This is a genomic window from Streptomyces sp. NPDC034086 (assembly GCF_055575515.1).
Genome location: NZ_JBVISM010000021.1, coordinates 1 through 57,671, shown reverse-complemented (window position 1 = coordinate 57,671; position 57,671 = coordinate 1). Strand labels below are relative to the sequence as shown.

Annotated in this window: 42 protein-coding genes, 1 pseudogene and 1 riboswitch (1 of these 44 running past the window's edge); of the genes and pseudogenes, 31 read left to right on the top strand and 12 right to left on the bottom strand. The window is 74.0% G+C overall.

All coding sequences use genetic code 11. The features are described from left to right. The 3 genes from ACZ514_RS30045 to ACZ514_RS30035 all read left to right on the top strand — a co-directional run. Positions 1-787 carry the 3' portion of an XdhC family protein gene (locus ACZ514_RS30045; protein WP_469126158.1) on the top strand. 365 nt of this gene lie to the left of the window's left edge, so the window shows 787 of its 1,152 coding nt (coding positions 366-1,152); its start codon lies beyond the left edge, outside the window; it ends in the stop codon at positions 785-787. A gap of 115 nt (positions 788-902) precedes the next feature. Beyond that, the gene (locus ACZ514_RS30040) at positions 903-2,171 is read left to right on the top strand and encodes a YncE family protein (protein ID WP_468697403.1); all 1,269 of its coding nucleotides are present in this window, start codon (positions 903-905) and stop codon (positions 2,169-2,171) included. A gap of 105 nt (positions 2,172-2,276) precedes the next feature. Continuing rightward, the gene (locus ACZ514_RS30035; RefSeq protein WP_469126157.1) at positions 2,277-3,512 is read left to right on the top strand and encodes a GNAT family N-acetyltransferase; all 1,236 of its coding nucleotides are present in this window, start codon (positions 2,277-2,279) and stop codon (positions 3,510-3,512) included. Positions 3,513-3,585: 73 nt separating this feature from the next. On the opposite strand, the gene ACZ514_RS30030 is transcribed toward ACZ514_RS30035, so the two are convergent. Then, positions 3,586-5,811: a terpene synthase family protein gene (locus ACZ514_RS30030; RefSeq protein WP_469126156.1), complete on the bottom strand. Its 2,226-nt coding sequence runs from the start codon at positions 5,809-5,811 to the stop codon at positions 3,586-3,588. A 234-nt stretch (positions 5,812-6,045) separates the two neighbouring features. Continuing rightward, entirely contained in the window at positions 6,046-9,666 is a 3,621-nt protein-coding gene (gene cobN, locus ACZ514_RS30025; RefSeq protein ID WP_469126155.1) for a cobaltochelatase subunit CobN, read from the bottom strand. 53 nt (positions 9,667-9,719) lie between these two features. Continuing rightward, positions 9,720-9,819: riboswitch (cobalamin riboswitch) on the bottom strand. Positions 9,820-10,030: 211 nt separating this feature from the next. Between cobN and ACZ514_RS30020 the strand changes: the two genes are divergently transcribed. Genes ACZ514_RS30020 through ACZ514_RS30010 form a run of 3 tightly spaced genes read left to right on the top strand, consistent with a single transcriptional unit; the run spans position 10,031 to position 13,579 of the window. After that, on the top strand, positions 10,031-11,404 hold the full coding sequence (locus ACZ514_RS30020; protein WP_469126154.1) for a cobalamin biosynthesis protein CobG: 1,374 nt from the start codon (positions 10,031-10,033) through the stop codon (positions 11,402-11,404). A gap of 4 nt (positions 11,405-11,408) precedes the next feature. Further along, positions 11,409-12,056, top strand: a complete 648-nt coding sequence (locus ACZ514_RS30015) for a precorrin-8X methylmutase (protein ID WP_468175616.1) — start codon at positions 11,409-11,411, stop codon at positions 12,054-12,056. Beyond that, positions 12,053-13,579 carry a precorrin-2 C(20)-methyltransferase gene (locus tag ACZ514_RS30010; protein WP_469126153.1) on the top strand — a complete coding sequence of 509 codons (1,527 nt, stop codon included), beginning with the start codon at positions 12,053-12,055 and terminating at the stop codon, positions 13,577-13,579. The genes ACZ514_RS30015 and ACZ514_RS30010 overlap by 4 nt, the downstream gene beginning before the upstream one ends. Positions 13,580-13,758: 179 nt before the next feature. Here ACZ514_RS30010 and ACZ514_RS30005 read toward each other — a convergent pair whose 3' ends face one another. The 4 genes from ACZ514_RS30005 to ACZ514_RS29990 are packed head-to-tail and all read right to left on the bottom strand — an operon-like array spanning position 13,759 to position 17,882. Then, positions 13,759-14,514: a cobalt-precorrin-6A reductase gene (locus ACZ514_RS30005; RefSeq protein ID WP_469126152.1), complete on the bottom strand. Its 756-nt coding sequence runs from the start codon at positions 14,512-14,514 to the stop codon at positions 13,759-13,761. Next, positions 14,504-15,253, bottom strand: coding sequence for a precorrin-4 C(11)-methyltransferase (gene cobM, locus ACZ514_RS30000; protein ID WP_468175603.1), 750 nt, complete (start codon positions 15,251-15,253; stop codon positions 14,504-14,506). The genes ACZ514_RS30005 and cobM overlap by 11 nt, the downstream gene beginning before the upstream one ends. Continuing rightward, positions 15,250-16,665, bottom strand: coding sequence for a precorrin-6y C5,15-methyltransferase (decarboxylating) subunit CbiE (gene cbiE / locus ACZ514_RS29995; protein WP_469126151.1), 1,416 nt, complete (start codon positions 16,663-16,665; stop codon positions 15,250-15,252). The genes cobM and cbiE overlap by 4 nt, the downstream gene beginning before the upstream one ends. After that, positions 16,662-17,882: an MFS transporter gene (locus tag ACZ514_RS29990; protein ID WP_469126150.1), complete on the bottom strand. Its 1,221-nt coding sequence runs from the start codon at positions 17,880-17,882 to the stop codon at positions 16,662-16,664. Before ACZ514_RS29990 ends, cbiE begins: the two co-directional genes overlap by 4 nt. Positions 17,883-18,059: 177 nt before the next feature. Here ACZ514_RS29990 and ACZ514_RS29985 point away from each other — a divergent pair, with 177 nt between their 5' ends. The 4 genes from ACZ514_RS29985 to ACZ514_RS29970 all read left to right on the top strand — a co-directional run bounded on the left by ACZ514_RS29985 (position 18,060) and on the right by ACZ514_RS29970 (position 22,698). Further along, a complete protein-coding gene (locus tag ACZ514_RS29985; RefSeq protein ID WP_469126149.1) occupies positions 18,060-18,881 on the top strand; it encodes an SMI1/KNR4 family protein in 822 nt (273 codons plus the stop codon). 96 nt (positions 18,882-18,977) lie between these two features. Further along, a complete protein-coding gene (locus ACZ514_RS29980; protein ID WP_469126162.1) occupies positions 18,978-20,027 on the top strand; it encodes an ArsR family transcriptional regulator in 1,050 nt (349 codons plus the stop codon). Positions 20,028-20,070: 43 nt separating this feature from the next. Continuing rightward, positions 20,071-21,015 carry an oxidoreductase gene (locus ACZ514_RS29975; RefSeq protein WP_469126148.1) on the top strand — a complete coding sequence of 315 codons (945 nt, stop codon included), beginning with the start codon at positions 20,071-20,073 and terminating at the stop codon, positions 21,013-21,015. 273 nt (positions 21,016-21,288) lie between these two features. Beyond that, positions 21,289-22,698 (top strand): NAD(P)/FAD-dependent oxidoreductase, encoded by a 1,410-nt coding sequence (locus ACZ514_RS29970; RefSeq protein ID WP_469126147.1) that lies wholly within the window; start codon positions 21,289-21,291, stop codon positions 22,696-22,698. A 160-nt stretch (positions 22,699-22,858) separates the two neighbouring features. On the opposite strand, the gene ACZ514_RS29965 is transcribed toward ACZ514_RS29970, so the two are convergent. The 3 genes from ACZ514_RS29965 to ACZ514_RS29955 all read right to left on the bottom strand — a co-directional run bounded on the left by ACZ514_RS29965 (position 22,859) and on the right by ACZ514_RS29955 (position 25,502). Next, positions 22,859-23,743, bottom strand: a complete 885-nt coding sequence (locus ACZ514_RS29965) for a trypsin-like serine peptidase (RefSeq protein WP_469126146.1) — start codon at positions 23,741-23,743, stop codon at positions 22,859-22,861. A gap of 619 nt (positions 23,744-24,362) precedes the next feature. After that, positions 24,363-24,554: a hypothetical protein gene (locus tag ACZ514_RS29960; RefSeq protein ID WP_469126145.1), complete on the bottom strand. Its 192-nt coding sequence runs from the start codon at positions 24,552-24,554 to the stop codon at positions 24,363-24,365. A gap of 414 nt (positions 24,555-24,968) precedes the next feature. After that, positions 24,969-25,502 (bottom strand): hypothetical protein, encoded by a 534-nt coding sequence (locus tag ACZ514_RS29955; protein WP_469126144.1) that lies wholly within the window; start codon positions 25,500-25,502, stop codon positions 24,969-24,971. A 341-nt stretch (positions 25,503-25,843) separates the two neighbouring features. Here ACZ514_RS29955 and ACZ514_RS29950 point away from each other — a divergent pair. Continuing rightward, positions 25,844-26,143 (top strand): annotated as a pseudogene (locus ACZ514_RS29950) (DUF6354 family protein). Positions 26,144-27,164: 1,021 nt separating this feature from the next. On the opposite strand, the gene ACZ514_RS29945 reads toward ACZ514_RS29950, so the two are convergent. Continuing rightward, positions 27,165-28,169: a hypothetical protein gene (locus ACZ514_RS29945; protein WP_469126143.1), complete on the bottom strand. Its 1,005-nt coding sequence runs from the start codon at positions 28,167-28,169 to the stop codon at positions 27,165-27,167. Positions 28,170-28,434: 265 nt separating this feature from the next. Here ACZ514_RS29945 and ACZ514_RS29940 point away from each other — a divergent pair, with 265 nt between their 5' ends. Then, a complete protein-coding gene (locus ACZ514_RS29940) occupies positions 28,435-29,691 on the top strand; it encodes a hypothetical protein (protein ID WP_469126142.1) in 1,257 nt (418 codons plus the stop codon). 98 nt (positions 29,692-29,789) lie between these two features. Here ACZ514_RS29940 and ACZ514_RS29935 read toward each other — a convergent pair whose 3' ends face one another. Beyond that, a complete protein-coding gene (locus ACZ514_RS29935) occupies positions 29,790-32,081 on the bottom strand; it encodes an immune inhibitor A domain-containing protein (RefSeq protein ID WP_469126141.1) in 2,292 nt (763 codons plus the stop codon). 288 nt (positions 32,082-32,369) lie between these two features. Here ACZ514_RS29935 and ACZ514_RS29930 point away from each other — a divergent pair, with 288 nt between their 5' ends. Continuing rightward, a complete protein-coding gene (locus ACZ514_RS29930) occupies positions 32,370-33,473 on the top strand; it encodes a class I adenylate-forming enzyme family protein (protein ID WP_469126140.1) in 1,104 nt (367 codons plus the stop codon). A 17-nt stretch (positions 33,474-33,490) separates the two neighbouring features. Next, positions 33,491-34,159 (top strand): O-methyltransferase, encoded by a 669-nt coding sequence (locus tag ACZ514_RS29925; RefSeq protein WP_468175581.1) that lies wholly within the window; start codon positions 33,491-33,493, stop codon positions 34,157-34,159. 31 nt (positions 34,160-34,190) lie between these two features. On the opposite strand, the gene ACZ514_RS29920 is transcribed toward ACZ514_RS29925, so the two are convergent. Then, positions 34,191-34,715 carry a hypothetical protein gene (locus tag ACZ514_RS29920; RefSeq protein ID WP_468175578.1) on the bottom strand — a complete coding sequence of 175 codons (525 nt, stop codon included), beginning with the start codon at positions 34,713-34,715 and terminating at the stop codon, positions 34,191-34,193. A gap of 153 nt (positions 34,716-34,868) precedes the next feature. On the opposite strand from ACZ514_RS29920, the gene ACZ514_RS29915 reads away from it, so the two are divergent. From ACZ514_RS29915 to ACZ514_RS29835, 17 genes are all read left to right on the top strand, one after another. Beyond that, positions 34,869-36,146, top strand: a complete 1,278-nt coding sequence (locus tag ACZ514_RS29915; protein ID WP_469126139.1) for a hypothetical protein — start codon at positions 34,869-34,871, stop codon at positions 36,144-36,146. After that, the gene (locus ACZ514_RS29910; protein WP_469126138.1) at positions 36,143-38,170 is read left to right on the top strand and encodes a VMAP-C domain-containing protein; all 2,028 of its coding nucleotides are present in this window, start codon (positions 36,143-36,145) and stop codon (positions 38,168-38,170) included. Before ACZ514_RS29915 ends, ACZ514_RS29910 begins: the two co-directional genes overlap by 4 nt. A 150-nt stretch (positions 38,171-38,320) precedes the next feature. Further along, on the top strand, positions 38,321-39,370 hold the full coding sequence (locus ACZ514_RS29905; protein ID WP_468175569.1) for an AAA family ATPase: 1,050 nt from the start codon (positions 38,321-38,323) through the stop codon (positions 39,368-39,370). After that, positions 39,367-43,314 (top strand): SAV_2336 N-terminal domain-related protein, encoded by a 3,948-nt coding sequence (locus ACZ514_RS29900; RefSeq protein ID WP_469126137.1) that lies wholly within the window; start codon positions 39,367-39,369, stop codon positions 43,312-43,314. Before ACZ514_RS29905 ends, ACZ514_RS29900 begins: the two co-directional genes overlap by 4 nt. 46 nt (positions 43,315-43,360) lie before the next feature. After that, the gene (locus ACZ514_RS29895) at positions 43,361-44,119 is read left to right on the top strand and encodes a tyrosine-protein phosphatase (protein ID WP_468175563.1); all 759 of its coding nucleotides are present in this window, start codon (positions 43,361-43,363) and stop codon (positions 44,117-44,119) included. A gap of 353 nt (positions 44,120-44,472) precedes the next feature. Beyond that, positions 44,473-46,530 (top strand): elongation factor G, encoded by a 2,058-nt coding sequence (gene fusA, locus ACZ514_RS29890; RefSeq protein WP_469126136.1) that lies wholly within the window; start codon positions 44,473-44,475, stop codon positions 46,528-46,530. A 163-nt stretch (positions 46,531-46,693) separates the two neighbouring features. Then, positions 46,694-48,142, top strand: a complete 1,449-nt coding sequence (locus ACZ514_RS29885; RefSeq protein WP_469126135.1) for an MFS transporter — start codon at positions 46,694-46,696, stop codon at positions 48,140-48,142. 114 nt (positions 48,143-48,256) lie between these two features. Then, positions 48,257-49,492, top strand: coding sequence for a trans-sulfuration enzyme family protein (locus ACZ514_RS29880; RefSeq protein WP_468175554.1), 1,236 nt, complete (start codon positions 48,257-48,259; stop codon positions 49,490-49,492). Between the two features lie 64 nt (positions 49,493-49,556). Beyond that, a complete protein-coding gene (locus ACZ514_RS29875) occupies positions 49,557-50,063 on the top strand; it encodes a MaoC/PaaZ C-terminal domain-containing protein (RefSeq protein ID WP_469126134.1) in 507 nt (168 codons plus the stop codon). A gap of 40 nt (positions 50,064-50,103) precedes the next feature. After that, positions 50,104-50,943: a class I SAM-dependent methyltransferase gene (locus ACZ514_RS29870; protein ID WP_468175548.1), complete on the top strand. Its 840-nt coding sequence runs from the start codon at positions 50,104-50,106 to the stop codon at positions 50,941-50,943. After that, positions 50,940-51,986 (top strand): methyltransferase domain-containing protein, encoded by a 1,047-nt coding sequence (locus ACZ514_RS29865; protein ID WP_468175545.1) that lies wholly within the window; start codon positions 50,940-50,942, stop codon positions 51,984-51,986. Before ACZ514_RS29870 ends, ACZ514_RS29865 begins: the two co-directional genes overlap by 4 nt. A 97-nt stretch (positions 51,987-52,083) precedes the next feature. Next, the gene (locus ACZ514_RS29860; RefSeq protein WP_468175541.1) at positions 52,084-52,977 is read left to right on the top strand and encodes a diiron oxygenase; all 894 of its coding nucleotides are present in this window, start codon (positions 52,084-52,086) and stop codon (positions 52,975-52,977) included. Between the two features lie 33 nt (positions 52,978-53,010). Then, positions 53,011-53,871: a class-II aminoacyl-tRNA synthetase family protein gene (locus tag ACZ514_RS29855; protein WP_468175538.1), complete on the top strand. Its 861-nt coding sequence runs from the start codon at positions 53,011-53,013 to the stop codon at positions 53,869-53,871. A 1-nt stretch (position 53,872) separates the two neighbouring features. After that, the gene (gene acpS, locus ACZ514_RS29850) at positions 53,873-54,643 is read left to right on the top strand and encodes a holo-ACP synthase (protein WP_468175535.1); all 771 of its coding nucleotides are present in this window, start codon (positions 53,873-53,875) and stop codon (positions 54,641-54,643) included. Further along, positions 54,640-55,854, top strand: coding sequence for a methionine adenosyltransferase (gene metK / locus ACZ514_RS29845; protein ID WP_468702066.1), 1,215 nt, complete (start codon positions 54,640-54,642; stop codon positions 55,852-55,854). Before acpS ends, metK begins: the two co-directional genes overlap by 4 nt. 1 nt (position 55,855) lies before the next feature. Next, positions 55,856-56,839, top strand: coding sequence for a carbohydrate kinase family protein (locus ACZ514_RS29840; RefSeq protein ID WP_469126133.1), 984 nt, complete (start codon positions 55,856-55,858; stop codon positions 56,837-56,839). Next, positions 56,836-57,671 (top strand): homocysteine S-methyltransferase family protein (locus ACZ514_RS29835; RefSeq protein WP_469126132.1); only part of this gene is annotated, 836 nt, incomplete at its 3' end. The genes ACZ514_RS29840 and ACZ514_RS29835, both read left to right, overlap by 4 nt.

Below are 57,671 nucleotides of genomic sequence, written 5' to 3'. Positions count from 1 at the left end.
CGAGACGTCCGCGCTGGCGCGGATCGCCGAAGGCCCGGCCGAGCTGATGGGCCGCGCCCTGGTGGTCGGCCCCGACGGCTCCTTCGAGGGCGGCTTCGGCGGCCACCCCGAGCTGGACCGCACCCTCGCCGAGGAGGCCCGCGCCATGCTGGACGCCGGGCGGACCGGGGTCCTGGAGGTCGGCGCCGACGGCCGGCTCTGCGGAGAGCCGCTCAAGGTCCTGGTCGAGTCCAGCGTCCCGCCCCCGCGGATGATCGTCTTCGGTGCCATCGACTTCGCCTCCGCCCTCGTGCGGATCGGCAAGTTCCTCGGCTACCACGTGACGCTGTGCGACGCCCGGCCCGTCTTCGCCACGAAGAAGCGTTTCCCCGAGGCCGACGAGATCGTCGTCGACTGGCCGCACCGCTACCTGGAGACGGCCCGGACGGACGGCCGGACCGTGCTCTGCGTCCTCACCCACGACGCCAAGTTCGACGTACCGCTCCTGGAACTCGCCCTCCGGCTCCCCGTCGCCTACGTCGGCGCCATGGGCTCCCGCCGTACCCACGAGGACCGCAACAAGCGGCTGCGCGAGGTCGGCGTGACCGAGCTCGAACTGGCCCGGCTGCGCTCCCCGATCGGCCTGGACCTGGGCGCCCGCACCCCGGAGGAGACCGCGCTGTCCATCGCCGCCGAGATCGTGGCGAACCGCCGCGGCGGCAGCGGCGCGGCCCTCGCCGGCGCGCACATCCCGATCCACCACGACAGCTCGGACGCGGTGGCCGGCAGGATCGGGTCCGTCGCCTGAAGGGGCGGCCCTCCCGAGTGAAAGAAGGCGCTGCCCCGCGGGGGTTGCGCCTTCCTGCCGTCCCGCCTATTTTTACCGGCCGGTAACAGCGCTTTCCCGTATCGGAGTTGAGCGGATGTCCCGGACCGGCCACACCCCTGCACGCACCCTGCGCCTGATCGGCGCCGCCCTGGCGATGGCGGGCCTCGCGGCCGTCCCCGCCCCCGCCTCCCAGGCCGCGGCGCCCCCGGCCGCGGGCCTGCGCGAGGTGCTCTTCGTCGGCAACAACTGGGAGGGCACCGCCGACGTCCTCGCCTCCACCGGCGACCTCGCCCGCGTGGGCCGGATCAACGTCGTCCCCGACAAGGAGGAACGGCTCCGCGAGATCTACCTCGACCCGGTCAGGCTCGGCTTCTTCCTCGGGATCCGCGCCACGGCCGGCGAGGGCCACGACCAGTTCGTGGACGACATGTACACCACGCCCGACGGCTCCGCCGTCGTGGTCTCCCGCCCCAGCTTCGCCGACGTCGTCTCCATCGACGTGCGCTCCGGACGGATCAACTGGCGCTTCCCCGTGGCCGGTCACCGCTCCGACCACATGGCCGTCTCGCCCGACGGCACCCGCGTCGCCGTCTCCGCCTCCACCGCGAACACCGTCCACGTCCTCGACATCGCCACCGGCCGGGAGGCCGGGTCCTTCACCACCGGCGACAAGCCCCACGAGAACGTCTTCACCCAGGGCGGCCGCTACCTCTGGAACAGCGCCATCGGCGACGTCACCTCCGCCCTCGACGCACCCTGGCTGGACTGGACCAAGGGCGACCGGAAGATCACCGTCGTCGACACCCAGACCTTCCGCACCGTCCGCGTCATCGACATGCGCGAACGCCTCGACGCCTTCGGCCGCAAGGACCTCTCCGACGCCGTACGGCCGGTCTCCCTCAGCCCCGACGAGTCGAGGCTCTACTTCCAGGTCTCCTTCTTCAACGGATTCCTCGAGTACGACGTGGCCTCCGACAGGATCACCCGCGTCAAGACCCTCCCGGAGAACCCCGCCACCACCACCGACCGCACCAAGTGGGTCAACGACTCCCGCCACCACGGCATGTCCATGAGCCCCGACGGCAGCAGGCTCTGCGTCGCGGGCACCATGGACGACTACGCCACCGTCGTCGACCGCGCCACCCTCGCCGAGGGACCGCTCGTCCCCGCCGCCAAGCCCTACTGGGCCACCGTCGACGGCGACGGCACCGCCTGCGTCATCTCCGAGAGCGGCGCCGACCAGGTCACCGCCATCGACTTCGCCACCGGGGCCAAGCGGGTCTCCGTCCCCGTCGGCGACCACCCCCAGCGCATCCGGATCGGCCACGTCCCCGCCGGCTGGACCGGCCCCGGGAGCCGCTGACGGCGCACCCCGCAACCGGCCGGACCCGGCCCAGGGACCGGCCGGACGGGCAGATCCGGCCATTATGGTGTGAGCGGTCCGCGATGACCGATTAGTCTCCCGATCATGGTGGACATCCGCGAGGTACCCGAGGCCGACATCGACCGCGCCCAGGAGCTCGCCTACCTGGTCTTCCACGACCGGCCGGAGCCGCAGGCGCGGGAGCGGCACCACTCCCTGCTCACCCGCTGCCGACGCCTCGGCGCCTACGACGGCGACGCCCTCGTCGGCTTCATGGCGGCCCACCGCTTCCGCCTCTCCGTCCCGGGCGGCACCGACCTCGCCTGCCCCGGCCTCACCTTCGTCTCCGTCGCCCCCACCCACCGCCGCCGGGGCGTCCTCACCGCGCTCATGGACGAACAGCTGCGCCGCACGGCCGCCGAGGGCAGCCCGCTCGTCGCCCTGTGGGCCTCCGAGGCCGCCATCTACGGCCGCTTCGGCTACGGCTCCGCCACCCAGGGCGTCACCATCGAGATCGACTCCACCCGGCCGCTGGCCCTGCGCATCGACCCCGACCCGCGCCCGCTGCGGCTGGTGGACCCGGACGAGGCCCTCACCGTCATCGCGCCCTTCCACGAGGCCGCCCGCCGGGCCCGGGCCGGACGGCCGACCCGGAGCGCGCGGCGCTGGGCCGAGGAGTGGCTCTGCGAACAGGACGAGGAGGACGAGGAGCTGAGCCCGCCCAGGATCATCGCCGTCGGGGAACCGGGGGAACCCGTCGCCGGCTACGTCCTCTACCGCACCAAGCACGAGGACGACGGCGCACCCGCCCGCGGCCCGGGCCTGGTCCGCGTCGACGAACTCGAGGCCGGCACCCCGGCGGTCGCCGCCGCGCTGTGGCAGTGCCTGGCCTCCCTCGACCTCACCGGCAGGGTGTCCGCGTGGGGCCGCCCCCTCGACGACCCGCTGCTGCACTTCGCCGCCGACCGGGACCAGGTCCGGGTCACCGCCCAGTACCCGGCGCTGTGGCTTCGGCTGGTCGACGTACGGGCGGCGCTGACCGGGCGGTCGTGGGCCGCGCCCGTGGAACTCGTACTGCAACTGTCCGACAGCCGGCTGCCCGTGAACGCCGGGCGGTTCCGGCTCAAGGCCGGGCCGGACGGGGCGGCGTACGAGACGGCCCGCGCGGCCCCCGACCTCACCCTGGACGTACGGGAGCTGGCCGCCTGCTACCTGGGCGGGACCCGCGTCGGCGAGCTGGTGGCGGCCGGGCTGGTGACCGAGCACACTCCCGGCGCGGCGGCGGCCCTGGACGCGGCCCTGTTCTCCGGGCGGCTGCCGCACACCTCCGACGAGTTCTGACGGCCGCCGCGGCAGGCCGGTGCGGGCGGCCCGGCGCGTGCGGGGGCGGGCGAGCGGACCGCCCCCGCGGCCTTCAGGACCGGGCGGCCGTGCCGATCCGCGCCGCCGACATGCCGAAGCCGCCGGAGAGGATGCCGGTGGACAGGGCGTCGCCCGGGCGGTGCAGGTTCTCCTCGCGGTACCGGCTCGTCATCCGGTGCCAGTGCAGGACCCCGGCGAGCCAGTCCTGGAGCTCGCCGACGTACGCGTCGAGCCCGGCGCGGGCGTCGGCGTCCAGCCGCCAGTCGTCGTAGAGCACGGGCAGCTGGTTCGCGACGATGTGCTGGAACTCCTCGATGCGCCGCGCCATCAGGGAGTGGCAGATGTGCAGGGCCTCGGGATACCCGATGCCGAAGAAGTTCCGGGTGACGAGGACGTGGTTGTGCACCTCGCCCTCGAACTCGACCTCCTTCTGGTAGGAGAAGACGTCGTTGACGAGGGCGCCGGCGTCGGCCGCCGCGTTCTCCAGCGACCGGATGGTCCCCGAACGGTAGATCTCGTCGGGGATGCCCCGGCCGTCCTGGCCGAGCCGGCACATGTACATCGTCATCTGGGCGCCGAAGGTGTGGCGGCGCATCTCGGCGTAGTCCACCGGGTCGGGGACGCGGTGGTGGAACTGGTTCTCCACCTCCCACACCCAGCTGTCCAGCATGTTCACCATGGTCGCCCGGAACTCGGCGCGGGCGGCCGGGGCCATGCCCCGGCAGGTGCGCTGCCACAGGTCGGCGAGTGAACGTTCCATCGCGATGACCGGCACCGGCGCCGTCTCGGCGGGGTCCAGCGGCATCATCGCGACCAGCCGCGCGGTGGCCGCCTTCGCGGCGGCGATGTTCCCGGTCTGCCCGAACACCAGCGGGTAGTAGTCGTCCGCGTACGTCCCCCAGGCCAGCCAGGACGCGTTCAGCAGCAGCGCCTCCCGGGTGGCGTCCGGGTCGATGCCGGCCGAGCAGAGGGCGAAGTCGAAGCCGCGCATCCGGCGTTCGTCCCAGATCGCCGAGCCGGGGTCCCCGGGCTGGGGGTCCAGCAGCCCCATCCCGCGGCACCATCGCACCAGCCCCTCGCGGGCGTGGTCCAGGTGCGGGCTGAGGGACAGCGCGTAGGGCATGTGGATGTCGGGGATGACGGACGGGCCGGTCTTCTCGAAGGGGACGTGGCTGAAGGACCGGCGGCGCAGCTCCATCGAGCGCCGGGTGAAGACCGAGCGCAGGTCGAAGGCGCTGGTGCCGAGTCCGGAGGGGAGGAAGGGCAGGGTCAGCGGGCCGGTGGTCCGGGCGCCTTCGTTCATGTAGCGGCTGGAGGCCATGTGCCATTCGTGGCCGCCGGACTGCCAGTCCTGGAGGCCCTTGGTGTAGGCCAGCACGGCCGCGGTCTCGGCCGGGGTCAGGGCGTGTTCGGCGAAGAGGCGGGGGAGTTCGGTGAGCGCGGTCTGCTCGAACTGCTGGAGTCGGGAGGTGATCAGGTCGTTGGAGAGGTCGGCGGCCTCCTGGGTGGTGCAGCCGAGGAAGGTCTCCAGCACCAGGACCGCGTTGGAGAGTTCGCCCTCGTCCTCGACCTCGCGCTGGTAGGAGAAGATGTCGTTCCTGATGTGCACGGCGTCGGAGAAGGCGTCGCGCAGGACGCCCAGGGGCCGTGAGTGCGCCACCCGCGCGGGGACTTCGGCCGACACGTACTCGACCAGCCCCGCCGACCAGGGCGCGCCTCCGACCTTGCGGCGCATCTCGATGTACTCGAGGGGGTTCGCGATCCTCCCGATGCCGATGTTCGCGAGCTCCCACATGGACTCGTCGAGGAGGTTCTTCGTGGAGAGGGAGAACCGTTCCCGCCAGTCGGCCGACATGGAGGGGACCGTACGCGCCCACAGGTCGGCGAGCCCCGCCTCGACGGGATTGGTGGCCTCGGGGAAACCTTCCGCCAGGTCCATCGGCATGAAGGCGGCCAGCCGGTCGAGGTAGGCCTTGGCGCCGGCCCGGTCCTGGGAACGCTTGAACGTCTCCAGGAAGTGGTCGTCGAAGAAGAACACCCACACGTACCAGTCGGTGACCAGGGACAGGGCGTCGCCGTCGCAGTCGGGGTGGGTGTACGAGCAGAGCAGCGCGTAGTCGTGCGAGTCCAGGTCCGACTCCTCCCAGACGCCGGAGCCCTCCAGCATTCCGAAGGCCCGTGCCCACCGTTTGCTGTGGGACCTCGCGCTCTCCAGGTGGGGGTTCAGGCGTGCCGGGTAGGGCACGTAGAACTCCGGCAGTTGAAACGGCTGCGTCACGGGCGGGCCGGCCTTTCCTCACGGGATGCGGGACCGGCGCTCCGGTCCCCCGCACGAGATCAGCACCGCCCCGCCCCCGGCGTCGCCCGGATGGGCCGGAGTTCACCGCTTCAGGTGACGGCGGAGCCGTTCCGCGGCGCGCGGGGCACCCGGGCCCGACGGCCGGCGGCCGGCGGACGCGCGACGGCCCGGCCTCCGCGGGGGAGGCCGGGCCGTCGCGCGTACGGGAGGCGGTCAGTCGGACCGGCCCTCGAGGTCGCCCTCGGTGTCCAGGTAGACCTGGCGCAGGGCTTCGAGGACCTGCGGGTCCGGCTTCTCCCACATGCCGCGGGACTCGGCCTCCAGGAGGCGTTCCGCGATGCCGTGGAGGGCCCAGGGGTTGGCCTCCTCCAGGAAGGCGCGGTTCTCCGGGTCCAGGACGTACGTCTCGGTGAGCTTGTCGTACATCCAGTCCGCCACCACGCCCGTCGTGGCGTCGTAGCCGAAGAGGTAGTCGACCGTCGCCGCCAGTTCGAAGGCGCCCTTGTAGCCGTGGCGGCGCATCGCCTCGATCCACTTGGGGTTCACGACGCGGGCCCGGAAGACGCGCGAGGTCTCCTCGACGAGCGTGCGGGTCTTGACCGTTTCCGGGCGGGTGGAGTCGCCGATGTACGCCTCGGGGGCCGTGCCGCGCAGGGCGCGGACGGTGGCCACCATGCCGCCGTGGTACTGGAAGTAGTCGTCGGAGTCCGCGATGTCGTGCTCGCGGGTGTCGGTGTTCTTGGCGGCCACCGTGATCCGCTTGTACGCCGTCTCCATCTCGGTGCGGGCCGGGCGGCCCTCGAGGCCGCGGCCGTACGCGTAGCCGCCCCAGACCGTGTAGACCTCCGCCAGGTCGGCGTCCGTACGCCAGTCACGGGAGTCGATCAGCTGGAGGATGCCGGCCCCGTACGTGCCCGGGCGCGAGCCGAAGATGCGGGTGGTGGCCCTGCGTTCGTCACCGTGGGCGGCGAGGTCGGCCTGGGCGTGGGCCCGGACGAAGTTGTCGCGGGCCGGCTCGTCCAGGGAGGCCGCCAGCCGCACCGCGTCGTCCAGGAGGCCGATGACGTGCGGGAACGCGTCGCGGAAGAAGCCCGAGATGCGCAGCGTCACGTCGATGCGGGGACGGCCCAGCTCCGCGAGGGGGATCGCCTCGACGCCGGTGACGCGGCGCGAGGCCTCGTCCCAGACGGGACGGACGCCGAGGAGGGCGAGGGCCTCGGCCACGTCGTCGCCCGCCGTGCGCATCGCGCTCGTGCCCCACAGCGACAGGCCGACCGAGGCGGGCCACTCCTCGTCGTGGTCGGTGCGGTAGCGGGTCAGGAGGGAGTCCGCGAGGGCCTGGCCCGTCTCCCACGCCAGGCGGGACGGGACGGCCTTGGGGTCGACCGAGTAGAAGTTGCGGCCGGTCGGGAGGACGTTGACCAGGCCGCGCAGCGGCGAACCCGACGGGCCCGCCGGGACGAAGCCGCCGTCCAGGGCCCGCACCACGTGGGCGATCTCGTCCGTGGTGCCGGCCAGGCGGGGGACCACCTCGTGCGCGGCGAAGGCGAGGATGTCCGCCACGGCCCGCGGGTGGCCCGCCGCGACGGTGGCGACCGCGTCGGGGGACCAGCCGGCGTCCTCCATGGCCTGGACCAGGGCGCGGGCGGTCTCCTCGACCTCGTCCGCCGCCGTGCGGGTGGCCGCCGACTCGTCGAGGCCGAGGGCCTCGCGCAGCCCCGGCAGGGCGCAGGCGCCGCCCCAGATCTGCCGGGCGCGGAGGATGGACAGCACCAGGTTGACGCGGGCCGGCCCCGTCGGGGCGCCGCCGAGGACGTGGAGGCCGTCGCGGATCTGGGCGTCCTTGACCTCGCACAGCCAGCCGTCGACGTGCAGCAGGAAGTCGTCGAAGCCGTCGTCGTCCGGACGCTCGTCGAGACCCAGGTCGTGGTCGAGCTTCGCCGCCTGGATCAGCGTCCAGATCTGGGCGCGGATCGCCGGCAGCTTGGACGGGTCCATGGAGCTGATCTGGGCGTACTCGTCCAGGTGCTGCTCGAGGCGCGCGATGTCGCCGTACGACTCCGCGCGGGCCATCGGCGGCACGAGGTGGTCGACCAGGGTGGCGTGCACGCGGCGCTTGGCCTGCGTGCCCTCGCCCGGGTCGTTGACCAGGAACGGGTAGACGAGCGGGAGGTCGCCGAGCGCCGCGTCCGGCGCGCACGACGCGGAGAGGCCGGCGTTCTTGCCCGGCAGCCACTCCAGGTTGCCGTGCTTGCCCAGGTGGATCATCGCGTCGGCGCCGAAGCCGCCGTCCTCGGCGGCCGCCTGGATCCAGCGGTACGCCGCCAGGTAGTGGTGCGAGGGCGGCAGGTCCGGGTCGTGGTAGATCGCGATCGGGTTCTCGCCGAAGCCGCGCGGCGGCTGGATGAGGATCAGCAGGTTCCCGCGGCGGAGCGCGGCGAGGACGATGTCGCCGTCCGGGTTCGAGGAGCGGTCCACGAACATGTTCCCGGGCGCCTCGCCCCAGTGCTCCTCGACGCTCTCCCGCAGCTCGGCCGGGAGTTCGGCGAACCAGCGCCGGTAGTCGGCCCCCGGGATGCGGACCGGGTTGCGGGCCAGCTGCTCCTCGGTCAGCCAGTCCTGGTCGTGGCCGCCGGCCTCGATCAGGGCCCGGATCAGCTCGTCGCCGTCGCCGGAGACCAGGCCGGGGATCTCGGCCTCGGGGCCGAAGTCGTAGCCGTGGGCGATGAGGGTGCGCAGGAGCGCGACGGCGCTGGCCGGGGTGTCCAGGCCGACCGCGTTGCCGATGCGGGAGTGCTTGGTGGGGTACGCGGACAGGACGAGCGCGATCCGCTTGTCGGCGGGCTCGATGTGGCGCAGCCGGGCGTGGCGCACGGCGATGCCGGCGACGCGGGCGGCCCGCTCGGGGTCGGCGACGTACGCGGGCAGGCCGTCCTCGTCGATCTCCTTGAAGGAGAACGGGACGGTGATCAGACGGCCGTCGAACTCGGGAACGGCGACCTGGGTGGCGGCGTCGAGCGGGGACAGGCCCTCGTCGTTCTCCTCCCAGTTGCCGCGCGAGCCGGTCAGGCACAGCGCCTGGAGGATCGGCACGCCGAGCCCGGCCAGCGCGCCCGCGTCCCAGGACTCGTCGTCCCCGCCGGCCGAGGCGGTGGCGGGCCGGGTGCCGCCGGCGGCGAGCACGGTGGTGATGACCGCGTCCACCGGCTCCAGCGTCCGCAGCAGCTCGGGCTCCGGGGAGCGCAGGGAGGAGACGTACAGGGGGACGGGCTGCCCGCCCTTGGCCTCGATGGCGTCGCAGAGGGCGTGTACGAAGGCGGTGTTGCCGCTCATCTGGTGGGCGCGGTAGTACAGCACCGCGACCCGGGGGCCGGTGGCCGTGCCGGCGGGCCGGTCCAGGGGCCCCCAGGTGGGGGAGGCGGCGGCGGGCTCGAAGCCGTGGCCGGTGAGCAGCACGGTGTCGGAGAGGAAGCGCGCCAGCTGGCCGAGGTTGGCCGGGCCGCCGTGCGCGAGGTAGCGGTGCGCCTCGGCGGCGATGCCGATCGGGACCGTGGAGGCCTCCATCAGCTGGGCGTCGGGGGCCTGTTCGCCGGTCAGCACGACCACCGGACGGGTCTGGCCGGGGGCGAGGAGCACGTCCAGGCCCTCCTGCCAGGCGCGCAGACCGCCCAGGAGGCGTACGACGACCAGCCCGACGCCGTCGAGCAGTCCGGGGAGGTCGTCGAGGGGAAGGCGGGAGGGGTTCGCGAACCGGTACGGCACGGGGCCGCCGGCGACGTTCGCGGCGCGGGCGCTGAGCAGATCGGTGTCGGACGTCGACAGCAGCAGGATCATGCGGCGGCAGGCCTTCCTCGGGGTTTCCGCGCCCCGGGCAGTGAGGACGGCGGGAGTTCCTGACTCACCCGGCCGATCGCTCCGCGGGGTTCACAGTGGCGGGACCGCGCCGGAATCGCACCGGGCTTCCTCCCATGTCGCCGTCCTCGGCGATGACGGGCCGAGCGGCCCGTCGGAAGGTCATCTTAGGCGGCCTTTCCCCTGGCCGGGAGTGGGGGTGGGATCGGGACCGCTCCGCTGCCGCGGCCACGTCCCCGGCGCCTCGTCCCGGACGCGGGCGGCGCCGCGTCCGGGCCGGGCGCGGCGGAACGCGGCCCGGGCCGGGGTGGCGACGGACACAGGCCGGGCCCGCGCAATCGTGGGTATGCTCGCGGCCATGCCCCAGCCCCCCTCCGCAGCGTCGCGGGACGAACCCGTCATACGCGACCGCGGCGACGCCTGCCCCGGCGCGCTGCGGCTGCACGCCGCTGACGACGGCCACCTGGCGCGCGTCCGGATCCCCGGGGGTCTGCTCACCGCCGCCCAGGCGTGCGTGCTCGGGGACGCCGCCGACCGGTTCGGCGACGGGCACCTGGAGCTCACCTCGCGCGGCAACGTCCAGCTGCGCGGCCTCATCGACGACTGCGGCGCCGGGCTCGCGCGGCTGCTGGACGGTGCCGGGCTGCTGCCCGCGCCGAGCCACGAGCGGGTGCGCAACATCGTGGCCTCCCCCCTGGGCGGTCCCCGCGTCGCGCACCGGGTCCGGGAACTGGACCGGCTGCTCTGCGCGAGCACCCGGGCGACGGCCCTGTCCGGGCGGTTCCTCTTCGCCGTGGACGACGGCCGCGGGGACGTCGCCGCCCTCGACCCCGACGTCACCGTGCTGGGCGGTGACGGCAGTGACGACGGCGGCGACGGCGACGACGGCGACGCCGGTGACGGCGGTAGCGGTGTCGATGGCGGCCGCCGTCCGGTGCTGGTGCGGCTCGGAGCCGCCGCCGACGCCGTCGCGGTCGCCCCGGCCGACGCGCCCCGCGCGGCGCTGCTGGCCGCCGAGTACTTCCTCGACGCCGCCGACGCCGCCGGCACCCGGGCCTGGCGGGTCGCCGAGCTGCCCGACGGACACGCCCTGGACGGCGGCGAGTTCGCCCTCCGGCTGGCCGCCGCCGGAATCGACGCGGACCGCGTCCCCGAGATGGCGTGGCCCTGCGCGGAACCGCCCCGGCCGCGGGGACCCGGGGGCGCGCTGTGCGTCCTGCCCCCGCTCGGCAGGCTGAGCTCCGGCCAATGGCGGGTCCTGGCCGAGGTCGCCGAAGCCGGCGGCGGAGAGCTGCGCGTCACCCCGTGGCGCAGCGTCGTCCTGCCCGGCGCGGGCACCCCCGTCCCCGCCGACGGCTACGCCCGGCTCGAGGCGGCCGGCCTGGTGGTCGGCCCCGACAGCCCCTGGCAGTCCGTCACCGCCTGTACCGGCAGGCCCGGTTGCGCCAAGTCCCTCGCGGACGTACGTGCCGACGCGCGTGCCGTCGTCAACGAAACGGGAACCGGAACGGGGACGGGAACGGGGACGGGAACGGCGCCCGCGCTGCCCGTGCACTGGTCCGGCTGCGCCCGCCGGTGCGGGCACCCCCGCGGCACCGCCTGGGTGGACCTGGTCGCCACCCCCGACGGCTACGCGCTCGACGGGCGGCCCACCCCGTACGCACACCTGGCGGCCGCCCTCACGGCCGCACGCACCACCACCACACCCGCATCGCAGTGAAGAAATGAGCGAGTACACCGTGTTTGAGTACGAGAAGGACGGCGCCGCGATCTACCGCCAGTCCTTTGCCACGATCCGCGCCGAGGCGGACCTCTCCGGGCTGCCCGCCTCGGTCGCCCAGGTCGCGGTGCGCATGATTCACGCCTGCGGCATGACCGACCTCCCCCAGGACCTCGGCTACACCGCCGACGTCGTCCTGCGCGCCCGCGCCGCGCTGCACGCCGGCGCTCCGGTCCTGTGCGACGTACAGATGGTCGCCAGCGGCGTCACCCGCAAGCGGCTGCCCGCCGGCAACGAGGTCATCTGCACCCTCTCCGACCCGGCCGTGCCCGCGCTCGCCGAGAAGATGGGCACCACGCGCAGCGCCGCCGCGCTCGAGGTCTGGCGCGACCGCGGCCTGCTGGAGAACTCCGTCATCGCCGTCGGCAACGCGCCGACCGCGCTCTTCCGGCTGCTGGAGATGATCGAGGAAGGCGCCCCCCGCCCGGCCGCCGTCATCGGCGTGCCGGTCGGCTTCATCGGCGCCGCCGAGTCCAAGGACGCCCTCGCCGCCCACCCCTCGGCCCTCGACCACCTCATCGTGCGCGGCCGGCGCGGCGGCAGCGCCATCGCGGCCGCCGCGGTCAACGCGATCGCGAGCGAGGAAGAATGAGCGGCCGTCAGAGCGCCGGGAAGGGTGGCGCGGACGTGACCAAGGGCAAGCTGTACGGTGTCGGCCTCGGCCCCGGCGACCCCTCCCTGATGACGCTGCGGGCCGTCGAGGTCATCGCGGAGGCGGACGTCGTCGCCTACCACAGCGCCCGCCACGGCCGTTCCATCGCCCGTTCCATCGCCGCGAAGCACCTGCGCTCCGACCACGTCGAGGAACCGCTGGTCTACCCGGTCACCACCGAGACCACCGACCACCCCGGCGGCTACCAGGGCGCGATGGAGGAGTTCTACGAGGCCTCCGCCGCCCGCCTCGCCGCGCACCTGGACGCGGGCCGCACCGTCGCCGTGCTCGCGGAGGGCGACCCCCTCTTCTACGGCTCGTACATGCACATGCACAAGCGCCTCGCGGACCGGTACGAGGCCGAGGTGATCCCGGGGGTCACCTCCGTCAGTGCCGCCGCCGCCCGCCTCGGCACCCCGCTCGTCGAGGGCGAGGAGGTGCTGACGATCCTGCCCGGCACCCTGCCCGAGGAGGAGCTCACCGCGCGCCTCGCCGCCACCGACTCGGCGGTCGTGATGAAGCTCGGCCGCACCTTCCCCGCCGTCCGGCGGGCGATGGAGACCGCCGGACGGCTCGCCGAGGCCCGCTACGTCGAGCGCGCCACGATGGAGGGCGAGCGGGTCGGGGTCCTGGCGGACACCGACCCGGACAGCGTCCCGTACTTCGCCGTCGCCGTCGTGCCCAGCCGGATCGGGAACCCGGGCAGTGTCCCCGAGGGCCCCGGCGAGGTCGCGGTCGTCGGCACCGGCCCCGCCGGGCCGCTGTGGCTGACCCCGCAGACCAGGCGGGCGCTGGCCGACGCGGAGGTGCTCGTCGGGTACACGACCTACCTGGACCGGGTGCCGGTCAGGCCGGGCCAGGTCCGGCACGGCTCCGACAACAAGGTGGAGTCCGAGCGGGCCGAGTTCGCCCTCGACCTCGCCCGGCGCGGCAAGCGCGTGGCCGTCGTCTCCGGCGGTGACCCCGGGGTCTTCGCCATGGCCACCGCCGTCCTGGAGGTGGCCGGGCAGCCCGCGTACGCGGACGTGCCCGTACGAGTGCTGCCGGGGGTGACCGCCGCGAACGCGGCCGCCGCGGCGGCCGGCGCCCCCCTCGGCCACGACTACGCCACCATCTCGCTCTCCGACCGGCTCAAGCCGTGGGAGGTCATCGCCGAGCGGCTGCGCGCGGCCGCCGCCGCCGACCTGGTCCTCGCCCTGTACAACCCGGGCTCGCGCAGCCGGACGTGGCAGGTGGCGCAGGCCCGTGAACTGCTGCTGGAACTGCGCTCGCCGCAGACCCCGGTGGTCGTCGCGCGGGACGTGGGCGGGCCGGAGCAGTCGGTGCGGGTGCTGACGCTGGCCGAACTGGAGCCGTCCGAGGTGGACATGCGCACGATCCTGCTCATCGGGTCCTCGCAGACGCAGGTCACGCAGCGGGCCGACGGCTCCCGGGTGACGTGGACGCCGCGCCGCTACCCGTGATCCGGTAGCCGGCGCGGGGCGGGCGGCCCGGGGAGCCCCGGGCCGCCCGCCGGTGCTCCGGTACGCGGCGCCGGGTCCGGCCTCCTGGTTGGGTCCGGCCCCGGCGGAACGGACGGCCCCGGCGGAACGGACGGCTCCGGCGGAACGGACGGCTCCGGCCCCGGCTGCCGGGTCCGGGCTCAGCCCTGGCGGAGCCAGTCCATGACGGCCTCCACCGAACCGGCCCGCTCCACCCGCTCCGGGACCGCGGGCCGGCGTACGACCAGCACCGGGATCCCCGCCTCGCGGGCGGCGGTGAGCTTGGGCGACGTCGCGTCGCCGCCGCTGTCCTTGGTGACCAGCACGTCGATCCGGTGCCGGGCCAGCAGCTCGCGCTCCTCGTCCAGCCCGAACGGGCCCCGCGCGAGCAGGACTTCCAGACGCGGCGGCACCGGGGCGGCCGGGGGATCCACCGAACGCACCAGGAACCAGGTGTCGGTGAGGTGGGCGAACGCGTGCAGCCCCATCCGGCCCGTGGTCAGGAACACCCGCTCACCGAGCGGGGGCAGCAGGGCCGCCGCGTCGGCGAGGGAGTCGGCGAACGTCCAGTCGTCCCCCGGCCCCGGCGTCCAGCCCGGACGGCGCAGCGCCAGCAGCGGGACACCCGTGAGCGCCTGCGCCCCGGCCGCGTGGAAGCTCATCCGCTCCGCGAACGGGTGCGTCGCGTCGACGACGTGCGTGACGCCGTGCCCGGCGATCCAGCCGGCCAGCCCCTCGACCCCGCCGAAGCCGCCGATCCGGGTCTCGCCCGGCGGCAGCACCGGCGAGGAGACCCGGCCCGCGAGCGAGGTCGTCACCCGGTACGAGGTCTCGCGCGCCAGCGCCTCCGCCAGCCGGCGGGCCTCCGTCGTACCGCCCAGGATCAGGACGTGCCGCGCCGCCGCCTCAGCAGACATGCCGGTCGCGCTCGGGCGAGTACAGGTGGCTGTCGCGGAACTGCTCGGCGCCCAGCGTCCGGCCCACCACGATCACGGCGGTGCGCACCAGCCCCGCCGCCTTCACCTGCGCCGCGATGTCGGACAGGGTGCCGCGCAGGATCAGCTCGTCGGGGCGGCTGGCCATCGCCACCACCGCCACCGGGCACTCGGCCCCGTAGTGCGGCAGCAGTTCGTCCACGACCCGGTCGACGTACCGGGTCGCCAGGTGCAGCACCAGCAGCGCACCGCTGCGGCCGAGCGTGGCCAGGTCCTCGCCGGGCGGCATCGGCGTGGCCTGCTGGGCGATCCGGGTCAGGATCACGGTCTGGCCGACGGTGGGGACGGTCAGCTCCCGCTTCAGGGCGGCCGCCGCCGCGGCGAAGGCCGGCACGCCCGGGACGACCTCGTACGGGATGCCGGCCGCGTCGAGGCGCCGCATCTGTTCGGCGACCGCGCTGAAGATGGACGGGTCGCCCGAGTGCAGGCGTGCCACGTCGAGGCCCGCCGCGTGGGCGCGTACGCACTCGGCGACGATCTCGTCCAGGTTCAGCTGCGAGGTGTCGACCAGCCGGGCGTCCGGCGGGCATTCGGCGAGCAGTTCGCGCGGCACCAGGCTGCCCGCGTAGAGGCAGACGGGCGCGGCGGCCAGGGTCCGGGCACCGCGCACCGTGATCAGGTCGGCGGCGCCGGGGCCCGCGCCGATGAAGTACACGGTCATTGCGGGTCTCCTTGTGTCTTCGCGGGGGAGGGGGCCGCCGTCGCGGGCGCGGTCCGGGGGGCGGGCGCGGTCCCGGCGCCGGGGCCGGTGGACGCGGTGTCGGCGGCGGTCTCGGCGGGTGCGGTCCCGGCGGTGGCGCCGGCGGGCGCGGTCCCGGCGGTGGCGCCGGCGGGTGCGGCCGGTTTGGTGACCGACCACTGGGTGACCGGCATCGCCTGCCGCCAGCCCGTGAAACCGCCGACCGGCACGGCGTGCGACACGGCCAGCTTCACCAGCTCGCCGCCGTGGCGCCGGTGGCGTTCGGCGAGGACCGCCTCCGACTCCAGGGTGACCGTGTTGACCACCAGCCGGCCGCCGGGCGCCAGCGCCGCCCAGGCCGCGTCCAGCAGGCCCGGAGCGGTCAGCCCGCCGCCGATGAACACCGCGTCGGGCTCCGGGAGTCCGTCCAGGGCCGCCGGGGCCGCGCCGACGACCACGCGCAGGGCGGGGACGCCGAGCGCGGCGGCGTTGCGGGCGATGCGCCCGGCCCGCTCCGGCACGCGCTCGACCGCCACCGCGCGGCAGGACGGGTGCGTACGCATCCACTCGATGCCGATCGACCCGGAGCCGCCGCCGATGTCCCACAGCAGCTCGCCGGGGGCGGGGGCCAGCGCGCACAGGGTCGCGGCGCGCACGTGGCGCTTGGTCAGCTGCCCGTCGTGCTCGTACGCGGCGTCCGGCAGTCCGGGGGTCGCGCCGAGCCGGGGCACCCGGCTGCCGGGGTCCCGGCGGCAGTCCACGGCGACCACGTTCAGGGGGTCGCCGGGCGCGTGGTCCCAGTCGTCCGCGGTGCCCTCGTACGCGTCCTCGCGCTCGGAGCCGAGCTGTTCGAGGACCCGCATCCGGCTCGGGCCGAAGCCCCGCTCCCGCAGCAGGGCGGCGATCTCGTCCGGGGTCGCCGCTCCGGCGCTGAGCACCAGTACCCGCCGGCCCTCGTGCAGCGCGGCCGCCAGCCGGGCCACCGGGCGGCCGACGACGGTCACCACCTCGGTGTCCTCCACCGGCCAGCCCAGGCGGGCACACGCGTACGACACGGACGAGGGGTGCGGGTGGACCCGCAGGGCGTCCGGGCCCAGCTCCTCGGACAGCGCGCGGCCGATCCCGTAGAACATCGGGTCCCCGCTGGCCAGTACGGCGATGCGGCGCCCCGCGTGCTCGGCCATCAGCTTCGGCACGGCCGGGCGCAGCGGGCTCGGCCAGGACACCCGCAGCCCGGCGCAGTCCGCCCGCGGCAGCAGGTCCAGCTGCCGCGGCCCGCCGATCAGCACCTCGGCCGAGGCCAGCGCGGACCGCGCGCCGGCGGTGAGCCCGGCCCAGCCGTCGGCGCCGACGCCGACGACCGTCACCGGTACGGGGGGTGCTGCGGAGCTCACTGCGCGGTACCTCGGGGAACGGGAGAAGGGGAATGCGGCGGACGGACCCGCAGCTTAGCGGGGCGCAGGCCCGGCTCCAGTGCCAGGGTGACCGCGACGGACGCGGCCGCCAGGACGGTGATGGCGACCGCCGGGGACGTGTACTGGGCGACCGCCCCGGCGAGCGCCGCGCAGACCCCCTGCATCGTGAGCATGCCCGCCGAGTGCAGCCCCAGGGCCTGCCCCTGGGTCCCCTCGGGCAGCAGCGGCACGAGGCGCTCCTGCATCAGCAGCCCGGCCGCGTAGCCGGTGGAGGCCAGGGCCACGGCGGCCGCCGCGACGAGGGGACCGGGCCCCAGGGCGAAGACCAGGTACGGGAGCGCGAGCAGCAGGCGCAGCGGCGCCGCCAGCCGTACCCGCAGCCGCTCCGGCAGCCACCGGCCGACGACGGTGTCGCCGAGGAGCATGCCGGCGGCGGCGCAGCCGAAGAGCAGTCCGGCGTGCCCGGGGTCGTACGGGACGAAGAGCGACTCGCAGCCCACGATGAGCCCGTTGGGCACCCAGAGGGCGAGGTACAGCGTCCGGCGGGCCGGATCGGACAGCAACAGCCCGTTCACGCGCCGGGTCTCGGCGGGGGACGGCCTGCCCCCGGCCCGGGGCGCGCGCCGGCGCAGCCCGAAGCGGACGGTGAGCGCGGCGGCCAGCCCGAGCGCCGCCGACACCAGCAGCACCCCGCGCGGGGACAGCGCGCCGAGCAGCACCCCGCCGGCGGCGAAGCCGGCGACCTGCGTGACACCGGCGGCGACGGCGAGGAGGGAGCGGCCGAGGAGGTAGTCACCGGGCAGCAGGATTTCGGTGAGCAGCCCGTAACGGACCCCGCCGGAGAGGGAATCCGCGAGCCCCTGCCCCAGCAGCACCGCGAACACCGCCCACAGCGGCAGGCCGGGGGCGGCGAGCAGCCCGGTCCCGGCGGCGGCGGAGGCGGCGAGCCCCGCGAGCGCGGCCCGCGGGGGCAGCCGGTCGGCGGCGGCCATGAGCAGCGTCGCGCCGAGCACCTGGGCGAGGGAGGGCCCGAACATGGCGAGGGCGGAGAGCAGCGGGCTGCGGGTGCGGCCGTAGACCAGCACCCCGAGGGCGAGCCCGCCGGTGGTGGAGGCCCCGACGCGCAGGGCGGCGGCGAGGAAGAAGGGGACGAACTCGGGCGTACGCACGACGAGGGAGCGGTAACTGCGTGGCATGCGGGGAGTCTGCGACCGGAACCCGGCATCACCCAGAGTTTCGCCCCGGCGCGAAAGCTCGCCGCGGCGGCCGCGGCCGCGGCTTCCGCTGCCTCTGATGTCCCCCGCCCGCCCGGATGACGTCAGATGCGTCTGCGTGCGGGTCGGATGTCCGAGCGGTGCGCTTCACTTTCCGCCATGGACCTCACGCAATCGACGCTCAGCGACCTGCTGGCCCGGCTCGCCGCCCCGGGCGGGTCTCTGCACCTGCCTCTGGACGTCGACCCGCACAGGCTGGTCGAGTTGATGGCCGATCGCCACGGGGCCCCGCGCACCCTTGTCCTGGACGGCTTCACGGACCCGACCGTGGACGAGTCCTGCGGTGCGGCTCTCCTCGCCCTGCTCGAAGGCCGGGCCGTGACGATACGCGCATGGGCGTACGGGGACCGGTGGATCGGCGCCGGGACCGCGCGGGACGCGGAAGGCGTCGTCCGGCCGGTGCTGGCGACCGCTCCGCGGCAGACGCAGACGCAGACGCAGGCGCCGCGGGCCAAGGCGCCTGTGGCGGCGCTCGACCAGGGCGAGGACTGGGTCGAGCGGCTCATCGGCATCACCGGCTGGACACTGCCGCCGCGACGGCCGGACATCGACTGGGCGCAGGCCGAGGCGCGCCTGGGCACGCGCCTTCCCGGGGACTACACACGCATGGTGGAGACGTTCGGGGAGGGCGCCTTCGACGCCTACCTGAACCTGAACCAGGAGCCGTGGTCCGACCTGAGGGAGGACGGCCTGCTCATCTGGGCGGGTACCGAGCACGAGGACCTGTACTGCTGGCGGACCGACGACGGCGACCCCGACCGCTGGCCCGTCGCGGTCCGGACATTCGACGGCCAGGTCGTCCCCTTCGACTGTTCGGCCGCGGAGTTCGTCTGTCGCATCCTCCTCGACCCGCACCACCCGTTCACGATGGCCCGCTACTTCGACACCCACTGGTTCATGAACTACCGGGAGAGCCAGTAGCCGAGGCCCCCCACCCCCGGCCAGGGGTGCGGCATGATCAGGTCAGTGCCGCCGGAGGGAGCCGCGGCCCGGCTGGGGCGGAAGGGGCGGGGCGGTATGGGGTGGTGGCGGATCGATGCCGACGCGCTCGCGCGGAGCCGGTTCCTGGTGTCCCCCCTCGCCGAGACCACCGCCGCCCTCATGGCCCTCGAGCGCCGCACCCCCGCCCACCCCGCCGAGCGGGCCTGGCTCGCGGACCGGCTGCCGCACTACCGGGCCCACCTGGCCGCCGAGCCCCTCACCGCCGCCCTGGTGCGCGCCGCCCTCGGCCGGCTGTGGATCGCCGGGTACCTCACCCCGCCGGCCCACCAGGACGGCCGTACCTTCGCCGAGGAGCTCGCTCCCGTCCGCGCCGCCCCGGACGCGGTCGTCCGTACCGACCTGCGCGCCGCCACCGGACGGCTCCCCGAGGGCCTCGACCGGGTGCGCGGCCTCGGCCCCAGGACGGCCGGACTGCTGGAGTGGGTCTGGGAGGAGGCCGTACGCCCGGACTGGGAGCGGCGCCGCCGGATCGCGGAGGCGGACGTCCTGGTGCGCACCGCGCAGCTCGGACAGGGCGGCTGGGCGGCCGCCCTGTCGGGGATGCGGCCCGGCATGGCGTGGCTGGGCGGGGGGCGGCTGCGCGTCAACCTCCAGCAGCGGCGGCCGCGCGAGCTGTCGGGGGCGGCCGGGCTGGTCTTCGTACCGGTGACCCATGCCCACGGCTGGGTCGCCTGGACCGGTGCGCACCGGCACGCGCTCGTGTACCCGTGCGCGGGCCAGCTCACCCAGCCGGGTCCCGGGCCCGCCGCGCCGCAGGCCCTCGTACGGCTGCTGGGCCCGGTACGGGCGCGGGTGCTGGTGCTGCTGGAGAGCCCGAAGTCCACGACGCAGCTGGTGGCGCTGACCGGGCTCAGCCTGGGCGCGGTGGCCGGGCAGCTGAAGGTGCTGCTGGCGGCGGGGCTGGTCCTGCGCCGGCGCACGGGCCGCACGGTGCTCTACAGCCGGGTCGCGGCCGGGGACGTACTCGTCTCGGCGGCGACGGCGACGTCCACGTCCACGGCCACGGCGACGGGCCGGGCGGACCCGGGCCGGGCGGACCCGGGCCCCGGCCGCGGGCCTGAGTAGGGTGGCCGGGAAGGGACGTGCGGGAACTGTCGAGGGAGTCGCCGTGACCGGCTGGGACGCTACGCGCATACCCGATCAGAGCGGCCGGAAGGCCGTCGTGACCGGGGCCAACAGCGGGATCGGGTACGTCACCGCCCGCGAACTCGCACGGCGCGGGGCGGCCGTGGTGCTGGCCTGCCGCAGTGCCGCGCGCGGGCGCGGAGCAGCGGCCCGGATCCGCGCGGAGGTCCCGGGAGCCGAGGTCGAGCCGGCGGACCTGGACCTCGCGGACCTGGGCTCGGTGAGGGAGTTCGCGCGGGAGTACGCCCGGCGCCACGGCACCCTCGACCTCCTGGTCAACAACGCCGGGGTGATGGCCCTGCCGTACGGGCGCACCGCCGACGGCTTCGAGACGCAGTTCGGCGTCAACCACCTCGGGCACTTCGCCCTGACCGGCCTGCTGCTGCCGAGGCTGCGGGCGGCCGCGCCCGGAGCCCGCGTCGTCAACGTCTCCAGCGGTTTCCACGCCCTGGCCGACATCGACCTCGACGACCTCGACCCCCTCCGGGAAGAGTCCTCGTACCGCCGCTGGACCGCCTACGGCCGCTCCAAGACCGCCAACCTGTTGTTCACCCACGAACTGGCCCGCCGCTTCACCGCCGCCGGCGCGACGGTCACCGCGGTCGCCGCGCACCCCGGATACGCCTCCACGAACCTCCACGCCGGAGCCTCCCGCCCGGGAGGCCGCCGCACCTTCGCCGCGAGCGTCATGGCCCTCGGCAACGCGGTCCTCGCGCAGCCCGCCTCCGCCGGCGCGCTGCCCACCCTCTACGCGGCCACCGCGCCCGGGGTGGAACAGGACGGGTTCTACGGGCCGAGGCTCGGCTGGCGCGGGGCGCCCGTACGCTCCTGGCGGGCCAAGTGGACCCTCGACGACGCCTCCGGCGCACGGCTGTGGGTGGTCTCCGAGAAGCTCACGGGGGTCTCGTACGCGTCCCTGCCGCGCTGACGGCACGCCGTGCGCGCGGTGCGCGCCGCGCTCCGGGCGTGCCCGGCGGCGCCCGCGCGGAGCCGTGAGCCGCGGCGTGCGCCCCTGCCCCGTGACCCCCGCCCCGCAGGCCAAGCCCGTCCCGCCGCGGCCGACGGGGTGACGTACCGGCCCGGGCGCGCTCCGGGCGCGCCCCCGGCCGCCCCGTCCGCGCCCCCGCCACGCCCCGGTACGCAACCGTCCGCCCCGGCCCGGGCCTGACCCCCGCCGCCCCGGCGGCCGGACACTCGTCCCATGGACGACACTCCGGACAACCACTCAGAATCCCCCGGGGACCACGCCGTGGTCCTCGGGGCCGGCCTGGCAGGGCTGCTGGCGGCACGGGTCCTGGCGGGGCGGTTCGCCCGCGTCACCGTCGTCGAGCGGGACGAACTGTCGCCGCACGGACCGGAGTTCCGCCCCGGCCTGCCGCAGTCCCGGCACGCGCACGTGCTGTGGGCGCGGGGCGTCGAGCTGATGGAGCAACTGCTGCCCGGCACCACCGCCGAGCTGATGGGGGCCGGCGCCGCCCTGCTGGAGTCGCCGCGCGACTTCCTGTGGCTGAGCCCCGCCGACTGGTTCCGGCCCGTGCCCGGGGCGGGCATGCTGATCGGCAGCCGCGAACTCCTCGACTGGACCCTGCGCCGCGCCGTGCTGCGCGACGGCCGGATCCGGATCCTGGGCGGCCGGCTCGCCACCGGACTGGTCGGCGGGGCGGACGGCCGCTCCGTGACCGGCGTGACCCTGCGCGACGGTGCCCGCCTCACCGCCGCGCTCGTGGTCGACGCCACCGGCCGCACCTCCAAGGCCCCCGCCTGGCTGGCCGCCCTCGGCTACCCCGCCCCGGCGGTCACCCGCTACGACTCCCACCTCGGCTACTCCAGCCGCCCGTACGCCATCCCCAAGGCCGCCCGGGACAGTACGGAACGCCGCTGGCACGGGATGTACGTACAGGGCCGCCCGGACAGCCCGCGCGGGGGAGTGCTGGTGCCGCTGGAAGGGGACCGCTGGCTGGTCACCCTGATCGGCAACGGCGAGCACGCCCCGCCCACGAAGGACCCCGAGTTCCTCGCCTTCGCCCGCAGCCTGCGCAGCCCCGCCCTCTACGACGCCATCCGCGACGCCGAGCCGCTGGGCCCGCCCGCCGGCTTCCGGGCCACCGCCAACGAATGGCGGCACTACGAACGCATGGACCGCTGGCCCGAGGGCCTCCTGGTCGTCGGCGACGCGGCCTGCCGCTTCAACCCGGTCTACGGGCACGGCATGACCGTCGCCGCCCTCACCGCCCAGGCCCTGGGCGACGCCGTCAAGGGCCTGACCACCGCCCAGATCCCGGCGCAGGCCCGGCGCGTCCAGCGGCACACCGTCACCGCCGCCAACGTCGCCTGGCAGATCGCCACCAGCGAGGACCTGCGCTACCCCGGCACCGAGGGCCCGCCGCCCGACCGGGCGACCCGCGTCCTCCAGGCGTACATGTCCCGCGTCATGGCGGGCGCGAACACCGACCCGGCGATCTCGGCGCCCTTCTTCGGCGTGCTCTCCCTCTCCGCCCCGCCGACCACCCTCCTCGCCCCGGGCACGGTGCTCCGCGTCCTGTCGAAGTGGCGCCTGCCCACCTCACCCCGCACCACGGCGGACTACCCGGCGCACCACGAGGAGGCTTAGGCCGTCTCTTTCGGATCTTGCCTGACCCGCGTCGCCCGGCACCGCACCTCGCCGCGTTGTCGAGGCACCCGAGGACGTCCGGTCATCGGGAGCCTCTCCGCCTTGCGGTGCACGGCACCGGACGACGCGGGCTTGACCGGCAAGATCCGGAAGAGACGGCCTAACCCCGCGCGGCCCGCTTGTACAGTTCCCGCACGCCGTCCCCGAAGTAACTGCTGTACGACGTCACCTCGTCCCCGCCTCCATCGCGGCCGCCGATCACCCCGATCAGGGTGTCCGCTCCGGTCAGGACGGGGCCGCCACTGGTGCCGTTGGGCACGTCCGCGCAGTCCAGCCGCAGCTGCGCGGACCCGGCGGCGACGGCCGTGTTGGCACACCCCAGCGGCTGCTCGGCGTCGTTGGGGTAGCCCACCAGCCGCGCGGGGGCGGGCAGCTGCTGCCCGAAGCGGATGGCGTGCGCCCCCGTGACGTCCTCCAGCCGCTGCCCGGGATGCCCGGGCCGGCGCACCCGGACGAACGCCACGTCGTAATCGGGGTCCGCGGACCGCACCCACCGCGGATCGACGTCGATCCGCGTCGGCACCCACACCCCGAACGGCGCCTTCCCCTCCGCGTACCCGGGCACGAAGGCCAGGTTGGTCCGGAACCCGCCGGCGTACACGCAGTGCGCGGCGGTGACGACGAGGTCCCCGCCGGGCGAGTGGACGACGCTCCCCGAACAGTGGTGCTCGTCGTCCCAGTCCAGGCCGGGGGAGAAGAGCGCCCCGATCGCCGGCTCCGGCTCGGCGGTCCGCGCCCGCAGCGGCTCGGACACCCGCCACACGGCCCCGGCCGGCGCCCGCCGCTCCCCGCCGCCCTCGACGAGCGTCTCCAGCACCTTCGCGGCCGCCTCGTCCGCCTGCCGCCGGTCCTGCGCGTAGCTCCCGCGGCCGGCGTCCCCGTCGGCGACGGTCCCGAACCGGCCGATCCCGAAGGCCACCCCGGCGGCGACCAGCGCACAGCCGACCCCGGCCAGCACGCACACCCGCACGACCCTGCCCGTCATACCCCGCTCCCACCCCTCGCCACCGCCACCCCACCCCCAACGCCGTTCCCCCGCCGCGCGTTCCCCGACACGACGTGTCCGCCCTCACAGAACCCCCGCCGGTGCCGGCCTTCACCAGGTGCCCCGTGCATCAAAACCGTGCCGCGCTGAAATGTGGCAAGACGGTCAAAGGGTAATAACGTGCCTCGGCGGGCCAGCGGCCGGCCGAGGGCGACATCGGCGAGCGCGACCCCAGGGTGCAGGCGCAGGTCGACGCGGAGGCTGTGTCGAAGATGGCGTCGGGGGTGGGGTAGGAGGTGAGGCCCGCGCCGGGCGAGCTCCGCCGCGACCCGCTCCAGGTCGGCGACGATGAAACTGTTGAGGAAATCCTGTTGGTCGGTCGTCGCCCGCGTGGTCCAACCGGACAGGGACGCTGCGGACGCGGACCCGGAGGGGGAGAGTGCGGCCAGAAACCAGTTCGGTGGTGAACTCCAGCAGGCGCTCGGCGCCGATCCGCCTGTCCCGATGGGGAAGTCCTCGTCATCGGCGTCGCCTTACGAGGGCTCGGGTCACCGCCGGAGTCGCTGAGCGCCCCGGCCAGCGCCACCCAGGCCTCCACCTCCTCGTCGAAACCGTCGGGTCAGCGGCGGCTGTTCGGGCCGGGGGCGAGGGTGCGCCCGGTGGCCCAGGCGGAGGAGGACAAGACGGGGGAGTCGAGCAGCAGTCGGCCCTCGTCGGTGACGGGCAACGCGAACAGCGCGGTCTTGCCACCAATGTGGCCGTCGTGGTCCTCGCCGCTCTCGCCGAAGACAGCGAGCAGGGTGTCGCGCACTGCGCTGAGCGCGAATGTGAGCCGTATACGACGTGCTGCCGTCCGTACCCGGGCTCCAGAGCTGCGGTCCGCAATGGATGCCCGGCCTTCCACGGCATCGGCGCGGCTTGGCGGCGTACACCCGCGCCCGCACGGACAGGAGGGGCACCTTCTGGACTGGACAGCCCGCCCGCCAGCACTCCATGATCCCGCTTCGGCGCTCCCGCTCGTCCCCCATGCGCGCCCGCCCCCGTCACCGGTGATCACTACGACGCACCTTACGAGGGGTCACGCGGACGGGACGGGCGGTCGCCGTGCGGGGATCGATTCCGCCGCCTCCGCGCGAGTCAGGGGAGGAACGCAGCCCGTCGGGAACGCGCTCGGGACAGGTGTGATCCTGCGGTGAAGCGACGGCCGATGTGACTCGAGGGAAAACTACCGCGCCGAGCCCGGGAGGGAGGGGGAGGGAGTGAAGCGAAGCTTCTGGAGGCCCTTGCCGTCGTCGACCCAGTCAAGGAAAAGGATCACGTCGGTGTGGAGGCGCTGACGGCTGGGCCAGCGTGAGGAGTAGGAGGCGGGAGTGATGGACCCGTCCTCTGCCTTGTTGAGTCGCCGGGCCAGATCGGTGCGCTTCGTCACCGCAAGGCTGCCGTTGGTGATCACCGCCGCCACTTCGACGTTCGTACCGCCGGCATGGAAGATGCGGCCCCGGCTGGTGGAGGCCCCAGGCAGGTCCCAGCTGATCGTCGCCCAGTGCCGGATCGTCCCCCCGGATTCGGTCACGCAGGCCTTGACGGTGAAGTCCCAATTATCTGGCCAAGGGCCGTGATAAGCAGGATCGTCGATGGTCTTGGACGACGCCTTGCAGCGCTCCGCCGCGTACGCGGGGCTGATCCCCGCGACAGCCACGGCGACGAAGACCGCCACCGGTACCGCCGACAACCGCCGGGCGGGAGAAGTCCTGAGCATGGGCGTACCTCCGTTGGTCCAGCTACCAGGTTGGCTGATGCCTGACAGCGGCCTGGGTGATCAACGCCGCGGCGCGGCTCGACCTCGGTGGTCGTGGAGTTGCGGCCGCCCCCGAGGCACAGGGTGCGGCGGCCTGGGTGCGGGTAAGACCGTGTAGCGACTGCCCGCATGCCTGTGTCACCTGGCGCCTGACATGCTCGGACTCCTGACGTCCCGTGCTGCCACGGCCGCTCGCAGGTCCGTACTGTACGGGTCTGCCCGAGTGGCCCCGTACCATCCGCTACCGGGACACCCGGAATCGCGTCCGCCAATCTCCGTCTCCAGAAAGGGACATCGTGCTCATGGCTCCTGTGGCTGGGGGCCAGTTGTCCCGAGACCTCGCTGTCGACATGAAGGACCGGGACCGGCGGCTGCGCGTCACCGCGGCCCGCGGCGGGTGAGCCGACCTGGCGGGCGACCACGAGCTCGGCGGCCCGGCTGGCCGTAAGACCCACGCGAGCACCGCGCGGCTTCGCTCAGCCGCCTTCGAGCTCGTCGAGGACCCCGCCGACGCCGACCCCCAGTACCTGGCCTTGCTGGCCCCGCTCACCGAAGCCCACCACCCTGGTACCAACTTGCCGACTACGCCCGCGCGGCCCTGAGGGCTCCGCCAGCTCGCCCTGGCAGGAGAGGTCCGACGATCCCGACCGATCCGGGCCAGGCCAAGAGCGGCGGGCACTGCGCGCCGACGCGATCCAGAGGACCCGTGCGGCCGCACGGACCGCACCTGGACCACCAAGCGGGTCGGCGGCTGCCCCGGCCGCCCGGAGCGGGCCGCGGTTTGCGTCAGCCGGTTGATGTCCGTGAACGCGTAGGAGTCACGGTGACGCCGAGGGCGTGGCGGCCGGAGTTGTGCCGAGCCGCATCCATGCTCGGGTGCACGGTGCTTCCCCCTGCTGCGGCTGCGACAGGGAGTTCCAGCGCGGCTTCTGCGGCTGTCAGGCTGGCGTCGGCAGAAACTAGCAGTTCAGGCCGTGCGGACTGCGGAGTCCCTCGTCAGGGCGGTGGTTTTGAGGCGTCGTTCAGTCGACGCATACCATCGTCACCGGCTTCGTCTGTCCGCGCCGTCCGAGTGCCGGGGGAAGCGGCTTTGCCTACACGGTGCTGTTCAGCAGAATTTCGGAGTCGGGTATCAGTTGTGCCAAGTGTGGAAGTGATGACGGCTCACCCCGACTGTAACGCCGAGGTGAGCCGAGGGGGCTGTCTACTTTAGGGCAATGAACTGGTGCTTCTCATAGCTCGTCTCACGCCAAAGCACCGGGTGGCCCTGCAACTCGCCGGTCCAGAGTGATCCAAAGCAATTTTCTTTAAATTTGAGCGAGACTCGTACGTTCCCCTGTCCGGTTTCGAGCGAACCCCAGGTGCCACTACCTGGGTTAGGTGCACCGTTGGGTTTACATTCAAGGGCTTCGAATTCGAGTCCCTCGGATTCAAACGTCCCGTCTTTGTTTAGGGTAATTCGGCTCTCGTCGGATGTCCATGAGCGCGCCAGCGCTGCTTGCTCGATTAGAATGTTCTTTGGATATCCAGCGCTCGGGTCCTCGAAAGTGGCGCACGCAACCACTCCGGGAGTAAATAGAGCGAGGTGCAGGAGAGTGATGCACAGCAACTTGCGAGATCTATTCACCCTACCCCCTTGTAGCTGTAGTTTCGAGGGATCACCGTTCTGAACACAATGGTCATGTCCTGGCCTCTCATCATTCCCATCACGCCAGATTTATCGATCCATCTCTGAATGAATTTGTCCGAGGGGGTTCCGTAGCCCGTGAAGGCGTGCGCAAACGAGGATAGCGTCATCGCATTCCTGATCGTAATCCTTGCCTGTACTCCATTCTGGCCGGCGCGAAGGATCTCGTAGCTGGCAGTATAGGACCCTAGGACCGCTGTGGAAACATTGGCGGGATCCTGTGTTGCCATAGCCGTGAGATCTTTCCGCAGCTGATCGGACTGTCCGGCGTTGTCTTTGCCTCCAATGGAATATGCCGTCAATGGCCCACTCATTTGACCGTGCTCGTAGTAGAGTGCTCCAATTTCGGCTCGATGCTTCGCGCTGAGATCGCTTTGCATCACCTCCCGAGCTACGAAACTGTCTTCTCCGTACGTCATAGAAGGCCCTAGTGTGCCAGCCAGCCAGCTGAACCCGATGAAGGTCAAGGGCCCCTCGTTTGCTCCTCCCAGGACTGCATCCTCAGGGTTGCAGCTCAGAAGTGGATCAATCTGGCATGCGTGTTCCTTGGAAGGGGGTGGAGTGGCCGCCATAGGGGTCAGGTAGGGAAGCGGCTTGATGACGTCCTGCCCGATGAACGGGGCACTCTTTTGGAGGGGTGTGGGACGCTGAGTTCCCTTATTTGCGACGCCCCATCGACTGCCGCTGCCGTTGTTGGTGCTGCCCCTTCCCGTTAGCCAGACTCGGCTTGAGTATGTCCTGTCCCCGCGGTTGTTGTTGACGTGTTGCGTTCTCGCGAGGTTGGCGCCGTCGTCGTTTCGGTACGTAATTTCCTGCGTATTGCTGAAAGTAATGGTTCCCTTGGAACCGCAGTTGTAGAGGGTTCCGCATTCTTCGCTGCGCAGACCGGTGGGGTCTGCGTTCATGAGGGGGTTGCCTGCGGAGTAGGTGTATCCGTTCATCTGGAGCGGGTCTGCGATGTCGATGACCGGGTCAACGGGATGAACCGGCCGGTGGTGGCCTCGTACTCGCGCGCGCCGATGTGGGTGAGGCCGGTGTTGGTGTCGTCGATGCCGGTCCCGAGGAAGCCGTGATTTCCGGGCCAGTTACCGGGCTGGGTACCCCGCGGGTTGCCGTACGGGTCGGACTTACGGCGGCTGATCGCCTGCGTAGTACTGGCTCGCCCAGGCCATCGACTGGGACGGGCAGTGGTCCGGCAGCGGCCCCATGGACTCCGGCGGTGGCGGCTGGTGCGCCTTCACCGTCGACCACACGCAGCCCACACCGCCCACCATCCGCTCCGAGGACTTCCCCGCTCCCGGCCCCGACGGCGCCGAGTGGAGCAAGAACACCCTCGGCCCCGGCAAGATCACCGTCATCGCGGGCGGAACCAGCCCCGGGGACATCACCGAGTTCCAGTGGTCCCTCAACCACCCGGTCTACGACAAGAAGGCCGTCCCCGCCGCCGGGTCGGACACGGTGACCGTCGACGTCAATCCGGACAACGCCGGACCCAACCTCTTCTACGTCCGCGTCGTCAACAAAGCCGGCAACCCCTCCAACCCCGTCACCTATACCTTCTACGTCCGCCCCCGCCCCGGCCTCGACGGTCTCGGCGACACCACCGGTGACGGCAAGGCCGACCTCCTGGCCATCGACGCGGCAGGCGACCTGCGCGTCTACCCCGCCGACCAGATCGGTGACCTCGACGCCTGGATGCCGGCAGCCACCGACAACGGCAAGCCCGTCCCGGCCGGCTACTGGAAGGACGCCGCCGGCAAGAGCGCACTGATCGCGCACTCCCACGACTGGTACCCCGGCGACGGCATCACCGACCTCATCGCCCGCATGCCCGACGGCAAGCTCTACGTCTACCAGGGCGACGGCAACGGCCGCTTCGACATCAGCCGCCGCACCGAAATCCTCCTCCCGCCCGGTGCACCCGACCCCGCCACGCTCTCCCAGATCGTCGTCGTCCCCGACATGAACGGCGACAAGATGGAGGACGTCTTCGCCACCGCCGGCGACGCCTTGTGGATCCTCACCGGCTACAGCGGCGCCACCGTCACCGAAACCCGCCAGCTGTCCGCCACCAGCTGGAGCAGGCGCGACATCATCGACATCCGCGACATCACCGGCGACAACGTCCCCGACCTCCTCTTCCGCGACGACACCACCCCCGACCGCGGCCTGGCCCTGCGCCGGGGCAAGCCCGGCACCGGCGGCGGCACCGACATCAACTCCCTCGCCCTCGCCGTCAACTCCGCCGACGGAAAGGACCTCACCTACGCCACCACCGGATGGGACAGCACCACCTGGCCCCTCCTGCGAGGCACCCCCGACGTCAACAACGACCAGATCCCCGACTTCTACGCCACCCGCAACGACGGCACCCTCCACCTCATCCACGGAGGCAGGGCCACCGCCACCACCAGCTGGCGCGTAGAAGAAGACGACTGGGCCACCGCCCGCGCTATCGGATAGCGAGTTCTACCGCAGACACAGCACGCCCGGTCGGCTTTCCGACCGGGCGTGCCGGGTGTTCGCGGCCCCGCCGCTTGTCGGGGCCGGGGAGGGCGGGGTCAGGGGGAGGAGGGGGTGAGCTGGAGGGTGGCGCGGGTGGGGGTTTCCTTGGTGATCTCGATGCGGGTGCCCGTGTCCGGGACCTTGACGCCGAGCTGGGGGAGGTCCGGGGTCCAGTAGGCGGTGTGGCGGTCGTCGAAGACGCGGACGCCCGGGCGGGAGGGGATGGTCAGGGGAGTGCCCGCCTTGTGGAGGGTGACGCGGTCGGTCGGGCGGGTCGAGAAGGGGGCGTCGAAGGTCTGGGCGCGGGCGTTGAGGAGGGCGCCGTCCTGGAAGCGCAGGGGGGCCGGGCGGGCGTCCACCGGAAGGAGGAGGCCGTTGCCCGGGTGGGCCTTGGTGGTGTTGTCGCTGTAGGCCGTGTCCCAGAGCCAGATCAGCACGCCCTGCTGGTACGGGTAGAACTCCACCTTGTCGCCGGTGAAGCCGAAGTTGTACGGCCCGGACTTCAGGAGGGAGCCGTAGCCCGTGTGCCGGCGGTTCTCCACGAGGTAGGCGCGGGGGTGGTCGGTGGTGCCGGTGCGGCCTTCCGTACGGGTCCACTTGACCGGGGTCCAGCCGTTGTCGCCCTGTTCCGCGCCGTCCCGCAGGAGGGCGTCCCCGCCGCCGGCCGGGGTGACGCGGATGTCGTCCAGGGTGACGCCGCGGCCGTGGGTGTTGCCGTCCGAGGTGGTGCGGAGGCGGAGGTGGACGTGGTGTCCGGCGAAGCGGTCCAGGGGGACCGAGAGTTCCGTCCAGCCGGCCGAGGTGCCCGAGACGCCCTTCGGCGGGACGGGGGTGCCGTTGACCGTGCCCGGCAGGGCGGTCCAGGTCCTGCCGCCGTCGGTGGAGGCCTCCGCCGTGAGGAAGTCGAAGTCCTGCTCCAGGTCGTACCAGAGGCGGGCCGTGAGGGCGGCCGGGCCCGAGGTGAGGTCCAGCGGGCGGGTCAGGGTGTTGTCCATGAAGTCGCCCGTGCCGCTCCACCACTGGCGGGTGCCCTCGTAGGGGTCGGTGAGTTCGGTGCGGGTGGTGGAGGGCGGCAGGTGCACCAGGAGGGCCTGCGGGTCCTCGGTCCGGTAGCCCGAGACGCCGAGCGTGGCGCGGGTCCTGCGGCCGGCGTCGGCCTCCGTGTAGTCGAGCCAGCCCAGCTGGAGCTTGCTCCACGGGTCCAGGTCGCCGGGGAACATGCCGGTGGTGTTGGGGCCCTTGCCCAGGTAGGAGGCCGAGGACATCAGCGACCAGAAGTTGACGCCGTTGTCGCCGTCCGAGCTGTAGAGGTCCGGCAGGCCGAGGTCGTGGCCGAACTCGTGGGAGAAGAGGCCGGCGCCGCTGTTCTCGCCGCCCGTGAGGTAGTCACCGGCCCAGATGCCGGTGTCCCCGACCGGTGTGCCCCCCGCCTTGTTGCCCTCCGGGCCCGCGCTGCCGGCCTGGTTCCAGTACGCGAACCAGCGGTGCGCCCAGATCGCGTCCTTGCCCTGGGCGCCGCCGCCCCAGGTCTGGTCCTTGCCGGCGTGGACGACGATCAGGTGGTCGAGGTAGCCGTCCGGTTCGTCGAAGTTCCCGTCGTGGTCGGCGTCGTAACGGTCCCACACGTCGTACGGGGCGAGCTCGGCCTTGATGTCGGCCGGTGTGCGCCCCTTCGCGCGCTCGGCGTCGTACCAGGCGGCCGTGGAGTCGCGCACCAGGTCCCAGTTGGTGCGGCACTGGCCCGGCTCGGTGCAGCTGTCCGTGCCGTAACGGGCTTCGTTGTAAGGGAGCTTGACCCAGTCCGTGACCGTGCCGTCGATGTCGTAGCGGCCGGAGGACTGGAGGTTGTAGTAGGCGCGCACCGACGCCGAGCCGGGCTGGTCCGAGAAGAACTGCCGCTGGTAGAAGGCCCGGTCGAAGTCCTTGCGCCAGAGGGTGTGGTTGTCGTCCGCGGCCGGCTCGCCGATGGTGTTGTGCAGGGGTCCGGGGGTGCCGCCGAAGCGGGGGTCGGTCCGGTCCCCGAACTCGGCCAGGATGACGAAGACCTTGTCCTGGCGCTGCCGGGCGAGTTCGACGTACTGGTTGCCTATCTTCACCGTACGGGGGAGGGGGCCGGCCGTCCGGGCGGCGGAGCCGCCGCCGGCCGCGACGGTCTCCAGAGCCTGCCGGCGCAGGGCCTGGCGCTGGAGTTCCAGCGGGGCGAGGGGCGGGGAGGCGGCCTGTTCCCCGCCGTGGACGGTCCGGGGCGGCGCGGGCGGGGGAGCGGTGGCCGCGAGGGCGGCGGGGACGGGCAGGAGGGCGAGGGCGGCGAGGGATATCGCCGCTCCCGCCGAGGCGAGTCTGCGCAACGGACGGGCCCTTTCGAGGGGTTGGGTGCGTGGAGTGCGGCTGTCGGGTGCCCCGGGGATCGAAGCGGGAGGTAATATTTCACATGTCACAGGTCATGGATAGAGGGCTCGAGCCGTGCGGGCTCCGGTGGTGCCGGCGCGGAAGGTGCCTCCCCGCCCGTGTCCCGCGCGGCGGCCCCGTCGTTGTGCCCCTGAGGGCTCCCCGTGTGCCGGCGGGCCCCCGGGCCGCGGCCGCTCCGCTCCGCCCGCACCGTTCCGGCACCCGAACGCACAGGGGGAGACGAGCGCATGGCCCTCGAACCGCCGTACCCCGCCCTGCCCCTCGACGCCCCCTGGGAGCGCCCCGGCATCGGCGCCGACGCCGCCGACGCGGTGCCCGGGCCGTGGCACCTGCCCTGGGACCGGCTGGCCCCCGGCGAAGCCGCCCGCGCCCGGGAGCGGCTCACCGGCCGGGACTACGCCTTCCTGGCGTCCGACGAAGCCACCGGCGACCCCGTGCGGCGGATCTTCTCCGGGGCCCGGCTGCGCGCCGACGCCGAGCAGACCGCCCGCCTGCTGGCCCCGTACGCGCCCGGGGCGATCGTCAGCTCCGCCCCGCCCCGGCACGCCTACGGGGCCTGCGCCACCGTGCTGCTGCCCGCCGTCACCGGACTGCCCGTGTGGTTCTGGCCCGCCGACTGCCCGCCGCCCGCCGTCACGGCCCGGCGGATCGCCGTCGTCGCCATCCCCGCCACCTTCCGGACCCTGGCCCGCTACCCCCGCTGGACCGCCTCCTTCGAGCAGCTCACCTTCCTGCACAGCTCCGCCGAACTCCCCCCGGAAGCCCACCGGTTCCGGGCCGACCCCCGCGCGGTCCTGATCGAGCTGCTCGGATCCACCGAGACCGGCTCCGTCGCCCACCGCACCGGCTGGGACCCGGCCGGCGCCTGGACCCTGCTCGACGACGTCGCCTTCGCCGCGCCCCGCACCGGCGAGGAGGGCCCGCTCACCGTGACCGGCCCGCGCCTGTCCGCCCTGCCCGACGGCAGCCGGCCCGGCCGGCACGAGATGGACGACCTCGTCCGCCGCCTCGGAGACCGGATGTTCCTGCGCCTCGGCCGCCGCGCCCAGCTCGTGCGGATCAACGGCATCCGGTACGACCTCGGCGCCGTCGCCGCCCGGCTGCGCGCGGCCCTCCCCGGGGCGGACGTGGCCTGCGTACGCGTCGCCGGACCGCCGCACGAGGAGGCGTACGACCTGCTCGTCGCCGGGGGCGGCCCCCTGACGGCCGAAGGCGTACGCGCCACCGCGCGCGGCCTCGGCGCCGAACCCCGCCTGGTGCGCCTCGTGGACCGCATCCCGCGCGGCCCGCTCGGCAAACCCCTCCCCGCCCAGATCGCCCCGCCCCCGTGACCGAGAGGACGTACGCCATGAACCGGCAGCCCGACGACGTGAAGACGGTCCCCCTCACCCCCGAGGTGTACGCCTACCTGCTCGCCCAGGCGGAGCCGCAGAGCGAGGTCCAGCGGCGGCTGGTCGAGCGCACGCGCGCCCTCGGCGACCGGGCCGTGATGCAGATCCCGCACGAGCAGGGCGTCCTGCTCACCCTCCTCGCCAAGCTCGTCGGTGCCCGCCGGATCGTCGAGGTCGGCACCTTCACCGGCTACTCCACCCTCGCGCTCGCCGCCGGCCTGGCCCCCGGCGGGAAGGTCCTCACCTGCGACGTCTCGCCGGAATGGACCGGGATCGCCCAGGAGGCCTGGAAGGAGGCCGGGCTCGCCGACCGGATCGAGCTGAGGCTCGCGCCCGCCCTGGACACCCTGCGCGCCCTGCCGGCCGAACCGGTCATCGACCTCGTCTTCCTGGACGCCGACAAGGGCGGCTACCGGGACTACTGGGAGGAACTGGTCCCCCGGGTACGGCCGGGCGGGCTGCTCCTCGCCGACAACGCGCTCTTCGGCGGTGACGCGGCGGACCCCGGGGCCCGGGGCAACGGCCTGGCCGTCCGCGAGTTCAACGCCCGCGTCCGCGCCGACGACCGGGTGGAGTCCGTCCTGCTCCCCGTCGCGGACGGGCTGCTCTTCGCACGCAAGCTCTGAGGCGAGCCGCTCCCCCGAGGGGCACGGCGGCTCAGCCGTCCTCCGACACGCCGAGGTCGCGGCGCATGGCGGTCCGCATCGTCCGCAGCAGGTCCCAGATCTCGTCCTGGGCGCGGGCCGCCGCCTCCAGCGTCTCGCCCGCTTCGGGGGCGCCGCGTTCGAGGCGCTTGACCTGGCCGTAGACCGTGGTCAGGGCCCGGTTGACGGCGGACGCCGTCGCGAGGACGTCATCGGGGGCGACCATCTGGGCCTCCGAGTAGCGGTCGCGGTGCGCGTCCTTCGCCTGGTCGAGCACCTCCCGGTCGGCGTCCTGCGCACCGCGTTCGCCCAGGACGTGCAGATGGCGGTTGAGCGCGGTGGTGAACTGCCGTGCGTCCCGGTTGAGTTCCGCGTAGCAGGTGCGCCGCAGCGAACGGCTGTCGCGGATCTCGTCCTGGGCGCGGACGAGTTCTATCTCCCGGCGCCTGGCCCGTTCGGAGCCCCGTTGGGTGAGCAGGGCGCCTCCCAGGGTTCCGGCGACGCCCGCCACCGCGATGACCACCGAGTTGAGATCCATCCACGCGCTCCGTGAAGTCCTTCGGCCCCGTGCCCGCCGCACACGGCCCAGACCTCCCAGTGTGCCGAACCGGCCGTTCCGCGGGCCGGCCCGGCCGCTCGGCGCTATCGTGCCCGGCGGGGGAGTGCGACGAGGGGCGGTGCGGTGCGGGGCATGCGGTTTCTGTTCGTTCACGGTACGGGGGTGCGGCGGGAGCGGCACGACGCGCTGTTCGGGCTGGTGCGGGAGCGGCTCGCGGAGCGGTTCCCCGGGGCCGAGGCCGAGTCCTGCTTCTGGGGCGAGCGGTTCGGCGCCGGGCCGCAAGCCGGGGGCCGGTCCCTGCCCGGGGCCGCCGTCGAGGCGGACGGGGGCGTGGAGACCGCCGAGTGGGGGCTGCTGCTGGCCGATCCGCTGTGCGAACTGCGGGTCCTGGCCGAGGCCGGCTGGGGCGGGGAGGAGGGGGCCGAGGAAGGGGGCGACCCCTTCGCGATGCCCGGCTTACGCCCCGCCGGGGAGCGGGTGCTGGAGCTGCTGCACCGGCTCACCGACGCCGCCCCCGGCCCGGACGCCGTCCCGGGCCCCGGCGCCGCCTCCGGCCCCGGGGCCCCCGACGAGCTGCGGTCCCTGCTCCACGGCACCGGCCTCGCCGCCGGGTTCCGTCCCGCGGTGGAGGCCACCGCCGGCTCCGCCGAAGCGGCCCGCGCCGCGGACCGCGCCACCACCGAACCGCGGGCCCGCGAGCTGGCCACCGCCCTCGCCCGGGCCGTCACCGCCACCGCCCTCGCCGCCGCCGGGGCCGACGCCGACTGCACCGCCGCCGAACGGGACCGGCTCGTCGAGCTCCTCACCACCCGCCTCGGCGGCGGTGCCCGCGTCCCCGGTGCCCGGGCCGCCGCCGTCCTCGGCCGGCTCGCGATGCGCGTCACCACCCAGCCGCTGCTCAACGCCTGGCGCGGCTCCCTCACCGCCGGCGCCGCCCCCGCGCTCGGCGACATCCTGCGCTACCAGGCCCGCGGCGCCGGGCTGCGCGCGTTCCTGCGCGAGCGGATCACCGCCCGGCCCGGCCCGGCCGTACTGATCGGACACAGCCTCGGCGGCATCGCCCTGGTGGACCTGCTCGCGCTGGCCGCCGCCGACGGCGTGCCCGTCCCCGGCGCCGAACTGCTGGTCACCGTCGGCTCGCAGGCCCCGTACCTCCACGAACTCGGCGCGCTCGCCTCCCTCGCCCCCGGGAGCGGGCTCCCGTACGGCTTCCCGCGCTGGCTCAACGTCTACGACCGCCAGGACGTGCTGTCCTACCTCGCCGGACCCGTGTTCCCCGGCGACCCCCGCGTCAGCGACCACGAGATCAGCAGCCGCCAGCCCTTCCCGGCCAGCCACAGCGCGTACTGGAAACAGGGGGCCCTCTACGAGCGCATCGAACGGGCGGTGGCCGAGGCGGGGATCGGGTGAGGGCGGCTCCCGGCCCGCTGCCCCCGGCCCTGGCACCCCGGCGCACGTTCGCGCTGGTCGCGGGGGTCGAGCGGTACGAGATCAGCCACCACTGGAACCTGCGCGGGCCCGCCCGCGACGCCCTGCGCTTCGCCCGGTGGCTGACCGGGCCCGGCGAGGTGCCCGCCGAAAACGTACGGCTGCTGCTGTCCCCGCTCGACGACCCCGACACCCTCGACTGGTCCGCGTCGGCGGGGCTGGCCGCGCTGAGGGACGCCTACCGGCCCGCCACCGAGGCCAACGCCCGGACGGTCCTGCTCGACGAACTCCCCGCCTGCGACGGCGACCTGCTGTGGATCTTCTGGGCCGGGCACGGCTACCTCGGGCGCGACCGGGAACTGATGCTGCCCTGCGCCGACGCCCGCCCCGGCCACATCCGCCACCTCAACCTCGACTCCGCGCTGCGCTGGTGGCGCACCGACCTGGTCACGCACCGCCGGTTCCCGCTCCAGGCCGCGCTGGTCGACGCCTGCCGGGTCGACGCGCCCCGCGACAGCCGCTGGAACTTCGGCAGGGCCGACTACGGCGGCGGCCGCACCGTCCCCGGACGGCGGCAGTTCCGGCTGTACGCCTCACGCGAGGGCGAGGCCGCGCAGAACGACGCCGAACGGGGCGCGGGCCGCTTCACCGAGGCCCTGCTCGGGGAGCTCGGGGACCGGTCCGTGCGGGAGGGCGCCGCCGCCCTGCCGGACGCCGCCCGGAGCATCCACCGCGCCTTCCGGGAACTGCGCGAACGCGGCGAGGGCTGGCAGCTGCCGCAGTTCCTCGTCGACCGGGACTGGGACGCCAACTCCTTCCTCGACGACGGCCCGTCCGGGCCGCCGCTGGCTGGCGCCCCCCGCCTCGACCAGACGGGATGGGACGGGCTCGGCGAGCTGTTCGAGGGCCGCGACCTGCCGCGCTGCGCGTACGAGGCCTACGCCTGGGCCTTCGCGGCGGCCGGCTGCACCACCCCCGTCGACGCCGGGCTGCCCGCCGACACCCTCCTCGACGTGGTGGCCGACCTCGACGAGCGGCAGGGCGGCCGGACCGGCATGCCGCTGGCGGTGCCCTTCGTGCACTTCCTCGCCGACCGGGCCGCCCGCCCCGGCGGCGGCCCCGGCGGCGGCCCGCCGGACCCCGCATGGGCGGCGGCCCTCGCGCGCTGGGTCCGCGCCACCCGGGAGCGGCTCGCCCTGCCCGCCCTGCGCCCGCCGCCGGCCCCCGCCCGCCGGACCACCCTGCACGTGCGCCTGGAGTCCCCGCCCGGCGGCGGGGACGGCCTGCTGGCCCGGATGTGGCTGCGCGGCGAACGCACCCGCCACGTCTGGGAGTCGGAGGGCAGCCCCGTCACCCTGGCCGCGGTCCGCGCCGCACTGGTACGCCGTCTCGCCGAGGGCGACGGCGGGCCCGGGCAGCCGTACGGGGGCATCGGGCGCGTCGAGTTCCACGTGCCGTACGAACTGCTGGAGACGGACTTCGACCAGTGGCCCGTCCCGCGCGGCCCGGGCGGCCGGACCCGCCCGCTCGGCATGGTCCACGAGGTGGTGGTGCGCTGCCCGCAGGAGCGCGAGGACACCCGTTCCGAATGGCGGGCCGCGTGGCGCTGGCTCCACGTCCACGACGGCCGCCACCCCGACTCCGTACGGCTGGTCGAGGACCCGGACGTCACCGACGCCCTCGGGCTGAGCCTGGGGGCGCGGCCGGCGCCCGCCTGCGTCCTCGGGCACGCCACGGGCAGCCGTACGGCGGCCCTGCTGGAGGCCCTGCTCGAAGGCGGGGTACCCGTCGCGGTGTGGCGGCGCGGCGGCGGGGCACCGGACGGCGGGCTGCCCGCGCTGCTGGCCCCGGAGGCGGGCCCCGGGGCGCCCGCGGTGTTCGGGCTGCCCGCCCGGGTGCGGGAGGTGCGCCGGGCGGCCGCCAGCCAGGACCCGGAAGGGGAAGACCAGTTGGTGTTGTTGTGGGACGATCCCGACGACACCGTCGACCTCCGCTCCCTGGCCTGACCCCGCCGCCCACGACCCCGCCCAAGGCCGGCCCGCGATCCGGCCCCGACCCAAGGCCGGCCCGCGATCCGGCCCCGACCCAAGGCCGGCCCGCGATCCGGCCCCGGCCCCGAACGCACGACCGGCGAAGAGACGAGGGAGGCACAGGCAGTGGCGAAGGACTGGTGGCTGTACCGGGGCGCGGGCTCCGGAGAGGAGCGCCGCGCCCGGCTGGAGGCGGGAACGCCGCCGCCCTGGCGGGACTTCACGGGCGTCCCCGACCGCTCCTACGGGCCGCCCGGCTGCTCCGGCGAGGCCTGGGAACGCACCCGGCGGCGCGGCGAGGGCTACGTCCCCGACGAACCGGAGAAGGACGTGGTCAACACCGCCCTGCACCTGCGCCGGCCCCTGCTGATCACCGGCAAGCCCGGTGTCGGCAAGTCCACCCTCGCCTACAGCATCGCCGCCGACCTGGCCCTGGGCCCCGTACTGCACTGGCCCATCACCAGCCGCACCGTGCTGCGCGACGGCCTCTACCTCTACGACGCCATCGGCCGGCTCCAGGAGGCCGGACTGGCACAGGTCCGCGTCCCCGGCGCCCGTGTCCCCGAGGCCCACGAGACCCCCTCCATCGCCCGCTACCTGCGCCTGGGCCCGCTCGGCACCGCCCTCCTGCCGCAGGGCCGCCCGCGCGTCCTGCTCATCGACGAGATCGACAAGAGCGACATCGACCTGCCCGGCGACCTCCTCACCGTCTTCGAGGACGGCGGCTTCGTCATCCCCGAACTGGCCCGGCTCGCCAAGGAGGAACCCACCGTCGCCATCGGCACGGACGACGACCCCGACGCCGGCGTGGCCGTCACCCAGGGCCGGGTGCAGTGCCGCTACTTCCCCGTCGTCATCCTCACCAGCAACGGCGAACGCGACTTCCCGCCCGCCTTCCTGCGCCGCTGCGTCCGCCTCCACCTGGAGGCACCCGGACCGGAGAAGCTCGCCCGCATCGTGCGCGGGCGGCTCGGCGTCGACATCACCGGTGCGGACGCGGCCGAGTACCAGGACCTCGTACGGAGCTTCCTCGAACGCGCCGAGGACGGCGACCTCGCCACCGACCAGCTCCTCAACGCCATCCAGCTGCGCCTGGCCGGGGCCTGGTCGGCGCCCGCCGACCGCGACCGCTTCCTCGACACCGTCATGCAGCACCTCACCGGGCCCACGGCGTGATCGAGAGGCTGCTCGCCGCCTTCGCCGACGGCGCCGAGGACGGCGCGGCGCCCCCCACCGGCCTGGGCCCCGAGGAGATCGCCGACATCCTCTGGCTGGCCGCCCGCGTCGACCCGGCCGCCGCCGCGTCCCGGGAGCCGGACGCGCGCCGGTCCGGCCCGCCGGAACCGGACTCGGCCCCGCGCACGCCCCGGCGTGCCGAGCCGGCGTCCGGCCCCGGCCGGTCCGGCCCGCCCGCCGCCGGTGTCCAGCTCTTCCCCGCCGCCCGCGTCCCGGCCGAGCCGCCCGCCCCGCCCGGCGTGCCCGGTGACGCCCCGCCGGGTGCGGGCGCCGGCGCGCGGCACGGCGTACCGCTGCGGCTGCCCCGTACCGCCTCCCTCGACGAGCCGCTCGCCCTGATGCGCGCGCTGCGCCCCGTCGGACGCCGCTCCATCGGCGGGCCGGGGGAGGAGCTCGACGAGCAGCTCACCGTGGAACGCAGCATCGAGGCGATGGTCCCCACCCCGGTGCTGCGCCCCGCCGAGAGCCGCTGGCTCGACCTGGCCCTCGTCGTCGACACCCACCCCTCGATGCTGCTCTGGGCCGACCTCGTGGCCGAACTGCGCGGGGTCCTCACCCGCAGCGGGGTCTTCCGCGACGTCCGCACCTGGCAGCTCAACGGCACCGGCCCCGGCGGCACCCCGACGCTCGCCCGGGGCCGCGGCGGCCCGCCCCGCAACCCGCTGGAACTGGCCGACCCCGCCGGCCGCCGGCTGATCCTCCTCGTCTCCGACACCGTCGCCGGAGGCTGGCAGGAGGCGCCGCTGATGCGCGTCCTGCGGCACTGGAGCGCCCACAACGCCGTGGCCGTGCTGAACGTACTGCCCGAACGGCTGTGGACCCGGGGCGCCGTACGGCCCGTGCCCTTCGCCGTCCGCTCCGACCGGCCGGCCGCCGCCACCCGCTCCTGGCAGCGGGTCCCCGCCGCCCGGCGGGCGCGCGGCGGCGGGCCCGTGGTGCCCGTCGTCGGGGCGGCCTCCGCCGGCCTGGCCCGGCTCGCGCGGACGGTGTCCGGGGACGGGCGCTGGCGCCGCCTGGCCTGCCTGCGCCTGGACGCCGTCCCCGGACCCGCCGCGGTCCCGGAGCGCCGGGACACCACCGCGCTGGAGGCGGTGGAACGGTTCCGGGCCGGCGCCTCCCCGACCGCCCAGCAGCTCGCCGCCCACCTGGCCGCCGTACCGCTGACGCTGCCCGTGATGACCCTCGTACGGCGCTCCCTGCTGCGGGACTCCGAGCACGGGCACCTCGCGGAGGTGGCCCTCGGGGGGCTCTTCGCCCCCTGGGAGGGGCAACAGCCGCCCGAGGAAGCCCAGTTCGACTTCCTGCCGGGGGTGCGGGAGGTGCTGCTCGGCTCCCAGCTGCGCGGGGACGTCGCCGCCGTACGGGAACTGGTGCGCCACCGGGTCTGGGAGTTCATGGACCGCCACCGGGGGACGGGCCCCGACTTCTCCGCGATCCGGGTCACCACGGGCACGGAGGGGCGCCGCCGGGTCCCGGAGGGGGCGCTGCCGTTCGCGGAACGGCCCGTGCCCGGCGAGGGGGTGACGGAGGGAGTGGTGCGCGTCCGCTTCGAGCCCCTGAACGAGCCGCGCGAGGTGGGCACCCTGCTGTCCCCCCGGCTCGTGCTCACCGCCGGGGACGTGGCGCGGCCCCGGGAGACGGTCGCCTGGGTCTCCCTGCCGGACGGCCGGGAGACCGCCTGCCGGCCCGTGTGGTGGGACGACGCGACCCCGCGCGTGCTGGTGCTGGAGAGCGGGGAGGACCTGGCGGACCCCGGGCTCTTCACGGCGCCGGCCTGGGAGGCGTCGCCCGCGCCGGAGGAACCGTTCGTCGTCGTCCACGGGTTCGCGGACCGCCGGGACTGGCTCACGGCCGCGGGCGACGTACGGGTGGAGGCCGGTGCGTACAACGGTGAGATCGTCGGGATATCACCGGAGGTGGAGGACTGGGCCCACTTCAGGGGCGCCCCGGTGTTCTCGGTGCCCGGGGGGCTGCGCGGGGTCGTGCACACGGTGCGGCCCGACCGGATGGTGTTCCTGACGGCCGGGGCCCTGCTGGCCGAGGACGGTTTCCGGGCCGTGCTGGGCGAGCGGGCGCCCGGGGAGGGGGTGACGCTGGCCGTGCGGGCAGCCGCGAGCGTCCACGGGCCCGGGCGCTCCGCGCGCCGGGAGCTGACCGCCCTCCTGGGACGGGCGATGGACGACGCGGGAGTCACCGGGCGGGTGGAAAGCGCGTCGATGGGGGTCAGCACCTCCCTGCCGGGGCCGGACGCCTTCGCCCGGGCCGGGCTGCTGCTGCTCGCGCTGCACCGGGCCGTGGGGCGGATCCCCGTCTCGGGCCCTCCGCTCGCCGTGGCCCTGGCGGTGCACGGTCCCGGGGGCGACGACGAGACCATCGACCGGCTCCTCGACAACGACGTGATCAACGCCTGGCTGAGGACCGGCGGGCCGGACGACACCCTGCGGCTCGTCCTCACCCTCTCCCCGTCGCTGTACGGGGAACTCCTCGAGCTCTTCGGCCCGTTGGCACTGCGCGCCCTCACACCGCTGGGGGGCGAGACGCGGGGGTGGTTCCTCGTCGGGGATCCCGGCCGGGTGGCGGAGCTGCTGGCGGACGCGGAGACGTACCGGCTGGAGGAGTCCGTCTGGCCCCACTGCGGCTCCGGCGCCTCCGAGGACAGCCCGTCGGGATGCGCCGGTATCCGGCTGCCCGGGCACCGTGCCTGCCTGGCCCACCTCCCGCGCGCCGAGCAGGACGCCTACCTGGGGGGCCTGGGGCCCGGTTCCGCCGTCGACTTCCGCGGTACCACCTTCGGGGACGGCCTGCTGGGGCGGCTGCTCGACGCGGTGCGGGACCCGGGGACGGGGCGGGTCCGGCTGGGCCCGGCGGCCTTCGCGCGGGCGTGCTTCAAGGACGGATGGGCGGAGCCGGCCCCCGCCTTCACCGGCGACGCCGACTTCGGCCGCGCCGTGTTCGAGGCGGCGGCGGACTTCTCCTCGGGCACCTTCCGGGGACGGGTGTCCTTCGGCCGGGCCGTCTTCGAGCGGGCGGCCGTCCTCGCGGGCGCCGCCTTCGAGGGGGAGGCCGTCTTCGACCGCGCCGTGTTCCTCGGGGCCGCCCGGTTCGCGGACACCGACTGGCTCGCCGGCGTTTCCTTCCGGCGTGCCGTGATGGAGGACGAAGCGGTGCTGGACGGGATGACGGTACGGGGACGGGCGGCGGATTTCGGCCGGGTGGTCTTCAAGGGCCGGACGTCCCTCGGGCAGTCCGCCTTCCGGGAAGGGGCCTCCTTCACGCGCGCGGTGTGCGAGGGGCCGCTGTCCGCGCTCGGCACCCGTTTCGGGCGCGCGTCGGACTTCGAGGCCCTGGTCTGCGAGGGCGAGGCGGTCTTCCGTGACGTCCGCTTCGACGGTGCGGCCGCCTTCGGCGGTGCCCGTTTCGAGGGCCTGGCGGTCTTCGACGCGGCCCGGTTCGGGGGCCGGGCGGGCTTCGGGGGCGCCCGCTTCCGGGGGCCGGTCCTGATCAGGAACAGCGTGTGCGCGGCAGGAGTGTCCTTCGACGGCGCCGCCTTCGAGGGGATGTTCCGGTGGGCCGATTCGAGGGCCGTGACGGCGGCGGCCGGTTTCGGGGGCGCCCGCTTCCGGGGGGCCGCGCGTTTCCAGCGCTCCGTGTTCGAGGGCGACACCGTCTTCGACGGGGCCGTCTTCGACGGTGCCGCCGCCTTCGAGGACTGCGACTTCCGGGCCGCCCTCTCCCTGGCCGGCACCACCTTCCACGGGCCGGTCTCCCTGACGGACGTCACCCTCGCCGCGCCCCCCGACCTCCCCGGCGGCTGGACCGCCGCCGAGGCGGACGGGGTGTGGGAGATCACCTCACCCGCCCGTGAGGAGCCCGGTGATCACTGAGGCATCCTGGCCTCACCAGGCCCACCACCCCACCCAGGAGCCCCAGTTGAACCGTGCGCCCGCCCACGAGGAACGCCGCCACGTCCCCTTCGAACGCCTCCACAACTTCCGCGACATGGGCGGCTACCGCTCGGCCGACGGCCGGACCGTCGCCTGGGGCCGCCTCTACCGGGCCGACTCCCTCGGCAAGCTCCACGGCGCCGACTGGGACCGGTTCCTCGGGCTCGGCGTCCGGACCGTCATCGACCTGCGCTACCCCTGGGAGATCGAGGCCAAGGGCCGGATACCGGAGCCGGAGCGGTTCACGTACGCCAACCTCAGCATCGAGCACCGCCCCTACGACCAGGCCGGGATCGACCCCGCCCTCGACCCCTGGCGCTACCTCGCCGACCGCTTCGCGGAGGTGGCCGAGGACGGCGTGGACGAGATCGGCCGCGCCATCCGTCTCATCGCCGACGGCCCCGGCCCCGCCGTCTTCCACTGCACCTCCGGCAAGGACCGCACCGGCCTGATCGCCGCCCTGGTCCTGACCCTGCTCGAGGTGCCCGAGGAACAGATCCTGGCCGACTTCGCCCTCACCGAACTCGCCACCGAGCGCCTCACCGCCGACTGGCACGCCGCCCACCCGGGCCGCACCCTGCGCTGGCCCTCGTACGGCAGGGCCCCCGCCACCGTCATGTCCCTGGTCCTCGCCGACCTCACCGCCCGGTACGGCTCCCCGTCCGCGTACCTCACCGACGCCGTCGGGATCACCCCGGACACCACGGCGCGGCTGCGCGCCCGCCTCCTGACCCGGGCCGGATAGCCCGCGGGAAAACCAGGTGCCCCGGCCGGTGCGCGCCGCCTACAGTCGCGGTGCGCGCCGCCGCCGGGGCGGTGTCCGCCGATGCCGGGCGAAGAGAAGGGGACCGGGCCATGCGTACGTACCGCACCGCCGCCGTCGTTCCCCCCTGCCGGTACGACGTGATCCCGGTGTCCCGCAGCGCGCGGTAACAGCCGCGCGGCTGTCACCGTACGCCCGTCGACGCATCCCCGATCCCCAGCACGGCCCCGCCCTCCCGGGCCCGGCCGTGCCCCGCGGCTCCGCCGCGCGGCGGACCGGCGTCCGGGAATCGCGCTGCCCCCTTCTCACCCCAGGCATCCGAAAGGCCCCGGGTCATGCGCACCAACCGTCACACCAGCACCAGCAACACCACTGCCGTCGCCGCCGTACGCAACCTCGGCATCCTCGCCCACGTCGACGCCGGCAAGACCACCGTCACCGAGCGGATCCTCTTCGCCACCGGCACCATCCACAAGCGGGGCGAGGTCCACGACGGGACGACCGTCACCGACTACGACCCCCAGGAACGGGACCGGGGCATCACCATCTTCGCCGCGGCCGTCAGCTGCGCCTGGGACGGGCACCGCGTCAACCTGATCGACACACCGGGACACGTGGACTTCTCCGACGAGGTCGAGCGCTCCCTGCGCGTCCTCGACGGGGCGGTCGCGGTGTTCGACGCCGTCGCCGGCGTCGAACCGCAGAGCGAGTCCGTGTGGCGGCGGGCGGACCGGCACGGCGTGCCGAGGATCGCGTTCGTCAACAAGCTGGACCGGGCGGGCGCCGACCTCGACACGGCCGTCGGCTCCATCCGGGAGCGGCTCGGCGCCGTCCCGCTGGTCGTCCAGCTGCCGGTCGGGCGCGAGGACGGTTTCACCGGCGTCGTCGACCTGGTGCGGATGCGCGCGCTGCTCTGGCGCGCCGGCGACGGCGGCCCGTACGAGACGGTGCCCGTGCCCGGAGCGCTGCTGGAGGAGGCCCGGCGCCGGCGCCGGCTCCTGGAGGAGACGGTGGCCGGACTCCACCCGGAGGCCCTGGAGGAGTTCTGCTCCGGCTCCGAGCTGAGCGAGGGGACGCTGGTGCGCGCCCTGCGCGAGCTGACGCTCGCCGGGGACGGCGTGGTCGTGCTGTGCGGTTCGGCGTACCGCAACCGGGGCATCGAACCGCTGCTCGACGCCGTCGTGGCGTACCTGCCCGCGCCCGCGGACATGCCGCCGGTGCGGGAGCGGGCCGCCGACCCGTCGGAGCCCCTCGCCGCGCTCGCCTTCAAGGTGACGGCGACGCCGACGGGGCGGCTGACGTACCTGCGGGTCTACGCGGGCACCCTGCGCAAGGGGGACGCCGTACTGGATCCGGCCACGGGCAGGACGGAACGCGTCGGGCGGATCCTGCGGGTGCAGGCCGACCGGCACGAGGAACGGGAGGAGGCGGTGGCCGGTGACATCGTCGCCGTCGTCGGGCTGAAGGCCGCGCGGGCCGGAACGAGCCTGTGCGCGCCGCAGGCGCCCCTGCTCCTGGAACCGCCCACGGTGGCCGACCCGGTGGTGTCGGTCGCGGTCGAGGCGCGCGGCAGCGCGCAGACCGGGCGGCTCGCCTCCGCGCTGGCCCGGCTCGCCGAGGAGGACCCCTCCCTGGTGGTGCGGACCGACCCGGAGACCGGGCAGACCGTGCTGTCGGGGCTGGGCGAGCTGCACCTGGAGGTCGCGGTGGAGAAGGTCCGCCGCTTCCACGGAGTGGAGGTCGCCGTCGGACGGCCGCAGGTCTCCTACCGGGAGACCGTCGTGCGCGGCGTGTCCGGCTTCGTGTACCGGCACGTCAAACAGGACGGCGGCGCGGGGCAGTTCGCGCACGTCGTGCTGGACGTCGAGCCGCTGGAGGAGCCCGGTTTCGAGTTCCGTACGGCGGTCGTGGGCGGCCGGGTGCCGCAGGAGTACGCGCGGGCCGTGGAGGCCGGCTGCCGGGACGCCCTCGCCGAGGGCCCCCTCGGCGGGCATCCGGTGACGGGCCTGCGGGTGGTCCTCACGGACGGGGCGACCCACTCCAAGGACTCCTCGGAGATGGCGTTCCGCGCGGCGGGCCGGTTCGCGCTGCGGGACGCCCTGCGCGCCTGCGCGCTGGAGCTGCTGGAGCCGGTCGCGGAGGTCACGGTGACCGTTCCGGACGACGGTGTCGGCGCGGTCCTCGGGGACCTCGCGGCCCGCCGCGGCCGGGTCACGGGCTCCGCCGGGCAGTCCGGGACTTCGGTGATCACGGCGACGGTGCCGCTGGCCGAACTGTTCGGGTACGCCTCCCGGCTGCGCGGCCGCACCCAGGGCCGGGGCAGCTTCACCAGCCGTCCGGCGGGCCTGGCGGCCGTCCCGGCAGCGGTCGCCGCGGTACTGACGGCGCGTTAGGTCGCGCGCGGCCCCGTCCCGGCTCCGGCCGGGGCGGGGCCGGAACGCGTCCGGGCGGGGATCCGTACGCGCTCTCACGCCTCTCTTACATACCCCCCATGGGTATGCTACGTTGCTACGCGAAGGTACCCCTCAGGGGTATGTGACAGAGAGAGGTCAGGGCATGTCAACCGTCAATCCCCGGCGCTGGTGGGCACTTGGCGTGCTCGCCGCCGCTCAGTTCATGGTCATCATGGACACCTCGATCATCGGGGTCGCGCTCCCCGAGATGCAGAAGGACCTCGGCTTCTCCCAGGGCGAGCTCCAGTGGGTCTTCAACGCCTACGTCATCGTCTTCGGCGGATTACTGCTGCTCGGCGGCCGGCTCTCCGACCTGTTCGGGGCGCGCAAGGTCTTCGCCGCCGGCTGGGTCGTCATGATCGTGGGATCGGTGCTCGCCGCCGCCGCGCAGAGCGCCTCGGTCGAGATCGCCGGCCGGGCCGTCCAGGGAGTCGGCGGCGCGCTGATCGCGCCCTCGGCCATGACCCTGCTGATGATGCTCTTCGGGCACGACCCCAAGGAACTCGGCAAGGCGATGGCCCTCTACGGCGCGGCGGCCCCCGCCGGCGGTACGGCCGGCGTGTTCCTCGGCGGCGTGTTCACCGAATGGGTGAGCTGGCCGTGGGTCTTCATCATCTACGTCCCGATCGGCGTCGCCACCCTCGCCGCGACCAAGCTGCTGCCCGCCGTCCAGGCCCGCCGCGGTTCCGTCGACGTCCTCGGCGCCGTCGCCGTCACCGCCGGGCTGGCGCTCGCCGTGTTCGCCGTCGTCCGGGCCCCGGAGGTCGGCTGGGGTGCCACCGCCACCGTGCTGGAGCTCGTCGGCGCGGCCGTCCTGCTCGTCCTCTTCCTCGTCGTCCAGAAGACCGTCCGCGAGCCGCTCATGCCGCTCAGCGTGTGGCGCGTCCCGCGCCTCGGCTCCGCCAACCTCGCGATGACGCTGCTCGGCGCCGCCTGGATCCCGATGTGGTACTTCCTCAACCTGTACCTCCAGCAGGTGCTGGACTACGGCGCCTTCGCCTCCGGTGCGGCACTGCTCCCCATGACGGTCCTGCTCATGATCTTCATGACGGCCATCACCGCCCGCCTCATGGGCCGCTTCGGCGCGAAGCCGCTGATCGTGACCGGTCTCCTCGCCCTCGCCGCCGGTCTGGTCTGGCTCTCCGCCGTCGAGCCGACCGGCACCTTCCTGGTCGACGTCCTGCCCGCCTCGCTCGTCGCCGCGCTCGGCATGGCGCTCGCCTACATCCCGGCGATGATGGCCGCGATGTCCGGTGCCCCGCAGGGACAGGCCGGCCTCGCCTCCGGCATCGTCAACACCACCTACAACGTGGGCTCCGCCCTCGGCCTGGCCGCGCTGACCGCGCTCGCCACCACCCAGGGCGCCGGTGAGCTGGGCGACCTGCCCGCCCTCACCGACGGGTTCAGCGCCGCCTTCATCGGCGCCGCCGGCATCGCCGCCGCGGGCGCGGTGATCACCCTGCTGGTGATGAAGGGCGACAAGTCCGCTGCCCCGGCCGCCGCTCCCGCCGCCGACGCCCCCGCGTCGCGCAGCGAGACGGCGGGGGTGTGACGTACGGGGTCGCCCCCGCTCGCCCAAGGGGTCGCCCGACGTCCTTCCCGGACGTCGGGCGACCCCTTTTCCGTACCCGAACGAAAGGCAGACCCCTCGATGAAGGACGCCGCGATGAAGGATCCCTCGACGAAAGGCGCCGCGATGAAGGATCCCTCGGTGAAGGACATCCGCACCAGGGCCGTGCACGTGGCCCACGAACTCGAACTCCCGGGCAGCCGGCCGCTGTCCGTGCCGCTCGTCCAGTCCTCGGCCTTCGCCTTCGACTCCGCCGACGAACTGGCGCGCGCCATGGAGGGGCCCGACGGGGCGTACGTCTACGGGCGGCGCGGCAACCCCACCGTGCGCGCCCTCGAACGCACCCTCGCCGGCCTGGAGGGCGGGGCCTCGGCCATCGCCTTCGCCTCCGGGATGGGCGCGATCAGCGGGGTCCTGCTCGCCCTGCTGCGCCCCGGCGACCACGTGATCGCGCAGCGCTGCCTGTACGGGGGGACGTACGCGGCGCTGAACGACCTGGCCGACCGCTACGGGGTGCGGGTCGACCACATCAGCGGGGACGACGTGGGGGAGTTCGAGGCGCTCGCCGGGCCCCGCACCCGGCTGCTCGTCCTGGAGACCATCGCCAACCCCACCGGGCAGGTCCCGGACCTGCCCGGTCTGCTGGCGGCGGCCCGCCGGCTCGGCGTGCTCGGCGCCGTGGACAACTCCCTGGCCTCGCCGGTCCTGTGCCGTCCCGTCGAGCACGGCGCGGACATCGTGTTCCACTCCACCACCAAGTACCTCGCCGGACACTCCGACGTCCTGGGCGGCGCGGCCGTCTTCGCGGACGACGCCCTGCGCCGGGAGGTCTGGCCCCGCACGGTCGAACTGGGCGCCACCCCGGACCCGTTCGCCGTCTGGCTGACCCTGCGCGGGATCGCCACCCTGCCGCTGCGGATGCGCGAGCACTGCGCCAACGCCGGCCTGCTCGCGGAGCGGCTGGCGGCCCATCCCGCCGTGGCGGCCGTCCACTGGCCCTGGCTGGGAACGCACCCTTCGTACGCGAGGGCCCGCGAGGTGCTCTCCGGCGGCGGCGGGCTGCTTTCCTTCGAGCTGCGCGGAGGCCGCGACGCGGGGCGCGCCTTCGTCGAGGGAGTGCGGCTGGCGCGGCTCGCGCTGTCGCTGGGCGGAGTGGAGACGCTGGTCACGCATCCCGCCGGCACCTCCCACCGGGAGCTGGACGAAGGGGCGTTGGCGCGCGCCGGGATCGGTCCGGGCCTCGTCCGGATGTCGGTCGGCATCGAGCATCCGGAGGACCTCTGGCAGGACATGGAACAGGCACTGCGGTCTTCTTTTGGGTTGACAAAATAATCGGCTGATTCGTAGATTGGTTCATGCCAGAGAAACCACTCCTCTCCGTCAAGGGGGTCGCGTGATGCGCTACTTCGAGGACTTCCGGACCGGTGACGTCCACGAACTGGGCACCGTCACCGTCACGACGGAGGAGGTGCTGGAGTTCGGCCGGCGCTTCGACCCGCAGCCCTTCCACACCGACCCCGGGCTCGCCGAGCGGTCCGCGTTCGGCGGCCTGATCGCCAGCGGCTGGCACAGCGCCTCGATGTTCATGCGCCGTTACGTGGACGGGCTGCTCGCCTACAGCGCCTGTACCGGTTCCCCCGGCGTCGACGAGATCCGCTACCTGCGGCCCGTCCGCCCCGGGGACGTGCTCACGGCGCGCGTCGAGATCCTGGGCTCGCGCCCCTCGCCGTTCAACCCGCGCACCGGCGTCGTCCAGCCCAAGTGCACGCTGGCCGACGCCGACGGGAACGTCGTGTTCAGCATGGTCCTGCACAGCATCTTCGAGCGGCGGCCCGCCGAGTGCGACGCGCCGCACCCCGCCGCCGCCGAGGACCCCGTCGTCCGCGCGGGCTCCCCGGCCTGATCCCCGCCCCCCCTGCCCGACGAAGCGAAGGGAGCCTCCCGTGGAGGCCGTATCCCGCACCGCCCAGTGGACCGCCGCCGCGCGGGCCCTGGAAACCGAGCGCGAGGACCGGCTGTTCGCCGATCCGTACGCGCGCACCGTCGCCGACACCATCGGCTTCGACCTGCTCGAGCGCTACGCCGGCGCCGGCACCGTGCCGTTCCTCGCCATCCGCACCACCTACCTGGACCGGGCCATCGTCCGGGCCGTCCGGGAACACGGCATCCGCCAGGTCGTGTTCCTCGCCGCCGGCATGGACACCCGCTTCTACCGCCTGCCGTGGCCCGACGGCGTCACCGTCTACGAACTCGACCGCCCCGCCCTGCTGGAGGCGAAGGCCGAGATGCTCGCCGGGGAGCCGGCCCCGGCCGGACGCACCCGCGTCACCGTCCCCGTCGACCTCACCCAGGACTGGACGGGCCCGCTGGAGGAAGCCGGCTGGCGCGCCGACCAGCCCGTGCTGTGGGTCGTCGAGGGCCTCCTCTTCTTCCTCCCCGAGCACGCCGTACGGGGACTGATCTCGGCCCTCGCCGGGCACTCCGCCCCCGGCTCCGTCCTGCTCGGCGACGTCATCAGCAAGGCGGCCCTGCAGAACCCGCTGTCGCGGCCCTTCCTCAACTGCCTCGAGGAGGACGGCAACCCGTGGCTCTTCGGCACCGAGACCCCCGAGGAACTGCTCGCCGAATGCGGCTGGGACGTACGCGAGGTACGCCAGCCCGGCGAGGACGGCGCCGACTTCGGCCGCTGGCCCTACCCGGTGCCCGCCCGCAGCGTCCCGCGCGTCCCGCGCTCCTTCCTGTTCACCTGTGACCTCCCCACCGCCGAGGTGAAAGCAGCATGACCGCCGTCGAGGACTTCCACCAGCGCGTCATCAGCGACGCCGGCGCCGCCGTACGCGGCCTGACCGTCGCCCTCGGCGAGCGGCTCGGCCTCTACCGCGCCCTCGCCGAGGCCGGCCCGCTCACCCCCGCCGCCCTCGCCGAGCGCACCGGGATCCACGCCCGCTACGCCGAGGAGTGGCTGCACGCCCAGCTGAGCGCCGGGTACGTCGAGCGCCATCCGGGCGCCGGCACGTACACCCTGCCCGCCGACCACGTCCCGGTGCTGGCCGACCCGAGCGCGGTCACCTTCGCCGCCGGGTTCTTCACCGCCCTCAAGGCCCTCTACGGCACCGAGGACCTGCTCGTCGACGCGTACCGCACCGGTGACGGCGTCGGCTGGGCGGAGCACGACCCCGCCCTCGACACCGGTATGGGCAGCTTCTTCCAGCCCGCCTACGAGCACCGCCTCGTCGCCGACTGGCTGCCCTCCCTCACCGGCGTCACCGGCAAGCTGGCCGCCGGAGGCACCGTCGCCGACGTCGGCTGCGGCGTCGGACACACCACCCTGCTGATCGCGAAGGCCTTCCCGCAGGCCACCGTCCACGGCTTCGACTACTCCGAAGAGGCCATCTCGATCGCCCGCCGGCTGGCCGGGGAGGCCGGACTCTCCGACCGCGTCGTCTTCGAGGTCGCCTCCGCCGACGACTACCCCGGCACCGGCTACGACCTGGTCACCTTCTTCAACGCCCTGCACGACATGGGCGACCCGGTCTCCGCCGCCCGGCACGTGCACAAGTCCCTGGACGCGGACGGCACCTGGATGCTGGTCGAGTCGAACGTCTCGCCCGACGACATCGACACCCAGACCCCGGCCGCCCGCATGTTCATGGCCCTCTCCGCCGTGATGTGCCTGCCCGTGGCCGTCGCCCAGCACGGCCCCCACGCGCTCGGCAACCACTCCGGCGAGAAGGCCTTCCGCGCCATCGCCGAGGAGGCCGGCTTCAGCCGCTGGCGCCGCGCGGCCGAGACCCCGGTCAACGCCGTCTACGAAGTCCGGCCGTAACCGGCCCGCCGGACCCGCCGCGCCGGCCGCGCCCGCCGCACCGGCCGGGGCACGGCCCCGGCCCCGGGCCCCACCCCACCACCCCCGAGGAGTCCCCATGGGCGTCAGCGCCCCCCTGCCGGTCAGCGACCGGTTCCTTGAAGTCCTCGAGCGGCTCAGCCACCGCTCCATCGAGGAGTACTACAACCCGTACCAGCAGTTCGACTGGCCCGAGAAGCTCGACGAGGGCCGCATGTGGATGACCCCCGAGCTGCTCACCGTCTACGGCACCCCCTTCTACGAGGAGCTCGGCGAGGAGACCCTCCAGCGCCTCTCCAAGTGGGAGAGCGTCAACTTCTACAGCCTCAACGTGCACGGCATCCGCGAACTGCTCATCGAGGTCGTCGGCCGCATCCACATGCCCGGCTTCGAGGTGCCCTCGGACTTCTTCCACCACTTCATCGGTGAGGAGAACGAGCACATGTGGTTCTTCGCCGAGTTCTGCCGCCGCTACGGCGACAAGATCTACGGCTCCACCGCCCTGCGCGCCGACTCCGCCTGGGAGCCGGAGGTGGAGAACTTCCTCGTCTTCGCCCGCATCCTGTTCTTCGAGGAGCTCGTCGACCACTACAACACGCGGATGGCACGGGACGAGGACCTCTGCCACACCATCCGCGAGGTCAACCGCATCCACCACCAGGACGAGTCCCGCCACATCGCCTTCGGCCGCGAGCTGGTCTCCCTGCTCTTCGACCGGATGCGCCAGGCCGTCCCCGCCGCCCGGGTCGCCGAGGTCGAGGCGTACCTCAAGCGGTACGTGGTCTACAGCCTCAACTCCCTCTACAACCCGCACGTCTACCGCGACGCCGGCATCGCCGACCCGGTGGGACTGCGCAACGCACTGGTCGCCGACGAGCGCCGCCGGCCCTTCGAGCGCAAGACCATCCGCAAGCCGCTCGGCTTCTTCCTCAAGACCGGGATCTTCACGGACGACGTCCTGCCCGTCGTCTGAAAGGCCCCACCGCCGCCCGAGAGGTGACTCCCCATGACCGCCATGACCACCGACAGTGCCAGAGACACCCGGGGCCTGCCGTCGCTCGGCCCCGAGGGCACCGCCCTGCTGCGGCTGCTCGACGACACCTTCGAGAGCTGGGGCGTCCAGGCGGGCGCCCGCTCGATGACCATGCCCCCGCTGCTGCCGGCCGCCGACCTGGCCCGGCTCGACTACTACGACAACTTCCCCCACCAGGCCGTCGTCGCCGCCCCCCTGAACCTGGACGTCCGGGAGACCAGCGAGTTCTGTACCGACACCGGCTGCTTCCCCTGTGACGCGCTGGAGCCGGCCGCCCTCGGCCTGCCCTCCGCGTCCTGCTACGCCGTCTACATCGACCACCAGGGCCGCCCGGCCGCCGACGACGAGCTCTTCACCGTGGTCGGCTGGTGCTTCCGCAAGGAGGCCCACTACGAGGGACTGCGCCGCCAGCTCGGATTCCGCATGCGGGAGATCGTCGCCATCGGCACCCGCGAGCACGCCGAACGGCACCTCGCGGCCTTCACCCGGCGCATCAACGCCTTCGCCGAGGCCCTGGACCTGCCGCTGAGCCGCGAGGCCGCCTGCGACCCGTTCTTCGACAAGGGCAGCTCCAAGGCCGTGCTCCAGCGCCTGACCCCGGTCAAGCACGAGTTCCTGTACGAGGACCTCGCGATCGCCTCCGTCAACACCCACCGCAACTTCTTCGGCGACCGGTGCGAGATCCCCCTCGCCTCCGGCGGCGGCCCCGCCTTCACCAGCTGTGTCGCCTTCGGCCTCGAGCGCTGGCTGTCCGCGCTCACCCGCCGCCACGGCAGCTGGGGTGCCGCGACCGCCGCCGTCCTGCGCGCGAACGCGGCCGGGCCGGCGATCTGAGGTGCCGACCCGACCCGTCGCCGCCCCGCCGGCGGGTGGCCTGGGCTGGGCGAACCTCGGCATGGACATCGTGTCCGTCACCCGTGTCCGCCGGCTGCTCGCCCTCTACGGCGAGGACTTCTTCCAGCGCGTGCTCACCCCCGGCGAACTCGCCGACTGCCGTACCTCCGCCAGGCTCGACGTCCTGAGCCTGTGCGGGCGGATCGCCGCCAAGGAGGCGGCGTTCAAGACCCTGCGCGTCCGCGCCGTGTTCCTGCCCTGGCGGGACATCATCGTGCGGCGTTCCGAGGGCGGCTGGCCGCTCGTCGAACTCCACCGGTCCGCCGCCGAGATGGCGGCGCGCTCCGGTATCGCCGGGATCACCGTGACCATCAGCCACGACGTGGACTACGCGGTGGCGGTCGCCGCCCCCGTACTGGACCCCCTCGCCGTCCCCGAGCCGCTGCCGCTCCCGGAGACCGCCCCCGCCGTGCCCGCACCTCCCCCCACCCCACCCGTACACAGCACTCCAAGGAGAAACACCATGTCCGAAGGCCTGCAGCTCGTGAAGAACTGGCTCCTCGCCCGCCACGAGGAGCTCGACGACATCGCCGGCGACCTCGACCTCATCGAGAACCGGCTGATCGACTCGCTGTCCTTCGTCGAGTTCGTGTTCCTGCTGGAGCAGCACAGCGGCCGCCCCGTCCAGCTGGAGACCCTGGAGGTCGACGAGATCCGCACCCTCGACGCCATCCGCACCCACTTCTTCACCGCCAAGGCGGTCCAGGCATGAGCAGGCGCCTGTTCACCTCGGAATCCGTGACCGAGGGCCACCCCGACAAGATCGCCGACCGGATCAGCGACACGATCCTCGACGCGCTCCTGCGCGAGGACCCGGCGTCCCGCGTCGCGGTCGAGACGCTGATCACCACCGGCCAGGTCCACATCGCCGGAGAGGTCACCACGACGGCGTACGCGCCGATCGCCGAACTGGTGCGCGGCGCCATTCTCGACATCGGCTACGACTCGTCCAAGAAGGGCTTCGACGGCGCCTCCTGCGGCGTCTCGGTGTCCATCGGCGCCCAGTCCCCGGACATCGCGCAGGGCGTGGACACGGCCTACGAGCAGCGCGTCGACGGCGAGGGCGAGGGCGACGAGCTCGACCGGCAGGGCGCCGGCGACCAGGGCCTGATGTTCGGCTACGCCACGGACGAGACGCCCGAGCTGATGCCGCTGCCGATCCACATCGCCCACCGCCTCTCGCGCCGGCTGACGCAGGTCCGCAAGGACGGGATCGTGCCCTACCTGCGCCCGGACGGAAAGACGCAGGTCACCATCGAGTACGACGGTGACAAGGCCGTCCGCCTGGACACGGTCGTCGTGTCCTCGCAGCACGCCGCCGACATCGACCTGGACTCGCTGCTGACCCCGGACATCCGGGAGTTCGTGGTCGAGCACGTGCTGGCGCGGCTGGCCGAGGACGGCATCAAGCTGGACACCGAGGGCTACCGCCTCCTGGTGAACCCGACGGGCCGCTTCGAGATCGGCGGTCCGATGGGTGACGCCGGCCTGACCGGCCGCAAGATCATCATCGACACGTACGGCGGCATGGCCCGCCACGGCGGCGGCGCGTTCTCCGGCAAGGACCCGTCGAAGGTCGACCGTTCCGCCGCGTACGCGATGCGCTGGGTGGCGAAGAACGTGGTCGCCGCCGGTCTGGCCGCGCGCTGCGAGGTCCAGGTCGCGTACGCCATCGGCAAGGCCGAGCCCGTCGGCCTCTTCGTCGAGACCTTCGGCACCGGCACCCTGCCCGACGCGCGCATCCAGGAAGCCGTCTCCGAGGTCTTCGACCTCCGCCCGGCCGCGATCGTCCGAGACCTCGACCTGCTGCGGCCGATCTACGCCCAGACCGCCGCCTACGGCCACTTCGGCCGCGAGCTCCCCGACTTCACCTGGGAACGCACCGACCGGGTGCACGCGCTGCGCAAGGCCGCCGGGGTCTGACATGCGCATCGCTGTCACCGGATCCATCGCGACCGATCATCTGATGACCTTCCCCGGCCGGTTCGCGGAGCAGCTGCTGGCGGACCGGCTGGACCGGGTCTCCCTGTCGTTCCTCGCCGACGACCTGGACGTGCGGCGGGGCGGGGTGGCGGCGAACATCGCGTTCGGCCTGGGCGTGCTGGGACTGCGCCCGCTGCTGGTGGGCGCGGTGGGAGCGGACTTCGAGCCGTACCGGGTGTGGCTCAAGGAGCACGGGGTGGACACCGACTCCGTACGCGTGAGCGACACCCGCCACACCGCCCGTTTCGTCTGCACCACCGACCGGGAGCAGAACCAGATCGCGACCTTCTACGCCGGCGCGATGGCCGAAGCCCGCGAGATCGACCTGCGGGAGGTCGTCGCCCGCAGCGGCAGGCCCGACCTGGTCCTGGTCTCCCCGGACGACCCGGGGGCCATGCTCCGCCACACCCGGGGCTGCCGCGAGCTCGGCATCCCCTTCGCCGCCGACCCCTCGCAGCAACTGGCCCGGCTCGGCCGCGACGAGGTACGGGAACTGGTCGACGGCGCACAGCGGCTGTTCACCAACGAGTACGAGGCCGCCCTGCTGTGCGAGCGGTCCGGGCTCACCGAGGAACAGATCCTCCGGCGGGTCGGCTCCTGGGTCACCACGCGCGGCGAGGCCGGCGTACGGATCCGCCGCGACGGCCGCGAGCCGCTGACCGTGCCCGCCCTGCGGGTCGAGGAGGTCGTGGACCCGACGGGCGTCGGCGACGCCTTCCGGGCCGGTTTCCTCGCCGGCACGGCCTGGGGCGTCCCCGAACGGCACGCGGCGCAGCTGGGCTGCGCGGTCGCGGCGACCGTGCTCGACCACGCCGGCACCCAGGAGTACCGCCTGGAGCGGGAACCCCTGCTGGCCCGGCTCCACGCCGCGTACGGCCCGGCCGCCGCGACGGATCTGTCCACACACCTGGGGGCCCTGGAATGAGCCGGACACGCCGGACACTGCGGGAGGAACTCGCGACCCGCGTGGTCGTCGCGGACGGAGCCATGGGAACCATGCTCCAGGCCGCCGACCCCACCCTGGACGACTTCCTGGGGCTGGAAGGCTGCAACGAGGTCCTCAACCTCACCCGTCCCGACATCGTCCGCTCCGTCCACGACGCCTACTTCGCGGTGGGCGTGGACTGCGTCGGGACCAACACCTTCGGCAGCAACCTGTCCGCGCTCGCCGAGTACGGCATCGAGGACAAGGTCTACGAACTGTCCGAGGCCGGCGCCCGCATCGCCCGCGCGTCCGCGGACGCCCACACCGCGAGGGACGGCCGGCCCCGCTGGGTGCTGGGCTCCATGGGCCCGGGCACCAAGCTGCCCACCCTCGGGCACGTGGGGTACGAGCCCCTGCGCGCGGCCTACCAGGAGAGCGCCGAGGGCCTCATCCGCGGCGGCGCGGACGCGCTGCTCGTCGAGACCACCCAGGACCTCCTCCAGACGCGGGCCGCCGTCATCGGCGCGCGGCGGGCGCTGGACTGGTGCGGCACGGCGGACCTCCCGCTGATCGTCCAGGTCACCGTCGAGGCGACCGGCACGATGCTGCTGGGTTCGGAGATCGGTGCGGCGCTGACGGCGCTGGAGCCGTTGGGGATCGACATGATCGGTCTGAACTGTGCGACGGGTCCGGCGGAGATGAGCGAGCACCTGCGGTATCTGGCGCGCCACGCGCGTATTCCGTTGTCGTGCATGCCGAACGCGGGTCTGCCGGTGCTGACCAAGGGCGGTGCGCACTATCCGCTGACCGCTCCGGAGCTGGCGGACGCGCA

What these genes read in the sequence shown, in the direction of transcription:
- ACZ514_RS29925 (WP_468175581.1), top strand. Translation starts at nt 33,491, where the DNA reads ATGAACCGGCAGCCCGACGACGTGAAGACGGTCCCCCTCACCCCCGAG.
- ACZ514_RS29915 (WP_469126139.1), top strand. Translation starts at nt 34,869, where the DNA reads ATGCGGTTTCTGTTCGTTCACGGTACGGGGGTGCGGCGGGAGCGGCAC.
- ACZ514_RS29920 (WP_468175578.1), bottom strand. Translation starts at nt 34,715, where the DNA reads ATGGATCTCAACTCGGTGGTCATCGCGGTGGCGGGCGTCGCCGGAACC.
- ACZ514_RS30005 (WP_469126152.1), bottom strand. Translation starts at nt 14,514, where the DNA reads ATGTCTGCTGAGGCGGCGGCGCGGCACGTCCTGATCCTGGGCGGTACG.
- ACZ514_RS29855 (WP_468175538.1), top strand. Translation starts at nt 53,011, where the DNA reads ATGACCGCCATGACCACCGACAGTGCCAGAGACACCCGGGGCCTGCCG.
- ACZ514_RS29980 (WP_469126162.1), top strand. Translation starts at nt 18,978, where the DNA reads ATGGGGTGGTGGCGGATCGATGCCGACGCGCTCGCGCGGAGCCGGTTC.
- ACZ514_RS29940 (WP_469126142.1), top strand. Translation starts at nt 28,435, where the DNA reads ATGGACTCCGGCGGTGGCGGCTGGTGCGCCTTCACCGTCGACCACACG.
- ACZ514_RS29865 (WP_468175545.1), top strand. Translation starts at nt 50,940, where the DNA reads ATGACCGCCGTCGAGGACTTCCACCAGCGCGTCATCAGCGACGCCGGC.
- fusA (WP_469126136.1), top strand. Translation starts at nt 44,473, where the DNA reads ATGCGCACCAACCGTCACACCAGCACCAGCAACACCACTGCCGTCGCC.
- ACZ514_RS30010 (WP_469126153.1), top strand. Translation starts at nt 12,053, where the DNA reads ATGAGCGGCCGTCAGAGCGCCGGGAAGGGTGGCGCGGACGTGACCAAG.
- ACZ514_RS30040 (WP_468697403.1), top strand. Translation starts at nt 903, where the DNA reads ATGTCCCGGACCGGCCACACCCCTGCACGCACCCTGCGCCTGATCGGC.
- cobN (WP_469126155.1), bottom strand. Translation starts at nt 9,666, where the DNA reads ATGATCCTGCTGCTGTCGACGTCCGACACCGATCTGCTCAGCGCCCGC.
- ACZ514_RS29930 (WP_469126140.1), top strand. Translation starts at nt 32,370, where the DNA reads ATGGCCCTCGAACCGCCGTACCCCGCCCTGCCCCTCGACGCCCCCTGG.
- ACZ514_RS30035 (WP_469126157.1), top strand. Translation starts at nt 2,277, where the DNA reads ATGGTGGACATCCGCGAGGTACCCGAGGCCGACATCGACCGCGCCCAG.
- ACZ514_RS29945 (WP_469126143.1), bottom strand. Translation starts at nt 28,169, where the DNA reads ATGAACGGATACACCTACTCCGCAGGCAACCCCCTCATGAACGCAGAC.
- ACZ514_RS30015 (WP_468175616.1), top strand. Translation starts at nt 11,409, where the DNA reads ATGAGCGAGTACACCGTGTTTGAGTACGAGAAGGACGGCGCCGCGATC.
- ACZ514_RS29880 (WP_468175554.1), top strand. Translation starts at nt 48,257, where the DNA reads ATGAAGGATCCCTCGACGAAAGGCGCCGCGATGAAGGATCCCTCGGTG.
- ACZ514_RS29840 (WP_469126133.1), top strand. Translation starts at nt 55,856, where the DNA reads ATGCGCATCGCTGTCACCGGATCCATCGCGACCGATCATCTGATGACC.
- ACZ514_RS29970 (WP_469126147.1), top strand. Translation starts at nt 21,289, where the DNA reads ATGGACGACACTCCGGACAACCACTCAGAATCCCCCGGGGACCACGCC.
- cobM (WP_468175603.1), bottom strand. Translation starts at nt 15,253, where the DNA reads ATGACCGTGTACTTCATCGGCGCGGGCCCCGGCGCCGCCGACCTGATC.
- metK (WP_468702066.1), top strand. Translation starts at nt 54,640, where the DNA reads ATGAGCAGGCGCCTGTTCACCTCGGAATCCGTGACCGAGGGCCACCCC.
- ACZ514_RS29955 (WP_469126144.1), bottom strand. Translation starts at nt 25,502, where the DNA reads ATGCTCAGGACTTCTCCCGCCCGGCGGTTGTCGGCGGTACCGGTGGCG.
- ACZ514_RS29990 (WP_469126150.1), bottom strand. Translation starts at nt 17,882, where the DNA reads ATGCCACGCAGTTACCGCTCCCTCGTCGTGCGTACGCCCGAGTTCGTC.
- ACZ514_RS29885 (WP_469126135.1), top strand. Translation starts at nt 46,694, where the DNA reads ATGTCAACCGTCAATCCCCGGCGCTGGTGGGCACTTGGCGTGCTCGCC.
- ACZ514_RS29875 (WP_469126134.1), top strand. Translation starts at nt 49,557, where the DNA reads ATGCGCTACTTCGAGGACTTCCGGACCGGTGACGTCCACGAACTGGGC.
- ACZ514_RS29860 (WP_468175541.1), top strand. Translation starts at nt 52,084, where the DNA reads ATGGGCGTCAGCGCCCCCCTGCCGGTCAGCGACCGGTTCCTTGAAGTC.
- ACZ514_RS29985 (WP_469126149.1), top strand. Translation starts at nt 18,060, where the DNA reads ATGGACCTCACGCAATCGACGCTCAGCGACCTGCTGGCCCGGCTCGCC.
- ACZ514_RS29965 (WP_469126146.1), bottom strand. Translation starts at nt 23,743, where the DNA reads ATGACGGGCAGGGTCGTGCGGGTGTGCGTGCTGGCCGGGGTCGGCTGT.
- ACZ514_RS30020 (WP_469126154.1), top strand. Translation starts at nt 10,031, where the DNA reads ATGCTCGCGGCCATGCCCCAGCCCCCCTCCGCAGCGTCGCGGGACGAA.